This window comes from Rickettsia endosymbiont of Rhinocyllus conicus, assembly GCF_964026465.1.
GTDB lineage: Bacteria > Pseudomonadota > Alphaproteobacteria > Rickettsiales > Rickettsiaceae > Rickettsia.
This window is the reverse complement of sequence record NZ_OZ032155.1, coordinates 865,073-922,743: the sequence shown is the minus strand read 5'-3', so window position 1 is coordinate 922,743 and position 57,671 is coordinate 865,073. Positions and strand designations below refer to the sequence as shown.

The following is a 57,671-nucleotide window of genomic DNA, read 5'->3' as shown; positions in this document are numbered from 1 at the left end:
AAAGTTAATTTAGTATGGATAAATGCAGAAAATGTAACCAATGAAAATATTTCTAAAAAATTATTAGGTGTTGACGGAATATTAGTTCCAGGTGGATTTGGTGAGCGAGCAACAGAAGGAAAGATCTTAGCAGTAAATTATGCTCGAACTAATAATATACCTTTTTTTGGCATATGTTTTGGGATGCAGCTTGCTGCTATTGAAATAGCTCGTAATTTAGTAGGTCTTAAAGATGCTGTAACGGAAGAGTTTAAAACAGCTGGTACAAAAATTATTGAAAGAATAAGCAAAAATGATGAGGATTTTAATCCATCAGATATCACAATAGAAAATGTAAAAAAGACTATGCGTCTTGGTTCTTATACATGTAATTTAGTATCGGATAGTATTACTGCTAATGCATATGGAGAACTTAAAATAAGTGAACGACATCGTCATAGATACAAATTCAACAATGATTTTCAAGATATTTTTGAAAAAAATGGCGTAAAGTTTAGCGGATTTTCAGAAGATAAAAAGATTGTGGAAGCAATTGAATTACCAAAATTATTATGGTTTGTGGGAGTACAATTTCATCCGGAGTTTAAATCAAAACCTTTTGAAGCTCATCCTTTATTTATTGGATTTGTTGAAGCAGCGATTAAATATAACAATATACTATGACCTTATTTAAAAATCTTGACATAATTTTTATTATAGTCTAGGTTGCATTAGAGTTCTTTAACACTCTATAAAATAAGCTCATAGGTAAATTAATGGACGCCGTGAATTCTAACTTCACCTTTTGGAATAGAGCAAGAAATAGTAAATTTAGGCATATAGTTTGGCCGATTAGATCATATGAATTAACCAAATTCATACCTATGGCTTTATTAATGTTTTTTATTTTACTTAATCAGAACTTAGTTCGCAGTATTAAGGATAGTTTTGTTGTTACTTTAATTAGTACGGAGGTACTTAGTTTTATCAAGCTTTGGGGTGAAATGCCAATGGGTGTTTTATTCATTATTCTCTATTTTAAACTCTGTAATATAATGACCACGGAACAGGTTTTTAGAATAATTACCGGTACTTTTTTGCTTTTTTTCGCTATTTTCGGTTTTGTTCTATTTCCATATAGAGAATTTTTTCATCCTGATCCTGAATTAGTCAAACATTACATAACATTACTTCCACATTTAAAATGGTTTATAATAATTTGGGGACAATGGAGCTTAGTATTATTTTATATAATGGGCGAGTTATGGCCTGTAATAGTTTTTACTCTCTTATATTGGCAGCTAGCAAATAAAATTACTAAGGTCGAAGAAGCACCTAGGTTTTACTCATTTTTTACTTTATTTGGACAAACCAATCTACTAATTTCCGGAACAATAATTATCTATTTTGCTAAAAGCGAACATTTCCTATTGCCATTATTTTCTCATTTAAGCGACACCAATGAAATTCTTTTAAAATCATTTGTTAGCGTTATTTTAGTCTCAGGATTAATTTGTTTAGCTCTGCATAAATTTATCGATAAAAAAATTGTAGAAGCCGATAAAAACATCAAATTTAAAAATCAAAGAACAGATATATTAAAATTAAGCTTAATTGAAAGTACAAAAATAATATTAACTTCTAAATATCTTGGTTTTATTTGTATTCTTTTAATCTCTTATTCGATGAGCATTAGCTTAATTGAAGGATTATGGATGTCCAAAGTAAAACAACTATATCCTGATACAAAAGATTTTATTTCATATCACGGTAAGGTATTTTTTTGGACAGGGGTACTTACTTTAGTTAGTGCATTTTTAGTAAGCAGTTTAATTAGATTATGCGGTTGGTTCTGGGGAGCAATTATTACACCTATTATGATGTTTGGAGCGGGCGTGATGTTTTTCTCCTTTACAGTGTTCGAAAATCACTTAAAAAATATTATAGATACGCTGGGTTATAGCTCACCGCTTATTGTAATAGTTTTTATTGGCGGTTTGTGGCATGTGATTGCTAAATCAGTAAAATACTCACTTTTTGACGCTACTAAAGAAATGGTGTATATTCCGCTAGATAGCGAAATGAAAACCAAAGGTAAAGCTGCCGTTGATGTTATGGGAACTAAGATCGGTAAATCGATAGGTGCTATTATTCAATTCGTATCCTTTAGCATCTTCCCAAATGCTGTGCATAATGATATAGCAGGCTTATTAATGTTCAGTTTTATTATAGTATGTTTAATATGGCTATATGGCGTAAAAGTCTTAGCAGAATATTATAACAAGCTAGTAAAACGTTAAAAACATTTTCATTCTGTTGCATGGATTAAAAAGCACCATCAGTGTCATCCCGTGGCGGCATTACCTGCGTGGATCATTCTCCCCCTGTCATCCCGTGATTTATTCACGGGATCCAGTTAAAAATACTAATAAAATTAGTATTCTTTTTATTTTCTGGATCTAGTTCCCAAGCAACTAGATGAATACCTTAGGACGTTTTTCGATCCACGCAACAATACTTTCCCGCGGAAGCGGGAATCCAGGAAAAAAAGTCTAAATACAGCAATTTTTTAGAATATAAAAGCTCGATTTATGCTGGATTCCCGCCGTTGCTACAGTAGTGTCCGGAGAAAATTGGAGTATTATTAAAACCGTCATTGCGAGCGGTCGTAGACCGCGTGGCAATCCAGAAAAATAGTAAAAAATAACTAATTTTAGCATTTTTTTCCGGACACTACTGCACCTCCGCAGGAATGACATAGAATAAAAACTGTCCAATACTATTATAATACATACATGCAAAAAACATATTATAAATAATACGATGTCAAATTTTCATAAAGAAGGTTCTATAGTTTTTTGGAAATGGTACGGAAAAAAGCTCAAGGGTACAGTTCAAAAAGTTTATTATGATCCTATAATTAAAAAGATTAAGGATAAAGAAATTAAACGTAACGCTAGTGAGCAAAATCCAGCTTATTATATTAAAGGAGATAATGACAAACACGTCTTAAAATTACATTCTGAACTAATTAATATATAAATTTCATAATTATGAACAAAAAAATATCAAATCTTAATATGATTGATAATAAATAAATTAAAAATCATCGTAAACTGCCTAAACTTGCTTTAGCTGTCATTCTTAGCTTTTATTCATGCTATTATTAAACTTAATTCTTATTGACTTATATTATGGATGTTGGTACAGCATGTTTCAAAAAGGTCTAGACAAGATGAATTTAAAGGTGAGCCTGCAACAGCGTAGATAAACTACGTGAGCACAGGCAAATCCTACAAAATTCGCTTGTATCGACCTTTATGGAATGTGCTGTACTTATAAAATAATTTTCTCAATAACTACAAAAGCTACACAAATGGGGTAATCATCAGAGAGGGAAAGATGGATATTAAAAGGAGGAAGTTTTTGAGTATAAACTGAATCTATCTTTACTATTGGCTTGCCTAATTCATCATTAAGCACCGTGACATCTTTAAAATTAATACCACGCCCTATACCAACACCGAAAGCTTTACTAATTGCTTCTTTAGCAGCAAAACGCTTTGCCAAAAAAGTAGCATGACTTTCTTTCTTTAGCAAAGCAAATTTTTTTAATTCTTCGGTATTTAAAATTCTTTTAGGAAAAATTTCTGGATATAATTTTATTATCTTTTCAATTCTAGGAATCTGTACTATATCCGTACCAACACCTATAATCATTTATTTATCTTCAAAGTCTTCACCGGTTTCTTCAGTAAAAATTTGATCGTCTAAATCAGAATAATCTTCTCCAATATAAACTTCTGGTAAATATTCAAATTTTTCTTCTAAATCTTCTGATTCGTCTTGTTCAACAATAGGCTCTATTCTACTTCTTGTACGTAGGCTATTAATAAAATCTTGTTCTAACTGAGCTACTGATACTTTTCCAGAAGCAATTCTGCGTAATGCGATAACCGGAGGTTTATCACGCTTTTCTTTCTTGCTTTGATTAGTTTCTACTTTATAGTTTAATAACTTAGCATATCTAGTTGCATAAATAACTAGCTGAAACCTATCAGGTATAACTTTACTACAATCTTCTGTTGTAATTCTTGCCATTATTCTCTCCGTTAAAATAATAAATTTTTTATGTTATTAAGTTCTTGTGTCATTTAGTTGCTTGTACCTGCGGCATCCAGTAATAAAAATACAATTTTTCAAGCCATGCAACAACCTAAGCATAAGTCACGGCATTACATTAACCTATAACAATAAATAATTTGTATTATACTCTTTTTATATCCGCACCGCAATTATTTAATTTCTTCTCTAAATTTTGAAATCCGCGATCTAAATGATATATACGGTGCAATACTGTTTCACTATCAGTACTTAGACCTGCTAGTATCAGCGATACCGAAGCTCTAAGGTCACTTGCCATAACTTCCGCACCTTTTAAGCTTTTAACGCCTTGTACTATTGCTTGATTACCCCGCACTGTTATATCCGCACCCATTCTACATAATTCAGGTACGTGCATAAAACGATTTTCAAAAATATTTTCAGTAATTATTGAAGAACCTTGGCTAATAGTCATAAGACTCATAAATTGTGCTTGTAAATCTGTAGCAAAGCCTGGATATGGATTAGTTTCTAAATTTACGGCATTTAACTTATCTGTATAAGTTACCTGCACTCCATTATCTATAGGCATAACTTTTATACCTGTTTCAATGAGTTTTAAAGCAATATTTTCTATGATATGATAATCAATGCCGTAAAGTTTTAAATCACCTTTAGTAATAGCTGCGGCAAACATATAAGTCCCTGCCTCTATACGATCAGGTAGAACTCTGTAACTTGCTTCACTTAAAGAATCTTTGCCGTTTATTCTTATTTCGCTTGTACCAATTCCGGAAATATCTGCACCCATCTTATTAAGACAGTTACATAAATCCACTATTTCAGGCTCTCTAGCACAGTTAAATAGCAATGTTTCACCATCTGCTAGAACAGCTGCAAGTACGGCATTGATAGTAGCTCCAACCGAAATTTTATCAAAAATGAAATGAGTACCTTTTAAACGCCCTGCCGTTGAAGCGTTAATATAACCATCTTCAATTGTAATTTCAGCTCCCATAGCCTTTAAAACTGCAATATGCAGATCTACTTGTCTAGCTCCAATGGCACAACCACCAGGTAGAGATACTTTTGCTTTACCATAACGGCTAAGCAGAGGACCAAGCACCCAAATAGATGCTCTCATCTTACGAACTATCTCGTAATCTGCCGTTAAGTTGTTGATATTTGCAGCATTAATTACTAATTCGAACTCATTTTCATGTTCTATTATTTCAATGCCTGCTCCATGACTTTTTAGTAATTCTTTCATAGTACTAACATCCGTTAATTTTGGAACATTAGTAATATGTAGTTTATCAGTCAGTATAGAAGCTGCCATAATAGGAAGCACAGCGTTTTTAGCACCGCTAATATTGATAATACCTTTGAGAGGTTTACCGCCGTGAATAATTAATTTTTGCATAAATATTTATAATGTCATTCCCGCGGAGGCAGGAGTCCAGTCAATTATATTGTCATCCCGTGACTTGATCATGGGATCTTGTGCCATAGAATGTGTCCTGAGATACCGCGGTCAAGCCGCGGTATGACAGACTTTTTTCTGGATTCCCGCCTCCGCGGGAATGACATAGTAAACCGCAAGAAAAATATACATATTCTTAACATGAAGAGTAAGTAGACGAAGTTTTATTTGGAAAAGAGCAAGGCGTCTTGAAGCTGATAACCGCAGCGTATACTTAATACGTGAGGATTATCAGCAAAAGACAACGTAGCCAACTTTTCAAATAAAACGAGTATACTATACGTCCAGGTTTACAACGTTCAATGCATTCGATTGTATGAACTGCCTACGAGGTTCGACTACATCACCCATTAGCGTGGAGAATATACCTTCAGCTTCATCGATTTCTGCAACTCTTACTTGCAATAAAGTTCTTCTTTCAGGGTTAAGGGTAGTATCCCATAACTGATCTGAATTCATCTCACCGAGTCCTTTAAAGCGTTGAACGCTGATGCCTTTTTTTCCGCAATCTATAATAGTATTTAGCAATATGCTAGGAGTTAAAATATCAAATTCTTGGTTTTTTACTACTAGCTTTAATTGCTTATTAAATATATCAAAAATTGTTAGAGCAAGTTTTGATATATTTATAAATTCGAATGATTCTAACTGCTCTCTTAGCAAAATTTTACGCTCTTTTAAGCCTCTACTAAAACGGAAAAATTCTATTTTGTTTTCATGTTTTAAAACTTCCCAATCTGTTTTATCGGGTGATTGCTCTAAACTATTTAATGCATTTAAAGCTTTTTTAAGTCTTGAATCACTTTCATCATTAAATATTTTATTGTTAAGTAGATCATTAATTGCCAAAATTTCAGTGATAGAGCGGTTAAATTTTTTGCTAGCATGATCAAGTAAGCTATTGAACTTTATGACTTTACTCATTAGTTCTTCTAGATTTTCGTTTGCCAGCTGCTCTTTATTATCTAAAGTTAAAGTAGCATCGCTAATTGCTGATTTTACTAAATAATCTTGCAGTGCTTGCTCATTTTTTAAGTAAAGCTCACTTGCTCCTTTCTTTACCTTATAAAGAGGTGGCTGTGCTATGTATAAATATCCCTTATTTATTAGCTCTGGCATATGGCGGTAAAAGAACGTAAGTAATAAAGTTCTAATATGTGACCCGTCAACGTCAGCATCAGTCATAATAATAACTTTATGATATCTTAGTTTTTCAAGAGAGAATTCTCGGTTATCAACACCTGTTCCAAGAGCTGTAATTAATGTACCAATTTGATCCGAGCCAAGCATTTTATCAAACCTTGCACGTTCAACGTTTAGGATTTTACCACGCAGAGGCAATATAGCTTGAATTTTGCTATCCCTACCCTGCTTTGCTGTACCACCCGCTGAGTCTCCCTCTACTATAAATAATTCAGAAACTGCCGGATCTTTGGCATGACAATCTGCAAGCTTACCTGGCAAGTTCGATACTTCTAATACTGATTTTCTTCTAGTTAATTCTCTTGCTTTTCTAGCAGCTTCACGAGCATTAGCTGCCTCTATAATTTTGTTTATAATGAGCTTTGCGTCGGCTGGATGTTCTTCAAACCACTCAAGAACTTTCGTATAAACAGCATTTTCAACAATCGGTCTTACTTCAGAACTTACCAGCTTATCTTTAGTTTGGGAGGAAAATTTAGGATCAGGCACTTTAACAGAAAGTACGCAGCATAACCCTTCCCTAGTATCTTCTCCACTAAAAGCATTTTTCGCTTTTTTATTAAGACCGGTATTTTCAAGATAAGCGGTAATAACACGTGTTATCCCTGATTTAAATGCACTAAGGTGAGTTCCGCCATCACGTTGTCTAATATTATTGGTAAAACACAATATATTCTCATGATAAGAATCATTCCAATGCATAGCAAGCTCAAGGCTTATACCAGATTCAGTATTATCTGCATTAACTACGATACATGAATGAACAGCGTGTTTTGCACGATCTAAATATTTTACGTAAGCTTCAATTCCGCCTGTATAATAAAATTCTACTTCTTTTACCTCTTCAAATCTATTATCTGTTAGTAAAATCTTTACTCCAGAATTTAGGAAAGCAAGCTCACGAAGACGATGTTCTATTATATTGAAATCGAATTCTATATTAGTAAAGGTTTCTACTGATGGGAAGAAAGTAACTTCTGTACCTTTTTTGTCTACATTTTCTTTAACAACTGCAAGCGGTGCTTCTGTTATCCCGTTATTAAATCTAATAAGATGCTCTGTATTATTACGCCAAATACGTAGCTCAAGCCAATCAGAAAGAGCATTTACGACCGACACACCAACACCGTGCAAACCACCAGAAACCTTATAAGAATTCTGATCAAACTTACCACCGGCATGTAGCTGCGTCATAATTACTTCAGCTGCCGATATACCTTCTTCCTCATGAATCTCAACAGGTATACCTCGCCCATTATCAGATACGGTTACCGAGCCGTTTTTATTTAAAACGACTCTTACTAAATCACAATAACCGGCTAATGCTTCATCGATAGCATTATCGACTACCTCATAAATCATATGATGTAAACCAGATCCGTCACCGACATCACCGATATACATTCCTGGTCTTTTTCTTACAGCTTCAAGACCCTTTAAAACCTTAATAGAATCAGCACCATATGATGATTCATTCAACTTTTCTTCAAATTCCGACATATTATATTATTAAGATAAATAAAACGAGTATACTTTATTTGTTGCTAGAGACAATAAAAATAACTATAACGGAACTTATCAGATTAGTAAATGTAAATATGATGAGATAACAATGGATAAATTAAAGTTAAAAAATATTTTTGATGTGATGGATGATTATGACGTATTTTTGTTTAATCTTTGGGGCGTAATAGTCGAAGGTGGTCACACCTACCCTAATGTTGTGCAGAATATTAATAAAATTATTGAGCAGAAAAAAGTATATTTTGTTACTAATGCTCCACGAAATATTTTCTCTCTACATCAGACACTCAAATCTTGGGGATTAAATGCTAAGCCAGAAATGATTATTAGCTCTGGTGAAGTAGCTGTACAGATGATTTTAGAGAGTAAAGAGCGTTTTGGTATTGAAAAGCCGATAATATATCATTTAGGTCATCTAGAAAATGATATCATAAACGGCATACAGTGCCCTATCACTGATGATATTCAAAAAGCTAATATTCTCCTAATGACAATTTATAGAGATGAAAGTAAAAATTTAGATTTAAACGAATTTGATGAGCTATTTAAAATTGTCGTAGAACGCAAGATAGTCAATATTTGTGCTAATCCTGACCTTGGGATAAATCAACACGGAATTTATAGATATTGTAGCGGTTATTATGCTCAGAAAATAATACAGCTAGGCGGTAAAGTAATCTATAGCGGTAAACCTTACGAAGAGATATATAGCAAAGTTTTACAAGAATGTCCTAGTGTAACTAAGAATCGTATATTAATGATAGGCGATACTTTTTATACTGATATACTTGCAGCTAATTGGCTTGGCATAGATTCAGGTTTAGTTTTAACAGGTAATTCTAGAGATTATCACCTCGAGTTTGATAATATTGATGATAAGCTATCTAATTTAAGAAAAGCAGCTGAAAAATAATCGGTTATGCCAAGTTTTGTAGTAAGTTTGTCTTGATGACGTCATTGCGAGCGAGCAAAGCGAGTGCGGCAATCTCGTAAAATAGTATGATACTCCTGAGATTGCCACGTCGATTCTGCGAATCTCCTCGCAATGACGGTCATAACAAATACTATTGATGTTATACTAATAATCTGTTATATAAGAAGCTTTAAGCGGTCGTGGCGAAATTGGTAGACGCGCAGCATTGAGGGTGCTGTTCTGTAAAAAGATTGGAAGTTCAAGTCTTCTCGACCGCACCATATCATTGACTTTTAAATTTACTTTAACTTCTCAATTTCTTCTTTTTTTAAATCAGTGTATTTTATAATTTTTGCTATAGGTTCTTTATCTATTAGCATCTTTTTAGCTATAGTAAATTTTTCTTTTTTTAATTTAGCTTCTAACTTTATTTTACTTTTGGCTCTTTCTTTTTCAATACCTTGTTGCTCCCAGTGATGTGCTAAACTTCCCATAATATTTGCTCCTAATTTAGGATTTAAATGTGATTTAAGTATTTTTTCTAATTCTATTTTATCATCTTCTTTTATTTTAGTCAAAGTATACGATATAGCTGATTTTATATGATCGACTCCACTATTAGAGTCAGCAAACACCGATAAAGTATCGGCTAGTTGTTTCCATCTTGGTAATAAATCAGGCTCATTTATATATTTCATTAGAATTTGTAAAGGAGCAAGCCAAGATCTTTCTTTTAATTGTTCATCAGGAATATCAAACAAGTTGATTAGTTGATAATCGTTGCTCCAAGTTTCTTTTACCAACTCGCTATTTTCAAATAAATCCCACAAATTTAAAGGAGCAGTATATTTTTTATGATCATTTGAATATACTAACGGATATATAAAAGGAAACTTTTTAGAATCGGGATGCGAATTTAAGTGTCTTTCAGCAATATTTAACATATATTTAAACAGGCGAAAAGCCATAAGAGGGTCGGAACTACTTTGGTGTTCACACAAAATGTATATATAACCATCTCTATTATTAATTTTAGCAGAATATAAAACATCTGTAATAGTTTCTTTTAAGCTTGGCTCTATAAAACTATCATTTTCCAATTTCAAAGTAGAGGGTAAGAATAAAACTTTTATTTCAGTTGGTAAATATTCCTCAAAGAATTCTTTAGCTATTAATGGATTTGCTAAAGCTTGCTGAAAAAACTTATCATGCTCTTTTCTATCTGACATAATTTTATTATTGTAACTAATAAGGGAGCATTATACAAGCTTTTCTATTATAAGTATATATCTAATAAATTTAAATGAGTAGATAAACGAGGTTCTATTATTGAGCATAGTTAAAAAACTATTGCTTATTTTTGTTCTATAATTTATATTGATTAACAAATCGTACACCATTCTACGTCAAACCTAGCTAACCAGTAAATAATTATAATTAAATAAGTCTGCAAGCCAGACTATTATAGTCAATTCAGTTGAATTTTGTGACAGGCGTGAGGGTAGAGCTTATAATAATAGGCAAGACGACGAACAACCTGCTACATGCGTTCAAATCAATTGACTATAGGTAAGGGATTATGCCTAATTTCAGTATGTTCAAAAGCATATTACCTGATCATCATGATCAATTTGCTGAAATTTTTGATCAAATTAATGATTTATTAGAAGATCATAATTATAATGCTGCGGCTAGTAGGCTTGCAGAACTTCATTATGCTGATTTAGCTGATTTCTTAGATAATTTAAGTCCTAAAATCTACAAAATAATCATTCCACTACTACAAGACAAAATCAAACCTGAAACTTTAGTTTCACTAAATGCTTACAGCAAACCTTTAATAATAGAAACTCTTGGCATAAAAAAATCAGCAGAATTAATTGATAAGCTAGATATAGAAGATGCTATTGAAGTTGTAATTGACTTAGATGATGATATTAAAGATTTAATATTAAGCAATCTTTCTAAAGAAAAAAAACATCAAATCACTATTGGGTGTACATATCCAGAAAATACAGTAGGAAGGGTAATAGAGCGAGACTTTGTTAATCTTCAAGAAAATTGGACTGTTAAAGAGTCGTTAAATTTTATAAAAACTGTCAAAAATGACTTCCACGCTGCTATTGTTACAGACAATAAACTGCGTCCTATCGGTATCATCTCGCTTAGTACTTTAATTAAGCATGAAAAAAATGAATTGGTGAAAAATTTAATGAGTAAAGATTTTAAACTGGCTGATAGTTTCACCGATTTAAATGAACTTAGTTTCATTTTTAAACAATATGCTTTAACTATAGTACCAGTAGTCAATAAAAATGGTAAATTAATTGGTAGCGTATCTATTGACAATATAATCTATATTATTGAAGAACAAGCCGAAAAGGATATATTATCGCTAAGCGGTGTGCATACACAAGATACTTTCTTTAACTTCTTTTACACTGTAAAACATCGTTTTCCATGGTTATTTGTTAATCTGATTACCGCTTGCATGACTTCGCTTATTATTAATCATTTTAATGATACTATTGCAAAGCTTGTAACACTTGCAGCTACTATGCCTATTGTAGCCTCTATGGGCGGCAATGCAGGTACGCAAGTTATGACAGTTACGGTTAGAGCACTTGCCAATAAAGATATTCATTATAGTAACGTAAGTAAAATAATCTTGAAAGAAATAGCCGTATCGGGTTTTAACGGCTTTGTGCTAGCAATCATCGGTGCAGGACTTAGCTTTGTGATGCTGATGGACCTTAATCTTAGCGTAATTTTTGCTATTGCTGTAATCTTAAACTTTCTGGTAGCAGGGTTATTTGGCTCTGCTATTCCGATATTACTGCACTATTTCGATATTGACCCAGCTGCTGGCTCTGGCGTCTTTCTGACTACCCTAACCGATGCTTTAGGTTTTCTCACCTTTTTAAGTCTTGCTCACGTCTTTCTGGTATAGCATAAATAAAAAGCTCTAGATTTTAGGCAGGGGAGGATTTGCTTTTGTTTTAGATTTAGTTTGTTTAATTTTCGACGGCAATACTGGATTTTTTAATTTCTTCAATTCTTTAAAATTTTCCTTTAATTCTTTTAGGTTTTTCTGCTTATCTTTATCAACTGAAGATATTACTGCACCTGATTTATGTAGCTGCTTTGAAAGCTGCTCTAACTGCTTTCTTACTTCTGGTTTCATAGTAAAGTAACAAATTTTACTACCTATTACTTCTTTTATATTTTTAAGGTTTTCTTTTGAAATCTTATAATATTTTATACCGCAATAATTAACTATTTTTGACCATACAGATCTTTTTTGATAAAGCTCTTGATGGATTATATCTACTAACTTTTTTTTGTTAGAAGTTAGTAATTCAATTGAAAATTCTTCTAAAAATCTAGATATACGTCTCTTAATTTTCTCTCGTTGTTGACCTTCAATAGCTATTTTTTTATTTTGCTCTAACTTTCCTATTGATGTTTCAATTATTGAAGATATTTCAGCTTCTTTTTCTTCATTTTTTTTATTCTCGTATTTTTCTTGAGTATTAGAATGCTTTTCTATATATGCTGCTAATTTTTTCTCTACCAAATTTTGAACATATTTGCCGTTAGGGTTTCGTATGTCACTTTCTGCGATCAGTTTATCCATATCAGATAACTTCTCATATTCTTTTATTTCTCGAAAAAGAGGAGCATATAGCAGAAAATTAATACTTTGAGCAATCCTACTATCTATTGAGTCTTTGGAATCCCTTTGGGGATAAAATTTTTGTTTGAGAACGAAATAATGGTTTAATATTTCTTGAGGTATATTTTTGATATTAAGAGGCTGTAGTTCTGACTTGGAGTTAAGTTCGGCTTTCATACCATGACGTTTTGCCTCTAATAATAATAATTCTCCCCAAATTTTATTATCAGTAGTACGACAAACAAAATTCGGGTCATTAACCGGCATTAGCTCGCTTGCATGTTCCATTACTGCCCTATTTAATTTATGTAACTGATTATTTTTAAGATTTGTATTTATAATAGATATAAAAGCTTCTCTCTGCTTTTGCTTACTTGCAGTACTAAAGGCTTGCTGTATTTTTTCTAAAACTTTTAAATCAAAATTCTCATTTTCTAATTCTTCAATAACTAAATCTGCTAGATTTTTATTTGTAATAGAATTTTGACTCTTCTTTGATTCTTTTAACATATATGGTAATAACTTAATGACACAATTATATTAAATATGTAATAAACTAATTACCATGAATTTTTACTGACTATATCACTAAAATTTTAGGATAGTAGCTCGTAGGTCATAATTCTGTTTCAATAGTTCCTAAAACTTTTACTGTAATTATTTCATCATCTAATTTACTATACATTACTGATTCTAAAATATCTGAAGATGCTAAATTACTAATATAAATACTATCTATATCATTTAATACTTTATTAACTACTATTACTCTAGTATCTTTATTGTCTGGATATCCTAATTCTAATGAATTATCTAATTTGCGTTTAAATATAGGCAACTTAAATACTTTATTTAGATCATGCTCATTAATATATTTACTTATAAATAAACACATTGTACTTTCTGCTAAGCTCTGTTTAACATAATGATTTTCTAACTCATCTTTACTTTCATCTTTTAAATTTTTTTGATATAAATTATATATTTTTTTCTGAGTTTCATCATCTTTAAACTTTTTCAAATAAAAATTATTAACTAATAGTTTATAAAGCTGCAATATTGAATTAGGAAAATTAATTGTTAGATCTCCTTCTTCATTAAATTCAGCGGTAAAATTATTTCTTATTGCCTCTAAATAAAGTAAGTTACGTAATATAGAATCATCTGATTTGCGTAGAAAAAAACTTAGATCTTCAGAAACAGATAAACCCACAGCATGCTCCATTATTTTTTCGTTAAGACTATGTAACCTTTCATCAGATATTTTACTTTCTAAATTCAATAGAAATAATTGTTTTATATGTTTCGGTAAATTTGATAGTTTTTGTAGTTCTTGTAAATCTTCTAACGTAATTTTCTTGCTTTTACTATTATAAATTATATGTTCTGCAATATAATTTATATCATACTCATTATCATCACTCTCAACTGTTATACAAAAAAATTTAGTAAATTTCATTTATCCTCCTTGAATATCAAAAAAGCGTATTATGCATAGTTAGTAAATATTAGCAAGAATTTTATACAATAATTAAAATATTTTAATTTTTACTGAGGGGATGATGTAACAATGCTTTTTTAAGATGGTTGGTTTGAAGATGAGTGTAAATTTGAGTAGTAGAGATATCAGCATGACCTAATAGCTCTTGAATAACACGTAAATCCGCTCCGCCCTCAAGCAAATGGCTTGCAAAGCTATGACGCAATACGTGCGGGGAAATATGCTCAGGATTAAGCCCAGCGTAAAGAGCAGCCGATTTTAAGAGGATAGCAAAATTTTGCCTAGTCATGTAACCGGCAGCAGATGAAGAAGGGAATAAGTAAATAAGATTTTTTGGTTTTGTTTTATTTACAAAGTTATCTCTAACTGCTAAATATTTAACAAGACTATTAATAGCCGGCTCATTTATTACTATAATTCTTTCTTTATTACCTTTACCAAGTACGGAAAATATTTTTTTTACCTCTCTTGACACTTTATTACTTAAAATATCGCTGAGTTTAAGGCTAACAAGCTCTGAGACTCTAAGACCGCTAGCATACAGCAAGTGGATCATTGCATTAAGCCGGATACCTTCAGGTGAAGTATCTTGCGAGCAATATTCAAGCAATGATTTAATATCATCTATAGATAATATTTCAGGAAGTTTATTTTGATATTTTGGTAAATCTATATTTAGTAAAGGATTTAAGTTAGTATGGTTTTCACTAATTAAAAATTCATAATAACTTTTTATAGTTGATATTTTTCGGTTAATAGAACGAGCTTGCAAACCATTTTCTGCTAGATACTCAACCCAATTTCTAATATTGTCAGTAGTAATATTTAATTCTGATAATTTTTGCTTGGCAAGATAATTATGAAAATCTAATAAATCACGCTTATAACTAAGTATGGAATTTTTTGATAATGCTCGCTCAGCGAGTAACATTTCTAGGAATTGTGAAATAAATTCCATAAAATTTTTAATTTTAGATGGAGGCTAGGGTCGGAATCGAACCGACGAATAGAGGATTTGCAGTCCACGGCATTACCACTTTGCTACCCAGCCAGTATAATCGCAGTAATACTAACAATATTCAGAGAAAAAAGCAAATAAATTTTATATAACTCGTCATTGCGAGCCACTGAAAGTGGCGTGGCAATCTTATGAGAATGTCCTGGGATTGCATCAAAGCTACACTCCTCGCAATGACAATCAGTTATACAAACTCGCTAATCTGCGATTTTGCAAATAGTTTAATTTGGAAATCAATAAACTCTGCATTACCATTTGCATCTATTTCAGCAAACTTATTAGCTTTAAGTAACAGGTCATAATCTCTTGCTAAATCAGCAAAGAAAAAATCCATCTCACCGCTTTGCTTTACACCTAAAATCTCACCACTACCACGAAGTTTTAAGTCCTGCTCGGCAATATAAAATCCGTCATTAGTTTGTTTCATTATCTCAAATCTACCACGCCCAACTTTACCAAGTCTTTTAGGATTATATAGCAATATACAATATGATTGTAAACTACCACGCCCTACTCTACCTCTCAGCTGATGGAGCTGAGCAAGTCCAAACCTTTCGGCATTCTCAATAATAATTAATGTTGCTTCAGGCACATCTATCCCAACCTCGATAACAGTTGTTGCAACTAATATCTTAATTTCTCCATCCTTAAATTGCTTCATTACAGCATCTTTTTGCTCATTTTTCATCTTACCATGAATAATACCGCTGCATCCTGCATAAATATTCTCAATCGAATTAAAACGATTCATTACATCCATTAATAGTCTATCTTCTTCCTCTGATGTCATCCCGTGGCTTGTCCACGGGATCCAGTCAAAATTATTAGCATTATCAGTTGTTTTTTGGATATTGCGGTCGAGCCGCGGTATGACATCGGAGGTTTTTGCCTGCTCTATCAATGGACATATCCAATATATTCGCTCGCCTGCAACAAGCTTCTTATTTATCGCTTCTATAATATGTTCGATTTTATTGATAGACATGGTGTTTGTTGCAATAGGCAGACGATTTTTGGGCTTTCCTTGAAGCTTAGATATAGTCATATCCCCAAACATAGTAAGAGCAAGACTTCTTGGAATCGGTGTTGCGGTCATAACTAAAACATCGGGATTTTTACCTTTACTTATTAGATCAAGTCTTTGCTGCACGCCAAATCTATGCTGCTCATCTATCACTATATAACCGAGCTTCTTAAAATTTACTTTTTCTTGAAATAAAGCGTGAGTGCCAATTAATATATCAATTTCACCATTTTCAAGCTGCATCATAATATTTTTTCTAGCCGAGCCAAGTATTTTACCGGTAAGTAATCCAATTTTTATATCGGTATTTTTCAAAGCTCTAATAAAAAACTCATAATGCTGATTGGCAAGTAAGTCAGTCGGTGCCATTAAGGTTGCTTGAAACCCCGCAACTGCTACATTCGTTATGGTAAGCAGGGCTACTAAAGTTTTACCTGATCCAACATCACCTTGTAATAATCTCATCATCTCAATGCCGCTAGCCTGATCTTTCTCTATCTCTTCTATTACTTGCTGCTGATAAAAAGTTAACTCAAACCCAAGACTATTTAGTATATTAGCTTGAACCTGCTCCGCTTTAGGGTAAATATTACCATGCTTTCCTACTATTTGCGTACGTGCCTTAAAAAGAGATATCTGATTGGCGATGAGTTCTTTAGCGGCTAAGGATTTTTTATGTACATCGTCATTGCGAAGCCCCTTTAGGGGCTGCGGCAATCCAGAAATTAATGATTTTACATCACTAGATTGCCGCGTCGGCATAAATGCCTCCTCGCAATGACGAAGAACATGCACCCCTTTCAAGCTCTCTAGCACTTCATCCAAATATTCCTTTACCTCTTTATCCTGCACATTCTTACATTTCTCTTCAAACATATCTATTACTTTTATGATATATGAATATAATTGCTTGTTACTAATTAAGTATGTCAAAGAATAAATAGGTTCTAGTTCCTTTGTAAGCTTAGGATTAACGATAAATTCAGGATGAGAAATTTGTAAGTGATGATCAAAAAATTGTACCTTACCACTAATAATATGCTTCGTTCCAACTTTCAGCTTATTAAAAATAAATGGGGGTGGTTTATGAAAAAATACTAATAGCAACGAGCCTGTATCATTACTTGCTGTAATTCTTAACGGCTGATGGCTTTTATTCGGTAGATTAACGCTTTCAATTATTACTTCTACTTGAATTAAATCTCCTTCTTTAACCTCTGTTAGATTAGGTGATAATGTTTTTGTTTGATAAGAAACAGGAGAATAAAATAGCAAATCACGAATATTACTAATACCAAGCCTTTTAAGGGCAGCTGCAGTATCTTCACGAATATTAATAAAAGCTTTGATGGGGGAAAATAAAAATTTCTCTAAAATAGTTAGCATATATAATTATATATCATTATTTAATATTATGATTATATATACCTCTTAAGAATAATAAAAATAATTATTTAATTTGTACCAGAGATGAAAAGCGGTTTTCATCTCTGGTACTCATTATTTTAAGGCTTATAAATCCAGTTTTAGACCCGCTCTAACTATAGCTGAAGATTTTAAAGGCATACCCTCTATAAATCCTGCTGTTTTATAACCACCTGAACCAACTATTTTAAATGTATCATTTAAACTAAGTTCAAAATTAACAGCTCCAAAGCCACCTTTTTTACATTTTTCCTTTAAAGGAGTAGCAGTTAGCATTTTAGGCTGATTCCAATAAGCAGCTTCTAAACCTAAAGAAATAAAATCAAATTTTGCTAAGTTATTTGCTTTAAATCCAACGCCATAAGACTTAAATTTTTGATTTTTTCCGTAGTTAATATTAAGTTGGATATATTTATCGTCAATAACAAAATGATTAACTAAACCACGCTCTAAACCATATGGAGCAAGTATAGCTCTTGTATCTTGATATTGTCTTTAGTGAATAACTGGAGGATACTTGGGGGTACCCAAGTAGAAGGTTGGTATACTGTTGTAGCCCTTAGGACTATGATCCTGCCCATCAGATAAGTAACCAGCCTTCACATACTCACAAAAGATCGGACGGTATCTTAGGCCTTGAAGATTATCAGTGAGCCTGTATGTACAAGGTTGATCTGTGAGTATTCTACTAATTATTAACACAAAAGGTCACTTATGAATAGCGTAATTTTAGGCGTAGATATTTCTAAAAGAACATTTGATGTAGCACTGCTTATTAATAGTAAAGTAAAAACTAAAAAATTTGATAATAATTCAAAAGGATTTTCTAGTTTAAAGGAATGGTTAAAAGGCAAAGAAGCCCTTACTGCTCATGTTTGTATGGAGGCCACTGGTTGCTATGGAACAAAATTAGCTCAATATCTTTATGATAATAATTTCAAAGTTAGTGTAGTAAATCCAGCAAGGATAAAAGGCTTTTCCATGAGTCAACTCTCTCGTGTTAAAACTGATAAGGCTGACTGTCAGTTAATCGCTCAATTTTGCCAGGCAATGCAACCTGATCTTTGGCAACAAAAACCAATACATATACAAAAATTGCAGCAATGGGTAAATCGTTTAGATACTCTAATTACCAACAAACTACAAGAGAGCAACAGGCTTGGAGACATAGATCCAGAAATAGCTGCAGACATACAATTTCACATTGATTTTATAAACGAACGTATCAAAGAGGTAGAAAAACTGATTGCTGACCATATTACGCAACATGAGGACTTAAATGATAAAAGACAGCTACTTGCTTCAATTCCTGGAATAGGAGAAAAAACAATAGCTGTAGTACTTGCTTTTCTAAGTGTAGAAAATTTTGATTCTGCAAAACAAGTAGCTGCTTTTGTTGGTCTTAATCCAAAGCCAAAACAATCTGGCTCTTCTGTACGTGGAGTTGGTAGAATATCAAAAACAGGAGATGCAGATTTACGTAAAGCTTTTTATATGCCAGCTGTAGTTTCTATCAGATTTAATCCGATTATTAAAGATTTCAGCCAACGTTTGGCTGATACAGGAAAACCCAAAATGGTGATAGTGATAGCTGTGATGCGTAAGCTGCTACACATTATTTACGGAGTACTTAAAACTAAAACTCTTTTTAATGCAAATATTTAATTAACGCGAGTTTCGTATTCAAAAAGTCGCTGTATAGCTGATAAACAGTGGGTTACGGGGATATTGATAATACTGTTTTTGTTATAAAGTGAGTACAAAATACAAATTGCTAATTAAAATATGGTATTTAATAGTATTAGAAAAAAGTTTATAGGTTATTGAAAAAACTTTAAGAGCAATAACCTATGATAATGGATTTTACAGAAATATTTTGTTACGTCGATGATTTTTTTCAAGAATTAGAAAAGCATACAAATTCAATTACTAACCATAACAACAAATCTGGTCCTAAAAGTCGACTTAACAGAAGTGAGGTAATAACAATTATAATAGGCTACTGGCAGTCATCTTATGATTGTTTTAAGAATTATTATCTGAAGCAAATATGGATTCATCATCAAAGAGATTTTCAATTAGTAAGCTATAGTCAATTTATGAAAATAATAGGTCCACATTTACCACTATTAGTACTAATATTCAATTCTATTTTGGATCAGTGTGACGGCTTTTCTTTTGTAGATTCAAGTAGTATAGAGGTATGTAAGAGATATCGTATTTCAATGAATAAAGTGTTCGCCGGCATAGCAGCACGCAGTAAGACAACAAAAGGTTGGTTCTATGAACTTAAACTACATCTAATAATTAATAGGGTCGGTGGTATAGTTAAAGCATCTTTTAGCCCTAGCAATAAGGATGATAGAAAACAGCTGGAACTGATGATCAAAAATCTTTTTGGTAAAGTATTCGGAGATCGTGGTTATATTTCACAACAATTATTTCAACAACTTTTAGAGCAAGGAATTTTTATGGTCACTAGGGTAAAGAAAAATATGAAAAATAAACTTATGTCTATGTTGGATAAAATATTATTGGAGGGTGTCAGAAAGTTTGTGTAAGTTGTAAAAACAGTTAAGAATAAAATTAATTAAAACAACTTACATGAGGCTAATATGAAAAATAAGAGCAAAGTATCAAATCCGACTATAGAAAAAGTAGTATCAGAAATACTATCACAAAGTGATCCAACTGAGATATTTGGGAAGGAAGGGATATTTCAGGAATTTAAAAAGCAGATAGTAAATAAGATTCTAGAGAAAGAAATGGAAGCTCATATAGGTTATGAGAAGCATTCTAAGAATACCAAGGATTCAGATAATAGACGTAATGGCAATTATGAAAAGACTTTAATAGATCCAGAAGGTCGTAAATTGACAGTAGAAGTGCCAAGGGATCGGGAAGGAGAATTTGAACCTCAACTAATTCCAAAAGGAGTACGAAAATTTGAAGGATTTGATGATAAAGTAATATCGTTATATGCTAGGGGAATGACTATTCGAGAAATACAATGGCACTTAGAAGAACTATATGCCACCAAGGTATCATCTGAGTTAATATCAAAGATAACTGATGGCATTTTAGAGGAAGTTACTGTTTGGCAGAATAGAGCACTTGATAGTATATATCCTATAGTGTACTTAGATTGTATTCATGTTAAATCCAGGGATAATCATGTAATAATAAATAAAGCAGTATATCTGGCTATAGGAGTTAATATGGAAGGCAAGAAAGAGCTATTAGGTATTTGGATAGGCAAGAATGAAGGTTCTAAGTTTTGGATGCAGGTAGTAACAGAACTGAAGAATCGTGGTGTAGAACAAATATATGTTGCATGTGTTGATGGTCTTAAGGGTTTTCCGGAGGCGATAAATAGCATTTTTCCAAAAACCATAGTGCAGTTGTGTATTGTTCATATGGTAAGAAATTCTGTAAAATACGTATCATACAAAGATTTAAAATCGGTAACAGCTGATTTAAAGGCAGTTTATTCTGCAATAAATGAAGCCGAGGGATTAAGAGAATTACAAAACTTTGCCAAAAAATGGGATGACAAATATCCAGTTATTTTTGATATATGGCAACGAAATTGGTCTGGCATAGCTCCATTTTTTAGCTTTCCAGAAGACATTAGAAAGGCGATTTACACTACTAATGCTATTGAATCCACTAACCGTCAAATTCGTAAAATTATTAAAAATAAGGGAGTATTTCCAGATGATAAATCGATTCAGAAAATAATCTTTTTGGCATTGACAAATGCCTCTAAAAAATGGACAATGCCTATTAAGAATTGGGCGATGGCTTTAAATCAATTTGCAATTCTTTGTGATACTAATTTACAAAATTGGGCAAATGGAGAAATTGTACTTACACAAAGAATCTGACAGAACCTATTATTGCTTAAAAGAGCATTAATAGAATCTGTGTTTAGTAAAATTAAACTATTGGGGAAGTTTGAACATTCAAGGCATAGATCAGTTACAAATGCCTTTGTGCATATGCTTGCAGCACTGATAAATTATCAAATGTCTGATAATAAACCTTCTATTACATCTCTCTTGATATGCTAAATCCTATGCTATATTAATTCGAAACTCGCGTTAATTAGAAAATTAGATAAGATTTATATGAAAAATTTGAAAAAAGTTATTGACACCCAAGACGGTATCTGATGGAAATAAAACAGCGTGGCAACCAAAAATGAAAAAAATTTGGTTCACTGAATTTGGTTTTCCATCGATAGATAAAGCTTCCAATCAACCTAATGTGTTTTTTGATCCTAAATGTACGGATGGCGGTGCTCCTAAATACTCCTCAGCAGGCACAGATTTTTTAGCACAACGCATAGCTATTAAAGGGTTTATAGAATATTGGCAAACACAAGAATATATAGAAGAGATGTTCTTATGGACATGGGATGCACGCCCCTACCCCGCTTGGCCACATGGTAATATTTGGAGCGACAATCATTTATGGGAAAAGGGACATTGGGTTAACGGTAAACTTGGCACTTGTAGCCTTGCTGAAATAATACTTGAATTATCTAATAGATGCAGGATTGATATACAAAGCATCGATATTTCTACCATTGATGAAATAGTAGACGGTTTTATTTTAAATAAGGTTTTATCTGCTGTAGATGTTATTAACTCCTTAAGAATATTCTATTTCTTTGACATAATTGCGAATGAATGTGAAAAAATAAAATTTTTAAAGCGAGGCAGCGGAAAATTAGAATATATAAACGAAAAAGCTTTAATAAAACTATCTGATAACAGCTATATAAAGCAAACAGAAATACCTGAAGAAAATATCATCAACAAACTAAATATCAATTTTATTGATAGATTTAATAATTATGAACGCCAGTTTAGGATAAGGAGGTCTGAGGATAAGCAAGTAGTGTTAGAAATTTTTTAGATTTATTGAAATTAAAAGCATTTACGCAAGAAAGTATATGAACTAAGAAATTAATAGGGGAGCGATGTCTTGAATGTTCAAGGTTCATGCTGTTTTTTAGTACATTAAATACTGATTCAATTATTGATCTGCTTTTTAAGAGTATTTTATCTTCTATATCTAATAAATGATTTTTCATATCCTTGCGAATCCCAGTAAATAACCGTAGCCCACGACTAAATAATTTAGCGGACATTTCCTTAGAAATATAAGCCTTGTCTCCAAATAATTTACCCCATAATCCTTTGGTAATTGAGTCTACAGCAGATAAATCACTAGCATTACCCTTTGTTATTTTAATTGCCATAATCTGACCTTTATTATTAATTACAATATGTAATTTAAATCCCATAAACCATCCGTAACTACTCATACCTATTTTAGCAATGCCACTAAACACTTTATTATTATTTGTACGTTTTGCATGACATATCGATAATTTGGTTGAATCAACAAAATATATACCAGTCTCATCTCCTGTAAATAATTGTAACATTATAGTTAAAGGTAATACTAATCTTGGCCACAACTGGATTATCCGACTGTAACTAGGAAGACTAAAATATCCTCTATATTTACATGATAGATGATATAAATAATAATTCTTAAAATCTTTGCATGGAGATATATAAAAATATAATACTATAGTTATATAGTTCTGAAAGCCTTAAACTCCCTGATCTCCTACGCTTCCTAACGCTGGGTATTAATTTGCTTTCTTCCCATTCTTCGTAAACTTTACAATAATTATCTATTATACAAAATAGAGTTATGATACATCTTTTCATTGTTGAGTGCATATTTTTTTGATTCAAAATCTATGTAACTCAACACTCCTCTCTTGTAAATACCCTGCTTTATTATCTTTATTCCTTACACTCTTATCCTAAACTGGCGTTATGATGATTGCTATGCTTATGTAAATAATGAGACCATTTCAAATAGCCCTAAACTTAACGTTAAAATTCCTATTATTTTATCACTGTCAGAAATAGAAAATATAGGGCTCTGTCGCATCTATTGCCAAGTGTCGTAATATAGGCTATAAAGAGCCAAAAAATTAGCAGTATGCCATTTGCAATATCACCAAAACTTTTGAAGTATTTTAAAGGATTTTGTTCATCTCCTGAGATAATCATGTTATTTGTGTATATGAAATGTAGATTTTCGTTAAGTTACAGAGAACTTGAGGAGATGGCAAGTATCAGAGGTGCTAAAATAGATCACGCTACTCTTCAAAGATGGTTAATTAAATTTGCTCCTTTGATAGATAGGGAGGTTAGAAAACGTAAGAAACCGATTGGCAATAGCTGGAGAATGGATGAAACATATATTAAGCTCAATGGTAAATGGGTATATCTATATAGAGCCATCGACTCTTGTGGCGATACTATTGAGTTCTTATTAAGAAAACGTAGAGATGCTGCAGCTGCTAAGGCGTTTTTTAAAAAAGCCTTTAAGAGTAACGATATACCTAAAAAGGTAGTAATAGATAAGAGTGGTAGTAATACTTCGGCTCTTACTGACTTTAATAAAAACTCACCTAAAGAACAAAAGATAAAAATACTTCAAAATAAATATCTGAACAATTTGATAGAACAAGATCATAGATTTGTTAAGAAACGAACTAAGCCAATGCTTGGTTTTAAGAGTTTCCGTAGTGCTAAGATAACTATTGCTGGTATTGAAAATATTCGTATGATTCAAAAAGGACAAATAGTAGGAGCTAATGAGCAGGTATCTACTTTTGAAAACTTTAAAATGTTAATGGCAGCATAATATCTAAAATCTTAGGTTTTAGTGAAAATACTAGACATGATGTATAGATGCGACAGAGCCAAATTAGATCATATAGATCCTAGTATAAAAGAATCTCAAAAATTAACTGTTTTGCCTATAGTAGAAGCAAAGCTAAAAGAACTAGATAAATGGTGTGAAGAACCTACAAAAACAGATAAAACTCTTATTTGGAAAAATATTGGTAATGTTATAAAGCACAGTTTAAAAGCTATCAAAAATATAGGTAATAAAGGATATACTGACGAAATTGAGAAAGTGCGTTATTATATGAAAGCAGTAAAAAATGCTAAACAAAATACCAAAGAAGCTAAAGAAGAAGTACGAGGTGCTACCAAACCTTTAACAGCTAAATCTACAACAAAAAAACTTCTAGAAAGTAAGCTCCAACCTAAAAAAACTAAGTCTAAAAGCAAAACTAAACAAAGAGGTTAGTAAAAACTTTTTGGGTCGATATCTATTTTTATATGACAAAAAGAGGGGATTTTAATCAGCTCTAACCAAAATTTTAAATATTTTTGCAGATTAAATTTTTTATCAGCAATAATAAGTATTCGAAAGCGATATTTACCAGCAAGTTTTGACATTAACGAGCTTGCTGGTCCTAAAATTTTCACCTGTGCTTCTGGAGCAATTCGTACCATGTTCTTAGCAACCTCTAAAATTTTATGCTCATTTGTGCCGGATAAAATTACTGATGCCATTTTTGAGAATGGCGGCATATCGGCAGCTTTCCGTACTTCCAATTCATTGACAAAAAAGTTATCTTCCCGCTCATCTTTAATATAACTAAAAATAATATTATCAGGATAATAGCTTTGTAAATATACCATACCTTTAGAATTTCCACGCCCTGCTCTACCCCCTACTTGATGAAGCAACTGAAAAGCCCTCTCACTTGATCTAAGATCAGCATGATTACTCCCAAGATCGGCATCGACTACTCCAACTAAAGTAAGATTTGGAAAATGATAACCTTTTGTTATCATTTGCGTTCCTATTAATATATCAATTTCTAGATTTTCCATTTGATGTAGAAGCTGAGCTATTTTTTCTGGATTTTTAACATGATCCTTACTTATCACAGCAATTTTACTATTTGGAAAAAGTGTTTTTGCCTCTTCCTCTATCCTTTCTATTCCAGGTCCGCAAATAGCTAGAGATTCATCTTCTAAGCATTCAGGGCAAGAGTTAAAAATCTTACTTTGATAACCACAATGATGACATTCAAGCTTTTTAGAGTTTTTATGCACTACCATCCAACTAGAGCAATATTTACAAGTAAATCTATGACCGCAAGATTTACATAGCATTAAAGGGGCATAGCCTCTTCTATTAAGGAATAAAAGCGTTTGCTCTTTATTTTCTAGATTATTCTTGATGGCTTTTATTAGAATATTAGACAAGTAACAATTTTTAGGTAGCTCTTCCTTTGTCATGTCAATCATTTCAATATTCGGTAAAACAGCGTTTTTATATCTACTACTTAAGTTAATTAAACTATATTTTCCTATATTGGCATTATACATTGTCTCAATAGAGGGCGTTGCCGAACATAAAACTATTTGTGCTTTATCAAACGTACTTCTAACTATAGCAGTATCTCTTGCATTATATAACACACCATCATCTTGCTTATAAGAATCGTCATGCTCTTCATCAATAACTATTAACCCAAGGTTTTTAAAAGGCAAAAACAAGCTACTCCTAGCCCCAATTACTATCTTAACTTTATCCTCTAATATACCTCTTAAAATCATTTTCTTTTGAGCTTTTGTAACGCTCGAATTCCATATTATAGGATCAAACCCAAAACGCTCCTTAAAACGATTAATAATTTGCGTGCTTAGTGCTATTTCTGGAAGCATCACAAGTGCTTGCTTACCTTTTGCTAAATATTCTGCTATTAGATGAAAATAAACTTCTGTTTTACCTGAACCAGTAACACCTTTAATAAGAATTGGTTTATTACTATTGTTTAACATTTGTAACACCTGTTTTTGCTCTTCTGATAAATCAGGCAACGTAAAATTATTATTTATTTTCTGTTCTTTAACTTTAATTGGCTTTTCGGCTATATCTACTGGTAATACTAATTTAGCTATGCTACCAAGCTCAGCCATGTAGTAATTACTCATCCATTTAATTAAGTCTAAAACTTCTGAAGTTATAGTTAAATTTAGTGGTACTTTTTCTTTTATGGTTTTTAGCTTCTTTACTTCAGGAATATTAGCAAATTCCCATACTATGCCGGTTAATTCCTTATTTCTAAAAGGCACTATAACAAGATCACCTATATTTAATGATAAATCTTCAGGGATTAAGTAATCTAGAGGAAATAATTTTACTGCTGGTAATAATATCTTCGCTATTTGCATATATAATTTGTTTTATATAATTTTTTTTATTATATACTAAACTAATAAATTATAAAAACATCGATGAAAAAAATTATCATAGCAATTTCTGGAGCTTCAGGGGCAATATATGGTATTCGTTTACTTGAAGTATTAAAAGAACAGAATATCGAGACTCATCTAATTATTTCAGATGGAGCCGCTCTTACTATAAAAGCTGAAACTGAATATTCTATAGAAAAAGTAAAAGCTCTTGCAAATTATCATTATAGTAATAAAGCTATAGGAGCTGCTATTGCAAGCGGTTCGTTTAAAACTTCTGGCATGATAATAGCACCATGCAGTATGAGGACTTTGGCTAGCGTTGCTCATGCAATGGAAGATAATTTAATTACCAGAGCAGCAGGAGTAGTATTAAAGGATAAAAGAAAGCTCGTTTTAATGACTCGCGAAACACCTTTGCATACAGGACATATAAAGAATATGTTAAAAGTAGCAAATTATGGCGGAATTATAGCACCACCAATGCCAGCTTTTTATAGCAAACCTAAAGAAATAGATGATATAGTAAACCACTCTATCGCTAGAGTCTTAGACCTTTTCGATATCGAAACTAATCTGATTAAAAGATGGAGTGGGCTGTGAATAATAAAAAATCAATTTTGTTATTAAAATCTGCACTAAAAAAAGCTCGAAATACTATTAATAAATACTATTCTCAAGAAGAAAGTTTAGTAGATAAATTAATTACTGAACGCAGAAATGAAGCAAAAAATGAAGAATATAAAACATCTAGTTTGTAATAATATCATGCTTTCTATGTCATTCCCGCGTGTCATTGTTGCGTAAACCGAGAATCGTCTGAGCTAAGCGACTGCAAGGAGCATGGCAATCTAGAAAAAATAATAAAAAATGCTAATTTATAGCATTTTTTAACTGGATTGCTTCGTCAAAACTTACAGTTTTTCCTCGCAATGACGGAAAAATTGAGCTATGCAACAACGCCGCTTTTAGCTAAGATGACGTAGAATTCCTAATATAAAATAACAATTTCTTATAACAATTCAATTATTAAAAAAACAACAATGGCACGTAATAAAACAAACAACGATAAAAATATAGCTAACGATGAAGCAAATACTGTATTAGCAAGAGTTTTACCTTCAAATACTCAGGCAGAACAGATGCTTATTGGGGCAATTTTAACCAATAATGAATTGCTAAACTATGTATCAGAATTTTTACGCAGTGAGCATTTTTTTGAACCTATTCACCAAAAAATCTATAACGGAATTGAAGTAATTACCGAAAAAGGTTTAATCGCTACCCCTATAACATTACGTAGTATGCTAGCAAATGATGAGCTTTTTGCTGAAATGGAGGGAGCTGAATATTTAGCAAAATTAGTCACTATGTCAATGATGGTAATTAATCCTATTGACTATGGTAAAATAATATATGATTTAGCAATAAAACGTTATTTAATAAATATCGGTGAAGAAGTAGTAAACGACGCATATAATTCTTCTTTAGAGTTTGAAGCAAAAGAACAAATTGAACGAGCCGAATCTAAGCTTTATGATTTAGCTAGTGAAGGGATAAATGAAAAAAGCTTTACCAAAATTGCTATACCTATTTCAGAGTCGATTGCCAGCATAAATAGAGCAATGAAAAATAACGATCATGTGATAGGTATATCTACTGGCTTAATTGATTTAGATAGTAAACTGTTTGGTTTTCATAATTCTGATCTTGTAATTCTTGCAGGACGTCCTGCGATGGGTAAAACAGCCTTTGCTTTAAATTTAGCTTTAAATGCTTGCAATAATATGCTTATTAAAAATAAGCGTGATAATCAAGAAGTGCAATCTGTGGGATTTTTCTCTCTAGAAATGTCCTCCGAGCAGCTTACAACACGTTTGCTTTCAATGAGTGCAGGAATTGACTCTACTACTCTTCGTACGGGAATGATTAATGAAGCAAATTATAATCGTCTTCGCAAAGAAGCCATAGCTTTATCAGAATTATCATTTTTTATTGACGATACTCCTGCCTTAACTATTTCAGCTATAAGAACACGTGCTAGAAGAATGAAACGCAAGCATAATTTAGGTATATTATTTGTCGATTATTTACAGTTAATTAGAGGTGTAAGTAAATCCGATAATAGGGTTAATGAAGTTTCAGAAATCACCCAAGGTTTAAAAGCCATAGCCAAAGAATTAAATATTCCTGTCATTGCATTATCTCAGCTATCAAGAGCCGTAGAGCTTCGGGAGGATAAAAGACCTATGCTATCCGATCTTAGAGAATCAGGAAGTATTGAACAAGATGCCGATATAGTTATGTTTATTTACCGAGAAGAATATTATCTAAGCAGAAAAGAGCCTGCAGCAAGCGACCCTAAACATGCTGAAAAATATGCTGAATGGCAAGATAATATGAGTAAAGCACATAATATTACCGATATTATAATTGCAAAACACCGTAGCGGTCCTGTTGGAAATGTTCAACTTTTCTATGACAGTCAATATTCTAAATTTGTTAATCTAGAAACAAAATATCCAGTGCATCCGAGATAATAGTTGTATAAAACTCAGGGTTATCTAGTGCTTGACCGAGCTATATATACTGCTAATAAATGAAGAGTTGGATAGACGAAGTTTTATTTGGAAAAGAGCAAGGCGTCTTGAAGCTGATAACCGCAGCGTATACTTAATACGTGAGGATTATCAGCAAAAGACAACGTAGCCAATTTTTCAAATAAAACGAGTATACTTATAAAATACCAATAATCGTATTAGTAAGTTCATATCCCATAATAAATATTCCGATAATTACTGATATAACAATTAAATATTTCTTTTTTAGTTCAGGATAATAAAAATTTTTTATTTTTGCTTTATATAATAAGTAAGCAGGCAATAAAATTGCAATTATTACCAATATCATACCGGCGAACCAAAAGCATTAGGAATTAGTATTGTTACAATATAAGCTGGTAATATAGTAGTAGAAGCAGCTATTATATAACGAATCATTGAATTACACTGTAGGTTTGAAAAACTTACTTTAAGAGAATCACATAGACCTACACCTACACCAATTACTGAGGTAGCTATAGCTAAAGTAGAAATTATCCACACTAGCAATTGTACGGACTGCCATTTTGCTATACTGCTTAATTCTTTAACTAACTCTCCTACTTCAACATTGCCTACAACCATCTGTTGATAAAATACCGGATTTTCATGATGTATTACAGTAAGAACGCTACATGTCCAAATTATATATACTATTGCTGGAATTAAAGTACCAAATAAGAATGCTAATTTTAATGTTCTAGCATTTTTATTACAGTAATTAGTTAAAGTATGAAAAATTACTTGGAAACCAAAAGAAGTAAAAACTACAGGCGTTATTTCACTCCATACTAATATTTCTTTATACCTTGATGAAAATAATGGTAAATTGTACCATTTAATCATAGCAATAAGTCCTATAATTAAAATTGCTATTACTTATAAGTATGCCAATAAATAACAAACGATTTATATAATCTATTAACTTTAACGGTAGCAATAATACTAAAATAGATATAACAGCATACCATGCTCCTATATAAACTATACTTATATCTAAGGATAATAAGTTTTGTATTATTGACGAACCTCCATATATAAAAACTGCCAGTAAAGCGTATGAAAGAATCTTAAGATTTACCATACCGATAATTTCAGCAATACGTCCTGAAAAATATCTTCCAAGTCTTCCTAATGCTAAACCTTTACCGGCTTGAAGGTTAAGTTCTAAATTAATTAAGGAAGTATAATACATTAGAAACCAAATTATAAACATTAATATTATACTAGGTATTAAACCTATTTTTGCTAATACCATAGGCAGGGCTATCATACCGCTACCTATACAAGTACCTGCAATTAATAAAATTGAACCGATAAGTTTTTCCATATTTTTAATTAAGGCTTATAATTAAGAAGAATTATATATAGACTAGTTGAAATTTAGAAGCAATAATATTCGCAAGAATAATAATGAGAAAAATAAAAAATTTTCATAGATGGCTTTTATAGTACTAAAACAAGCGAAGACTGCATAACAATCTCATAATTCAATACAAAAATTCCTGAGATTGCCTCGTTAATTACTACGTAATTTTCTTGCAATGACGATTTTGAAGACTAACTACGCATGACTCCTTTTTTTATCACTATTTTTGGCTTAGGTTTTGCTTTTACTTTATTGTTATAAGCAAGTGTGACTTTAGGCTTGGCAGATGCTACGTTAAAGTGCTGATCTAATAATCCGATCATTTTCTGATCACGAGATCCAGCACTTCTACCGCCTGTAACAACTGCGATTAATGATTTACCGTTTCTTGAGGCAGTAGTAACTAAATTATAACCAGATGGATTAGTAAAACCTGTTTTTAGACCTTCAGCTCCTCGATAGTTTTTAGTAATATTATTATGTCCATTTCTTGTATTACCGCGAAATACAAAACTTGTTTTGGAAAATAACGGATAATATTTAGGATAGTTTTTCTTAATTGCTAAAGCAAGCTTAGCCATATCTCTTGCGGTGGTTTGCTGCAACGGGTCATGCAAGCCTGAAGCATTCTTGAAATAAGTATTTTTCATCCCAAGTTGTTTAGCTTTGACATTCATTGCATGGGCAAAAGCTTTTTCTGAGCCTTTAAGGTTTTCAGCAGCAACCACAGCAGCATCATTAGCAGAAGTTATAATTAACCCATTAATAGCATCTCTGACTGTTATAGTTTCGCCTGCTTTTAAACCTAGCTTACAAGGAGGCATTTTTGCCGCTTTTTCTGATACGGTTAGCTTTTTATTTAATGATAGTTTACCTGTCTCAATTGACTCAAACATTAAATATAGCGTCATTAATTTAGTTAAAGAGGCGGGATACATCCGAACTTGTGAATTATGAGTATGCAAAACCTCACCATTTTTTTCATTAATTACTAAACTAGTTTGAACGGGAATAGGAACTTTAGAAGAATTTTTTACAGCCTTTTTTGCTTCACTTACTTGGGTAAGTAAAGAAATGATAACAAAAATGTAAGGCAATAAAATTTTTCTAAACATCTTATATAGATAAAATATTATTAGAGTTTGGTCAAGATGAAATTATAACTTTACCGTCATTGCGAGGAGATGCGTAGCAGAGGGCGGAGGCAATCTTATGAAGCAGCATAGAACCCCTGAGATTGCCACGCTCATTTAATTCGCATAGCTTATGACGCCAAAACTTACTATATATTAACCTTTTTATTAAGATACATTAATATAAATAAAGCAGGCAAGGCTAAAATGATAGTGAAGATGAAAAAGCCATTCCAGCCTAGCATATTTACAAGTTTACCAGCATAAATAGTGACAGTATTGTTACATAAACTGCTCGCAGCGGTAAAAAGTGCATATTGCGTTGCTGAGTATTTTTTATTACATAAATAGCTTATATATCCGACCAAAGCAGTAGTACCCATAGCGGCAGCAAAATTTTCTATAGTAATAGTAATTAATAAAGCTCCAAAAGAAGGAGGTTGACCGTTGAGCCAAATAAACGCAAAATGTGTTAAACTTTGAATAATACCGGTAATAATTAAGCCTTTAAAATTATTAAACCTATACATCACTATACCGCCGACAAAGCCACCAACTAAGGTTGCAATCAAGCCATATAGCTTAACAATTACTGCTATTTCTGATTTAGTATAACCAAGTTCTATATAAAAAGGCGATGCAATAGATAAAAGCATCGAATCACCAAGTTTAAAAAATATTACAGCAAACAAAATAGTTATAGCAAATTCTCTTTTAAAAAAATCTTTAAAAGGACTAATTACTGTATGAATCCAAGAAGCGATAGAAGTAAATTTTATCTTCTCTCTTACTAATTCTTTTTCCTTTACTGTTATTATAAAAATAGTAGAGACGGCAAATATTATACCTATAACAAAGAAAGTTAATTGCCAGTTATCGTTAGTTATTTCAGCAAAATATAAAGCCCAGCCACCTGTAATCAACATACCAATTCTATAACCGAATACCGCTGTTGCACTAGCTATGCCTTGGGTTTCTTCTTCAAACTTATCAATACGAAGAGCATCAACAGCAATATCAAATGTGCTTGATAAAAACCCTAAAGCTATGGTTAGAAAATATAAAGCAGTTAAAGAAGCAGCAGGGTTTTCTCTTCCCATAACTATCAATACTAAAGCCATCAAACTGCTACATAATATGAGCCAACCTTTTCTATGTCCCCATTTGCTTAAAAAAGGCACTTTAAAATTATCAATCAGAGGAGACCAAAATACTTTTAAGGAATAAGATAATTTCGCTATTCCAAAAGTAGTGATAACAGCAATATCCACACCTGACTCTTTTAACCAAACCGAAATAGTAGTAAAAATTACAGCCAGCGGCATCCCACTAACTATTCCTAAGATTAATATTTCGAATAAGCGGTAGTCTTTAAATATTCTGGTGATAAGCATGTTAGTTGTTTTTATTTATGGTTAGTACAGTAGTGTCATACCGCGGCTTGACCGCGGTATCTATTTATTATAAACTGTGTCCTGCTACAAGCTCACGGAATAACATTAGAAACAGTTTCTTCCCTCAGCTCTTTATTATACAAAGCATAATATTCACCCTTATTATCAAGCAGCTGCTTGTGGTTTCCTTGTTCACAAACCGCACCGTTTTTCATCACAATTATATTATCAAGGTCAGTAATGCTACTTAAGCGATGGGTAATAATTAAAGTAGTTTTTCCTTTGCGTAATTTCTTTAGAGATTCTAGAATTTTCTGCTCAGAAGATTGATCTAAGCTGCTTGTTGCTTCATCCCAAATTAGAATAGGTGCATCTTTTAAGAAAGCTCTGGCAATCGATAAACGTTGACGCTGACCCCCTGAAAGAGTTGTCCCTTGCACACCTATTTGTGTATCATAACCATTTGGTAGCTGCATGATAAACTCATGTGCATCAGCATATTGTGCTGCCTTAATTATTTCTTCCTGTGTAGCATTAGGTTGACTATATGCTATATTCTCGGCAACGCTAGTATCAAATAAATGCGTATCTTGTGTAACTAAAGCAATTTGGCTGCGTAGAGAAGTAAGCTTAATATCTTTAATATCATGAGTATTAATTAAAATTCTTCCTTCTGTGGGATCATAAAAACGTGCTAACAAATTGCTGAGTGAAGTTTTACCACTACCAGAACGCCCAACAAACGCAATCATTTTATTAGGTTTTAACTTTAAATCTATATGTTTTATAGCTACCTTACTTTCAAAACTTAAAGCTAATTTCTCAAAAGTAATTTGTGCATCAGATAAATCGATTTCCTTAGAATTACTATGATCTTTAATTAAAGGTTCGGTATCTAAAACACTAAACACCCTTTTAGCTGCTGCAATCCCCTCTTGTAGGTTAATATTCAATGATACTAAACTTTTAAATGGTCTATAAGCTGCAGCAAAAGAAGCTAAAAAAGCAAATAATGCACCTGGAGTAGTCTTTCCATCAAGTACCAAACTACCTCCATACCATACCATACCACCAACTGCAAGACCGCTTAACCCCTCCATAATAGGTGAAACTAACGCATCTAATTTAGATGTTTTTTTATAATATTCTAAAATATTGTTAATAATCAATGCTGCTCTTTTACTTTCTATTTTTTCGCCGACAAAAGATTTAATAATTTTAATTGATTGAAAGGCTTCATCAAGTTTAGAGGTATAATGCCCAAGCTCCTCTTGTGATCGTGCAAATATTCTCCTTATCCTTCTACCCATCTTTTGTACCGGATAAACAGCAAGCGGAAAAACAAGGAAAACCACACAAGATAATAGCGGTTCTAAATTAAACATCGTTATTATTAAACATACTACAGTTAGAAAATGTTTAGCACATCCGACGAGTAAATTAGAAACAGCACCACGCATTAAAGAAATATCGTTAGTAAAGCGGGATATAAGACGCCCTGAAGATTGCTTTTGAATAAAAGAAATATCGGCAAATAACAAATGCTCATACATTTTTATCTGCAAATCGTTTAATACTCTCTGCCCGACAAATTTTATTAGATAATTCTGATAATATTCCGAAATTCCTTTGACAAAGAAAGTTACGATAAGCACTATCGGCATTATAACAAGCATTCTTCTATCATGCGTTAAAAAAATCTTATCAATAATAGGTCTAACCGCATGTACTATAATTGCCGTACAAATTGCTGCGACAGCCATACAAAATATTGCTACATATATCTTAGTTGCATAAGGTTTAATATGATTTTTTATCAACCTTTTAATTATATAAAAAGCTTGGTAGTCATTATCTAAATTATTGTTCATTGTCGTTAAAAATATTAAATTGGTAAGTAGAGCTAGTTGGCAGTGGAATTTTTAAATGCTCAAAAGCAGCAGCTGTTATCACCCTGCCCCGTGGTGTTCTTTGTAGTAAACCTATCTGTATTAGATAAGGCTCTATGGTTTCCTCAAGTGCATCACGCTGCTCGGAAAGAGCGGCGGCAATTGTCTCAATCCCGACAGGTCCACCATTATAATTATCTGCTATAAATTTGAGATAACGATAATCATTGCTATCAAGCCCAATAATATCAACCTCCAAGCGGTTTAAACCAAAATTAGCTATTTCTTTATCTATTTCTAACTGATTGTTAACCGCCGCGAAATCTCTTATACGGCGTAGCAACCTTAAGGCGATTCTTGGCGTTCCTCTACTTCTTCTTGCTATTTCTTCTGAACCTGAATCAGTCAAATCAATATCAAGCAATTTACTTGCTCTGTTTAAAACCTTTTTCAGCTCTTCGGTATTATAGAAATTCAAACGCATAGGAATACCAAACCTATCACGCAAGGGGTTACTAAGCAAACCAAGACGGGTAGTAGCACCTATAAGCGTAAATTGTGGTAGGTTTATTTTTACCGATCTTGCAGCAGGACCTTCTCCAATAATTATATCAAGCTCAAAATCTTCCATAGCCGGATATAAAACCTCTTCAACCGAAGTATTTAAACGATGAATCTCATCAATAAATAATACATCATTTTTTTCAAGGTTGGTGAGAATAGCAGCTAAATCTGCTGCTTTAAGTATGGCAGGACCGGAAGTAGATTTGAAATTACCACCTATCTCATTAGAAATAATCTTGGCAAGCGTAGTCTTACCAAGCCCAGGCGGACCGTAAAATAAAGTATGATCAAGATGCTCGCCACGTGATTTAGCTGCCCTAATAAATACAGAAAGGTTTTCCTTAATCTGTTGCTGTCCAACAAATTCTTGCAAATATGACGGTCTTAGCGGCAACTCTTGATCATTCTGATTTTTTTTAGGAGATAATATATTAGTCATATTTTAAATATATATAATGACTAATAATAGCGGAAAAATAGTTTTTTGCTATATCTTAATTTATAAATTTTAGCCTAAAACAGTCCATTCTTCTTCTGTCGACGAATCTTCAGCTAAAAGTACTAATTCTTTGTCTATTGACGAATCTTCAGCTAGAAATACCCAGTCTATACTTATTGGATGAATGAATACTATATCTGAAAATTTTAGATACGAGGCTATATGTCCTATTACCTCTACAGGAAAATAGCCTGTTCCTGAATTTTTTGCGACACCGATCATTTCAAAAAAATGTTCTTTAATACATTTATCTGCATTTTGGGTTATATTATCTAAATCACTATAGCTTATTCTTAATTCCTCTAAATAATCTTTAATATTTAGGTTATGATATAATTGTAAATATTTATAAGTTTTATTATCAGACAAAATTTTTTTACTTGTATAAAAATCTTTTAATACAGGTATTATTTCCTTTGCTGCCTCTTTTGCTATTTCTTTTGATATATGAGTTATTTTACTTAAATTTATAGCAGTGATTTCTTTAATATTTTTAGATAACTGTGCTTTTTGTTCTTTTGATATTTCACTATTTTCTTCAATTGAACAATTAATAATATTTTTGCCACTCTTCATCGAGGCTAGCAACGCCAGTTTAGGATAAGGAGGTCTGAGGATAAGCAAGTAGTGTTAGAAATTTTTTAGATTTATTGAAATTAAAAGCATTTACGCAAGAAAGTATATGAACTAAGAAATTAATAGGGGAGCGATGTCTTGAATGTTCAAGGTTCATGCTGTTTTTTAGTACATTAAATACTGATTCAATTATTGATCTGCTTTTTAAGAGTATTTTATCTTCTATATCTAATAAATGATTTTTCATATCCTTGCGAATCCCAGTAAATAACCGTAGCCCACGACTAAATAATTTAGCGGACATTTCCTTAGAAATATAAGCCTTGTCTCCAAATAATTTACCCCATAATCCTTTGGTAATTGAGTCTACAGCAGATAAATCACTAGCATTACCCTTTGTTATTTTAATTGCCATAATCTGACCTTTATTATTAATTACAATATGTAATTTAAATCCCATAAACCATCCGTAACTACTCATACCTATTTTAGCAATGCCACTAAACACTTTATTATTATTTGTACGTTTTGCATGACATATCGATAATTTGGTTGAATCAACAAAATATATACCAGTCTCATCTCCTGTAAATAATTGTAACATTATAGTTAAAGGTAATACTAATCTTGGCCACAACTGGATTATCCGACTGTAACTAGGAAGACTAAAATATCCTCTATATTTACATGATAGATGATATATTAACCCACCAATTAAATACCTGACTTAAGAGGCATATTTAACATCATCGGCTTGGAACAATTTTTGTATATGTTTAGGATTGTTCTGTAAGCAACGTAAATAAGATTTAAGATTGTATTTTAACTCATCTTTTGTAAGAGGTATATGTTTTCTATTTACATTTCTTTTTAAGTCATTATTTAAGTATTCATCTGGATTATGTTGTGGAGTATAAGGAGGCAAAAAAAACAAAGAAATTTTATCTTTATGCTTATTTGTCCAGCTGTATACTTTTTTACTATGATGTACTTTTAAATTGTCTAATATTAAAAAGATCTTCCTTCTTGCAGATTTCACTAATCTTCTTAGAAATTCTATAAATATATCTGTTTTTAGTGTATCTTCATATAACATGAACCTTAGTTTACCATTGTTCGTAACAGTTGATATCATATTTATAGTAAATCGTTTTGATTTATGAATAACTACGGGTGTTTTGCCTTTTAAAGAATAGCTCTGTAACACCTGACATTCTGATTTTATACCCACTTCATCACACCAGTGTATTTCAGCTTGTTCCATTTGTGCTTGTTTTACTATTGCGGGATATTCTTCATCTAGCCATACTTGAACTTGTTTTGGCTGTTGCTCATAAGCTAATTTCTTTGGTTTTTGTGCAGTATATCCCCATCTTCTTAAATATTCTCCAATCGTACTTAATGGCAAAAAGAAACCACAGCATTTTTTAATCAGGGCATTAATAGCTTTTCTTGACCATAGTGCAGATTTGATATTGTGATCTTCTGGTCTAGAGTGATTTATATAATCTTGTATTTTTTTACCCAGCATTTCATTTATTATTCTTTTCTCTCCTGTCTTTCTTCCTCTAGACTTGCCAGTTATTGCATATTTATCACCTCTTCTTCTTTTGTTAACCCAGTTACTAATAGTCTGACGTGTTACTCCTATAAGATTTGATACATCTGATTGTTTTTCTCCTTTATCAATTGCTCTTAATGCAACTTTTCTTAAAGCTGCTTGTGCACTCGTTGATAATGTCCTAAAATCTTCTTTTTTTAGCATTATTTCATTCTAACATTATATTTTAGTATTTGCAACTATTATGTCAGGTATTTAATTGGTGGGTTAATATCGATAATTTGGTTGAATCAACAAAATATAATGGTACCCAAAAACTAGACAAGAAAATAGAGAAAAGTAGGTATAATATCTCCTAGGAAAAGGAGCAAAAAATGAAAAAACAAGTTAAAAAATATAGTGCAGAAGAAAAAGCAAAAATAGCAATTGAAGCAATATCTGGAGAAATGACTATAGCTCAAATTACCAGCAAATATGGTGTTCACGCTAATCAGATTTATAAATGGAAGAAAGAAGCTTTAGATTTTATGGTTTCTGGATTTAAATCGAAATCTAAACAACAAGATACCGGCCAAGAAGATTTAATTAAATCATTATTTGAGCAAATAGGCCAGTTAACAGTTGAAAGAGACTGGCTTAAAAAAAAATCTAGTATCTTTGGATTTAGAGGTTAGGAAAAAAATGATAAGTTATGCTTCAAATTTAACCATAGCAAGACAATGCAAACTTTTAGATTTAAACCGCTCAAGTTACTACTACCGAGCTAGGAATACCTTAGATGATAAGGAGTATAGAGTACTGAACAGAATTGATGAGATTTTTACAGAGCATCCCTATTATGGTACTAGAAGAATGTCTCATGTCCTAAAATCCGAAGGGTTAAATGTTAGTCGTAAGATGATAAGAAAATATTATAAAATACTTGGTATTGAAGCAGTATACCCAAAGATTAATTTAAGCCGTAGGAATCAGGCTCATAAAGTATACCCATATCTATTAAATAATATAGAGGTGGTTTGCTCCAATCAAGTTTACTGTGCAGATATTACTTACATAAGATTAAAGCAAGGTTTTGTATATTTGGTTGCTATAATGGATTGGTATAGTCGTTATATTTTGAGTTGGCGGGTGTCGATTAGTTTAGAAAATGATTTTTGTATTGAAGCTCTAAATGAAGCAATATCTATACATGGCAAGCCTGACATTTTTAATACGGATCAAGGAGTACAATTTACATCAAAAGATTTTACTCAAATACTTGAGCAACAAGGCATAGCTATTAGTATGGACGGCAAAGATAGAGCCTTAGATAATGTATTTATTGAACGTTTTTGGCGATCTTTGAAACAAGAGAAGATTTATCGTTTTGATCTTGAAACGGTACGTGAAGCAAAGATAGCTATCAGAGATTATATAGAATTTTATAATCAGCAAAGACCTCATCAATCGCTTGAATATAAGACACCTGAAATGATACATTTTGCAGAAAAACTAGAAAATTATCAAGAGGCTATATGACATAGAAAATGCAAACTTTACTTTGAAAAACCAATACATTAATACAGGAGAATTACACCTCTAAAATTTAAAAAATTTGTCTAGACAAAGGGTACCACCTCAATTCTTCGTAAACTTTACAATAATTATCTATTATACAAAATAGAGTTATGATACATCTTTTCATTGTTGAGTGCATATTTTTTTGATTCAAAATCTATGTAACTCAACACTCCTCTCTTGTAAATACCCTGCTTTATTATCTTTATTCCTTACACTCTTATCCTAAACTGGCGTTAGCAATTTTGCTGTTGATTCTTCACTTGTTTTTCCACATAAAGTAAAACTTAAAGATATAATTTCATTATTTCTTTCTAAAAAAGAAGCTATAGCTTCTACTCCTACACCATCAAAATAAGTGTCCGACATATCTAAAGTATAAATAGGATAATTTTTGGAAATTTTTTCTTTTATTATTGGAAGTAGTTTTATTATCTCTTCTTGACCAAATAAAATATTTAATATAAGCGAATTAACATTACTAGTCTCAAGAAAACAAGTGATTTTGGGTATTAATGATAAATCGAAAAAAAAATTATAAAATTTAAATGAGGAAGATATAAAACTTTTAAATTAGGTTTGCAACAAATAATATCTATAAAGGAAAAAATTGTACGGGGGCTACTCTAGCATTACCTAAATTAATTTCTTGAAGAGAATTATTTACTTTAAAAGCTTCTAAAAGAATTCCAAACTTTTCGTAACCTATATAATCTACAAACTCACTATCTATGTTAATGCCGGTAATATGACACTGAGGATTCTTTAAAAATTCAGCCAGTAATTCCGGACATTTATTAATTGCAAATAAACCTATAAATACTAAATTTTTAATTTCAGCATCTTTTAAGATATTAAATAAACTAATTAAATTATCTTCTGAACCCCAAACACTATGTTGATAATTTAAATATAAAGTAGAAGAATCATAATCCAATGCTTCAAGAATTTCAGTAGCATTTATATTACTCAGAAAAATTTTTAGCTTTGACATATTATATATTAACTAATCAACTAAAAATTACTGTTACGATTCTTTAGTGCGGTTCTGATTAATTCATCGATAGAGATTTCAGGATTTTTGGTAATAATTTCTTGTACGGTATTTTGTGCTTCAAATCTTGAGAATCCCATATTTATTAAAGCTTTTATCACGTCACTACTTGCTACCGGCGTGATGCCCTTAATTCCAATAACAGCAGATGAGCTTGATATTTTTGCCACTTTATCGCTCAATTCACGTACTATACGTTCGGCTAGTTTAGCTCCCACTCCTGAGATTGCTTTAAAAATATTCTTGTCTTCATTATTAATAGCAATTTGTATATCAGTAGGCGTAAGGGCTGACAAAATAGACAAAGCCATCCTTGTGCCTATACCATTTACGGATTGCAGCAAGTTAAAAAAGCTTTGTTCTTCTAAACTCAAAAAACCATATAAATGAATGTGATCTTCTCTAACATGAGTCTCGATAAATAGTTTATAAGACTCTCCTTCTGAAAGTTTGCTTAAAGTTTTAGCGGAAGCAAAAACTCGATACCCCACCCCGTTTACATCAATTATGACGTAATCATCATAGCTTGAGTCGATTCTACCGCTTAATTTACCAATCATATTATTTTTTCTTTTTTTTCTTACTATATATTAAAACTAACGTTGGTAAAGCGGTAATAATAGCAGCTAAAATATAATGAATAACAAGTGGTCTATCCACCATATGACACTGCCCATCATCTGGAATCGTCTGAGCCAAAACCATATAGGCAACTATTATTGTTACTGCTATATATAGAAAAGCAAAAAATAAGTATTTCATAAATTTTTTCATATTGATCCTTTATAAATAATATTATACCGAGTATACCTTAGATATTTTATCGACAAATTACATTATAATAGTATCATATGATACTATCATGGTATAGAAAGAAATATATTTTATGTCCAATTCAGCTTTTTTGATTGCGTTTTTTGTATCTATAATTCGTTACTACGATTATGCATTATTTGGCTTATCAGCTCACATTTTAGCACAAAATTTTTTACCTAGAAGTACGCATGAAACACAGCTACTTGGCTTTTTTGCACTACTTAGTGCGGCTGTTGTGATCCGTCCTTTAGGCTCTATAATTTTCGGCTTTATCGGTGATAGATACGGACGCACTAAATCCATCAAAATATCAATGTTTATCAGCAGCATTTCTACCTTGCTAATCGCTGTTACCCCTTCCTTTGATAAAATAGGTATTCTTGCTACAATTATGCTTACATTTTGTCGGATGATTTTCCTTGCAAGTTTAGCTGGCGAAGTTGACGGCATAAAAGTTTATGTGGCAGAAAAAACAAAAAATAACCGAAAAAATTTAGGGCTAGGAGTAGTTGCAAGCTGCACTCAAATAGGAGCATTACTTGCTGCTATGGCTTATTATTGTGCGACTAACCTTAATATTTATTATTTGTGGCGAATTAATTTCCTGATCGGTGCTATATTTGGATTATTTGCTATTTTAATGAGAGATTATTTCAAAGAAAGCAACGAATTTTTACATCATAAAAATAAACAATCTGATAATATTCCTATCTTTCAATCTCTAAAAAACTCTAAAAAGTCTTTTATTTTGGCACTACTAATAAATGGTACAATCGGCGGTATATACCATTTTTTAGTATATTTCTTGGGAGTATTTTTAGCAAAAATAGCTTTTATAAACCCTATAGAAACTGAGTTTATGAACATAAGCCTAATTATTACTTACGGGATAGCGGCTATTTTCGCAGGAATGCTTGCTGATAAAATAAATCCTTTAAAACAAATTATATTTGCCTTGCTACTTAGTCTTGTCACAGCTTTTACTATGCAAACTTTATTATATCAGCAAATATTTACTGTTATATGTCCTATTATACTAATTGGGCTTGCCGCATTTTACGCTGTTCCGCTACAAATTATCGTCCAGTCTTTATTTAAAACAGCTGTTAGAATGAGGCTTTATAGCTTATCTCACTCACTTGGTGGTATTATATTATCCTCAAGCACGCCCTTCTTCAGTATGCTACTATGGCAAAACTTTAAATCATTATGGGTAACATTTAGCTTCTTTACTTTCCTACTTATAATACTAACCGGTGCGGTGTTAGCTTTACGCAAAACTATTACACTCTAAAGGATTTGCCGCAACCGCAATCGTTTTTTCTAGAAAATTACTATAGTTATGGATGTGCTATAATTGTTAGAATGGTAATATTATCTTTTTTAGGTCCATAGTGCCAAAAAATCCTATAAGCCGCAGGAGTATTATTCTCAGCATAAGCTTCAAATATTTCTTCTCCGTTATCGCCTTTAGTAGATTTATATTTATGAGTATTTAAATGACGCGGATTTGTTTGTAAATATGCTAATGTTTTTCTTACTGCTTTTAAACGCTTTTCTAAACTTTTATTATTTTCAAGTTCTTCCAAATCTTTACTAGCCTGAATAGTAAAAAGAATTTTAAAGGTCATCATTTAAATATTTACTAAAGTCTTCTATATATTTTACTTGCCCCTTAGCTGACTCTTTAATCCCATTATTTAGCTGTTCTAAAGCTTTTTTATTATTAAATAGCCAACTTTCTTTTAAAGGGATTTCGGTATAGGGCTCTAAAATAATTTGTCCCTTTTTACTATTAATAATAACATGGAAGCTACTTACTCCTTTAGCGAGTTTACCAAGTGTTATCCTTCCTTTCGTATCAGGCTTTAATATACATGCTTGTGTCATATAAATTAATATTCTTTTTTATAACTTATATAATAATACATAGTGGGTAATTAATCAAGTGGGATTATACGCTAAAAGACTTACCGCAACCACAATTAGCTTTTTCGTTAGGATTGGTAAAAGTGAATTGGGATTTGAATTTAGTTTCTACATAATCCATTTCAGAGCCTAATATATACATCAATGCTTTTGGATCGATTAGGATTCGCACGCCTTTTTCTTCAACTACCTCATCAAATTGGTTTTTATTATCGGCATATTCAACATAATAAGTTTGACCAGCACAACCGCCTGACTTAACCCCTACTCTAATTCCATATGTAGGTTTATTACGTTTTTCTATCAGCAATTGCACTTGTTTTGCAGCCGAATCAGTTAATGAAATAACATTTTTCTTCATGTTCTAGGAGTCTTTTTTATTTTCTTTTTTAAGCTTGTAATCAGCTATAGCTGCTTTTATAGCATCTTCAGCAAGAAGTGAACAATGAAGTTTTACCGGTGGCAATGATAATTCTTTTGCAATTTCAGTGTTTTTAATCTCTTCAGCATCGTCTATTGATCTACCTTTTACCCATTCTGTTACTAAAGAACTTGAGGCAATAGCTGAACCACAGCCAAATGTTTTAAATTTTGCATCCGTAATAATGCCGTTATCGTCAACCTCGATTTGTAACTTCATCACGTCACCGCATGCTGGAGCTCCGACTAAGCCCGTACCGACATTTTTTTTCTCTTTATCAAGCGATCCGACATTACGAGGATTCTCATAATGATCTATTACTTTTTTGCTATAAGCCATTGTTATTCTCTAAAATTTTGTTTTAATTGTTTCAACGTCATTGCGAGGAAAAACTACAAGTTTTGACGAAGCAATCTTAGGATATTTGACAAGATTGCCGCGTCGCTTCTCTCCTCGCAATGACGATTTTCAATGCACAGCCCATTTAATTTTCTTTAGATCAATCCCCTCTTGCATCATTTCCCAAAGCGGGCTTAAGTCCCGTAGCTTATTGATTTTTGAGCATATTAACTTTACTGCATAATCTATTTCCTGCTCAGTAGTGAATCTACCTATGCCAAATCTAATCGAAGTATGAGCAAGTTCCTCATCAACTCCCATAGAACGTAACACGTAAGATGGTTCAAGCGAGGCTGAAGTACAAGCCGAACCAGAAGAAACAGCTAAATCTTTAATAGCAAGGATAATTGATTCTCCCTCGACACCTGCAAAGCTTAAATTCAAGTTGCCTTTATATCTTTGATCTTTATCACCATTTAGGTAAACTTCCGAAATTTGACTATTTATAGCACTTAAAAACTTATCAAATAAGTGATTTACATGCTTGGTATCTTTTTCCATCTCATTATAAGCGATATTAGCAGCCGTGCCAAGCCCTACTATTAGTGGGGTTGGCAGCGTACCGGAACGCATACCACGCTCTTGACCACCACCATTTATTAGCGGAGTAATACGCACACGAGGTTTTTTTCTAACATACAAAGCACCTATGCCTTTTGGACCATAAATTTTATGCCCTGAGATACTTGCAAGGTCAATATTGCACTCATTAACATCAATTGGAACTTTACCAAACCCTTGAGCAATATCAGAATGAAAGAAAACACCTTTCTCACGACAAATTTTTCCAATTTCCTTTAAGGGCTGAATCACACCTATTTCGTTATTCACCGCCATAACTGATACAAGCATAGTCTGATCGGTTATAGCATTTTTTAAAACCTCTAAATCGATTATTCCGTTAGGTTTGATTGGTAAGTAGGTGACTTTTACCACTTCCTGCTCTAAATGCCTGCAAGCATCAAGGACGCATTTATGTTCACTAACTACTGTAATAATATGGTTCTTTTTATTGCCATAGAATTTTGCTATACCTTTTATAGCAAGGTTATTGGACTCAGTCGCACCGGATGTAAAGATTATTTCCTTAGCCTCAGCCCCTATTAGCTTTGCAATATCACCTCTTGCCTCTTCTACAGTGTTTTCAGCTTCCCAACCAAAAGAATGACTACGTGAATGAGGATTGCCAAATTTGGTAGTAAAATATGGCAGCATCGCTTCCATCACACGTGGATCTAACGGGGTCGTTGCCTGATAATCCATATATATCGGCAGGATTAAATTGTTTAATTGTGTGTTCATATAATTGTGAGTATTAAAAATTTGTTTTTTATTTTTGTGTCATACCGTGGCGGCATTGCCAGCGTGGATCGGTTTTTCTGTCATTGCGAGAAGAATTACATAGTAATTCGACGAAGCAATCCAGTTAAAAAATGCTAATTTATAGCATTTTTTATTATTTTTTCTGGATTGCCGCGCTCACTTCATTCGCTCGCAATGACGGTTTAATGACATCCATATATCTCTCTAAAAGCCATCATAAATGCCTTTATATCATAAATTGTATTATTATGCCCAAACGATACCCTAATAGATGATTTTACTTCTTCTTCATCTAGCCCCATATTAGTTAGCACATGCGATTTAGATATTTTACCTGATGAGCAAGCAGAGCCAGAACTAACACAAATATAACGCAAATCAAAACCGATCAGTTTTGTCTGAGCGTCTGTACCTGGCACAGTAAACAAGGTAGTATTAGGTAATCTCTTTGCGTTTTCGCTAATAATATTTACGCCTTGATACTTCTTTAGTTTTTTCTCTAAAACTTCTTGTAAGCTTTTGAGTTTTACATGGTTCTCTACGATATTTTCTTTCATTAATTCAGCTGCTAAGCCGAATCCTGCAATTGCTAAAACATTTTCAGTGCCTGAACGTACTGACTTTTCCTGTCCACCTCCTATAATTATTGGAGTAAGCGGAAAGCGAGAAGTAGAGATTAAAGCAGCACCACCTAGTCCACCTCCTATTTTATGCCCTGAAATTGTAGCAAAATCTAATCCTAACTCTTTGATATTTGTTGGTATTTTACCAAAACTTTGTACTAAATCGCTATGAAATTTTGTCTCATATTTTTTAGCCATTTCACTTATTTTAGCTATATCTTGTAGCACTCCGCTTTCATTATTAGCCATCATTACAGAAACTAACTTCTTAGAAGCCATACTTTGGGCTAATAGCTTCTCCAAATGTTCAAGATCAACTACCCCTTGCTTATCAACTCTAATAATTTTAATATTCGGAGCATGCTTTATATGGTTATAGATCGATAAATGTTCAATAGCAGAAATGAAAATATCACCATCATAAAAATTTTTCATTATTAAATTATTACTTTCAGTTCCTGAAGAAGTAAAAGTAATATCATATTCTCTAGATGATATTACTAAAGCTGCTGCTATTTGAGAGCGTGCTGTTTCTATAATATTCTTAGCAAACCTACCTGAGCTATGAGCAGATGAAGAATTAAGCTCCTTATCCATCAAGCTTATTACATATTCCTTAACCTTTGGTGCAATAGAAGTAGTAGAGTTATGATCTAAATATATCATATATTTAAATTCAGGTTTAAAGCATCTTTAACCGAAATATTTTCAAAATAATTTCTAATGTGCTTACCAAGCCCTTTCCATAATTTATGCGAATTACATTTTATTGTATTCGAGGCACAATTTTTTATCGACTTTTTATAACAGCCGGTCATTATGAAGTTCTCATTTATAGCATCCATAATATTAGAAATTTTTATTTCTTCTAATTTTCCTATTAAAATATATCCTCCGTTTGGTCCTCTAATAGCCTTAACTAAATTGGCTTTTTTAAGTTTAGAAAATATTTGCTCTAAATAATTAAGTGATATATTTTGTTTTAAAGAAATTTCATTCAAAGTTATAGGCTCATCGCCTACATTTGAAGCCATCTCTAATATCGCCATTACGGCATACCTACCTTTTGTCGTTAGCATCATGGGATTATTTACCAATAAATATTGGCATTACAATAGAATGTCCTAGTAAATTAGTCAAGTATTATATAGATATTATTATCTTTGTTTTTCTTGCGTATTTTTATTATGTATAATAGGAGTATTGGAGGGAGGACTTAATTTATGACTAGTGCTTATAACTATTTGTTCAGTTAAATTTGAAGTCATATTCTTTGCTTCAGCTAAAGTATTTGAATGAAAATTATTTTTAAATTCAGCTTTTAAATTATCTTTTAATTCGTTATTGAAAATCTCTTTTGGGAGATAAATCCCACCAGTAGCAAGACCAGCCCACGTATATTTAGATTTAGCGTTTAAAGTATTTGCAATATTGTTTATCAGCTTTTCTTGATTTTTAGGTTTTGAAAAATGATCTACAATGTTTGGATTTTCTTTAATATGCTCAGAAATTACTTGTTTTAAGGTCTGATTAATCATATGGAAATCTTCTCCCCTATTATCCCCTTTATCAAATAGCTTTTGTGAAACTTGTTCACTTAGCATATTTGCTAATAGTCCTGCCTTTATATCTTGTTTATTTACTAAATTTTCATATAAAGAATTTAGAACTTGCAAAGGAGAATTTGTATAATCTGAAGCATGTTTGTATTGATTTGTTTTAGGGGTAGAAACATCGCCTACACTACTAATAGGTTTTGAACTTAATTTTTCTACAATATAATTCTCAAATTCCGGATTTTCTTTACATAATGTTTTTACTTCGTTGGCAAATTCTTTTTTATTAGGCAAGTTTTGCTTACTTTCTGATTTGGCTTGTAAAAATATTTTATCAACTGCTTGATCAATAAGAATATTTTTGTCTGTAATTTTATCTTCTACCGGTTGTGTTACACCACTAAACATATTTGTTACTGCTTGAGTTACATAGTCTAACCCTACCTTAACTCCTACTTTTGCGAATATTCCTTTATTATCATTTAAATATTGCTGAATTTCAGGACTATCTTTAGTTAAAGTAAATAGCTCTTTTGCAATTCCCGTATAGTCACCTTTAATAAAACTACCAAAAACTTTTTGTAATGACTCAGGCTTATCAAGCAATAAAGGCATCACTTTGCTAAGCTTTACAACATCTTCGGTTTGTAGACCATAATTTTCAAGCTGTTTTTTAATATCACCGCTACCTTTTGCATCTACTTCAACTATACCTTTGAATAAATTATCAAATAAGCCATCTTTACTTTGTTGCACTAACGTATCTTTTAACTTAAATGATGGATCATTAAGAGCTGAGATTAAACTATTTGTCACGCTCATATAATCGCCTTTATTTACATCTGACATAATATCATGTGCCATTTCAGGCTTTGACATCATTTCCCCGACTATATTAAGCATTTGCTTATCAAAATTATAGTCTTTGGTCATTTTTTGCAAATCAGGATTATTTTCAATAATGCCTAAAGCTGCATTTGGTAAAAATTCTTTATTATTGGCAAAAAAATCTCTTAATTCTTTATTGTCTTTAGTCATTTCTAAAGTTTTTTCAATAGCTATCATTACTCCTTGATTTGGATCATTAAGAGTATCAAACACTTCTTTCATTTTGGGGATTTGGTTTAGCAAACTAGGTAGAGTACTTAAAACTTCGGGGTCAATTCTATAACTCTCAAAATACTCTTTTAATTCAGGTTTAGCTTGCTGTTTAGCATCTGCTACAAAGCTATTTAGTACTGTCTGTTTTTCAGGACTTAGCTTATTAAATTCCTTTAAAGAAGTGAAGCTATCTATATTTTCAGCAACTTCTTGCTTTAAAGCAGGATTTTTATCAAAGATTTTTTGCACTTCTGCATAGCTTTGCTTACTTTCCGGTTTTTGTAATATATCATCAAAACTTTTGACATAATCGCTTGGTAATATTTCAGTTGCCCCGATTTTTATATAGCTTGCAATATCTTTTCCTTTTTCATTAAAAAACTTTTCGAAGTTTTTATCTTTAGTAAGCATATCTAAAGTGTTAGAAGTTACTTTGTTCCAATCAGGTTCTTCTTTCTTTACTTCAATTGCAACTTCTTTGAGCTGATGAAGCACATTATCATTTTTAAAACTTTCTTTTAATATATCCAAACCTTTCTGATCTAAGAAATTACCTTCTTGAAATTCTTTAAATCCAGCTTTAGCAAGTATTTGCCCTATTTTAGGTAAATTACTGGCATTCTTTTTTAAAAACTCCCATATTGGTTTTTCCTCGAGAAGTGATTTTTGAAATTCCAGATCAAGATACGTATCAGAAGATCTTGCAAGTTTAACAAGGTTATAAGTATTTACAGGATTAGTTAAAGCAAATTTTGCTCCAAGTAAGATTGTTTTAAAACTTAACCCATTTGAAGAGGATAAATCTTTAATTGCACTATTAACTAACTTGTTAGCCTTAGAGGAAGATAAAGTTTTTTCTAAACTTTTCCGTAACTTATCGCTACGCTTGGATGTATCTGCTGTTGCCATATAAATAATTATTCTTTATTAAAATAAATTACTAATGTCTATTAAATATAGTCAATTGCACGCTAAAAACAATAGAAAAGTTTACATTTAAACTTTTGATCTTTATTATATGACATCTAAATTACAATTAATGCTAGAAATAAAATGATTATTATACCAATATTAAGTTTTCTTGGCTTTTCATGCTTTTTCTCAAAATATTTCAAAGTAAAATTAAACCATGCGATACCTATAACAATTAGCATATTAATCACGATTCTATATTGCTGTGCTATACTAAATCTGTTAATGGCTGCTACCTATTTACTTTACTTCATCGGTATATTATTAGTATACTCGTTTTATTTGAAAAATTGGCATAAATTTTCTTATGAATCTCTCTTTTTTACTTTATTGATCCTTGCTTTTTTTCTCTATACCAGAGAAGCATCACTGCACGCTTATGATGATTTTTCTCATTGGGGAATATTTACTAAAGAACTATTATATTCAGGAGTTTTTGAAAACCAAACTTCACTTACCTCTATTATTTCTACGCATGCACATTATCCAAGAGGTGCCGCTGTTTATCATTACTTTATGTTAATGCTTTCAGGTTATTCCGATGGAAATGTGCTATTTGCTCATTTCTTACTACATTTAATGTTCTTAGCTCCTTTAGCCTCCAATAAGAAAATTTGGCAAACCGGTTTACTATTTTCTGCTATACTTTGTGCGGTAGTATTATATACAACAGGGCTTCGCTCTATATATAATGATAGTACTATAGGGCTAATGTTCGGGTCTATTCTTGCTATTTATATCCTTGAAGAAGATAAGAAAAAAGCTTTAAAGCTCATTATACCTATCGCTATATTACTTCCTTTATTTAGAGAAATTGGAGCGTGGCTAGCAAGTTTCGCTTCTATAATTCTTATATTACACTATACAGTTTTTGATAAAAAACCTAAAACATCACATGATTATATTACCTATGTAATTTTATTAACTTTACCAATATTGTACAATCTTATCTTGATGGATTATTTTAGGAATACTCACGATTTCTTAGATAGAAAAGAGCATAGTTTTAGTAATTTAATATATATTGTAGAAAATTTTAATGAACAGCATAAATTATTATTACTAAATTATGGTAAGTTTCTTTTAAAATTTTTAGTAAAAGAAGGAAGTTTAGTTGTATATACTATTTGTTTTATTGCTTGGTATGGAATTCGTAAATATAAACCGAAACTGTTAGCAGAATATAAATTTTTTCTAATAGCTACATTTATTTGCGGTATAATTTTTGCTTTATGGCGACTATATCTATATTTCTTTACTTTTAGCTATGAAGAAGCAATTAGAGGAGCCTCGTTACTTCGATATCTTGGTTGTTACGTTCTAGGCATAGGTATGATTGCTGCTGCATATGTAAAAAATAGTATTTTCTTAAATGAAAAACAGAGTAGAAAAGAATTATTTGTTCTTATATTATTATTAGCTGTTTTTTCATTTTCAGTAGTAAAAAATATTCTAAGAATCAAGCACTTAAGTTTAGAACAAAAGAATTTCATAGAGCAAACAACAAATATTAAAAAATTGCTAGAACAAAGAAATGAAGTTACATTTAATTTTAGTAATAAAAAAGATAATCTACAATGTCATATATTGAATTATAATTTAGCACCATATTTAAATAAAAAACATTTACAAGAATGTTTACAAACTCCTAAAGGAGCGGTTATAGATATAGAAAGAGAAAATATATATATACCTTTTTTATAAATATCCTCTGTGTCATCTAGTTGCTTGTCTAGTCTTGTGACATGGCTCGGAAAACACCCTAAGGTAGTCATCTAGTTGCTTGTACCTAAGGCATCCAGAAAATAATAAAAAATACTAACTCATGAATGATATAAAATATAACCTAGCAGCTGCTTATAAAATAATGGCATATTTGTCGATGGATGACCATACCTATACCCATCTATCTGCAAGACCTAAAGATGCTGATTTTTATTATATTTACCCTTTCGGGCTTAGATTTGAAGAAGTAACAGAACATAATTTCCTAAAAGTTAGTTTAGATGGCAGAATTTTAGAGGGAGAGGAATATCAATATAATAAGACTGGCTACTTTATTCACGGAAGTATTTATCGAACACGTCCTGATATTTCAGCTATTTTTCATTATCACACTCCAGCAAGTATTGCAGTCTCTGCTTTAAAATGCGGATTACTGCCGATCAGCCAATGGGCGTTACATTTTTACAACAGAATTTCTTATCATGAATATAATTCTTTGATATTAGATGCCGATAAACAAAGCGATAGGCTAGTTGATGACCTCAAAAATTATGTGATGTTACTTCGTAACCATGGCGTTATTACTTGCGGGAGAACAATACATGAAGCTATGTTTTATGCTTATCATTTGGAACAAGCTTGCAAAACACAATGTTTACTAAATTCAGCTAATAAACAAGATCTTATAATACCATCCGAAGAAATATGTAAACAAACTGTAAAAGATTTATTATCATTTGAAGAAGATCTAGGCAAACGTGACTGGGATGCTTGGTTAAGAGTTATAAAAAAATAAATGTTGCAAATAATAGCATTGGTATGTTATAATTTACAATATGATAAATAGACATATAACATCATTTGTAAAACAATCTTTAAAAGATTTTTCTGCCGTTCTTATCATTGGAGCTAGGCAAGTTGGTAAGTCTACATTAGTAAAGCAGTTGTGTGATGAGGGAATTTTTAAATCCTATATCACTTTAGATGATATTTCGCAATTAGAAGCAGCAACCGCAGACCCTCACGGATTTATAAAAAACGCAAGCTATCCTCTTGCTATTGATGAAATTCAAAGAGCTCCCGATCTTTTAAAAGCTATAAAAAAATCAATAGATGAAGATAAGAAACCAGGGCGTTTTCTTTTAACCGGATCAGCTAATATTTTTTCTTACCCCGGAATATCTGAAAGTCTAGCGGGACGCATTGATGTAATACATCTTGAGGGGTTAAGTTTAGGAGAAATTTTAAATCAAAATAATCCCTCTTCTTTTATATCAGATATTTTTTCCGGCAGCACTATCCATGAATTAAAGGATAAATGGACTGAAGAGCTAAAACATAAACCGGAAATAAATACTCAATTTCTCAATGAATATATTTTTTATGGTGGATTTCCAGAAATCGCACTAAAAAAGCAAAAAAGATTTCGTGAACGTTGGTTCTCTTCTTATCAATCAGCTTATATTGAACGAGATGTACGAAATATAAATAAATTTTTGGATGTCGTTTCTTTTGCTAAGCTTTTTCGTCTGATTGGTTTACAAAGCAATAATTTATTAAATCAAAAGAATTTAGGTAACGAGATAGGATTAGACCAGAGAACAATATCAAGATATTTAGAGATTTTAGAAACAACTTTTCAGGTAAATCAGTTAACACCTTGGTTTAGTAATACCCGTAAAAGATTAATTAAAACTTCCAAGATTTATATGAATGATTCAGGTTATGCATCATATTTACATGGCATAACAACTCCTGATCTATTACCAAAAAGTCCTTATTACGGAGCAATATTTGAAACATGGTTATGGGCAGAATTAAGGAAGTTATTAACTTTAACTACGGGAATAGAACAAACGTTTTATCGCACACATTTAGGAAAAGAAGTTGATTTTCTTCTACATAAAGGTGATATATTTTGTGGTTTAGAGTGTAAAAGTACGGAAACTATTCAAAGTCAACATTTTGCAGGACTGAAAGATTTATCCGAAGCACTAACCTCGCGAATTATGCATGGCATTATACTTTATAACGGCAATGAAATAATTAGCTTTTCTGACAAATTCCTTGCCGTACCCTTAAGATATATAATTTGAATATGTAATAATTTGTAATATAATATAACTTGCACCATTCAGCATTGAATATTAATATTTTAAGTATATATTATTAGTATTTATAAATGCAGCAAGTTACATTATCAAAGCCCGTAAGCTGTTACGGAATAGGTGTTCACTCTGGGAAACGTACTCAGTTAACTATTGAGCCTGCTAAAGAAAATACAGGTATTATTTTCATAAGAACAGATATATCTTCAGAAAATAATTATATTGAAGCAAAATATTTTAACGTTTCTGACACTTTACTTTCTACTACTATAAGCAATAGCAACAAAATACAAGTCTCAACAATTGAACATATAATGGCTGCATTATGGGGATGCGGAATTGATAATGCTGTTATCAAAATAGATGGTCCTGAAGTTCCTATAATGGATGGCAGTAGCAAACCTTTTGTCTTTATGATTGAGTGTGCTGGGAAAAAGCTACAAAATGCTCCTAAAAAATATTTAAAAATTTTGAAAGAAGTAACAGCTACTCATAAAGATTGCGAGTTAACTTGTACACCTTCTGATCATATGAAAATAGATTTGACTATTGATTTTAATAGTAAAGCTATAGGAAGACAAAATTTAGTCTTTTCAAAGCAAGAATCTTTTAATAATAATATTGCTGATGCTCGTACTTTTGGCTTTACAAAAGATGGTGATTATTTACAGAGTAAGGGACTTGCTCTAGGTGTTTCATTCGAGAATACAATAGCTATAGATGATCAAGATAAAGTCTTAAATCCTGATGGATTACGTTATCAAGATGAATTTGTGCGTCATAAATTATTAGACCTATTTGGCGATTTATATACTTCTGGTAATAACATTATAAGCTCGATTAATGGCTATAAAACTAGTCATGCTCTTAATAACGAGTTATTACAACGAATATTTAGTGATAATACCTCACATAAATTTGTTACTGCTAGCGAGATATAGCAGATCTTCTTCTTTTATTCATAACATTTGCTAAGTTACTATATTCTTGAGCTTTATTAGGCTTCTCATAGAATGGATTCATTACTCTTCCAATATCTTTGGCATAACTTTCTTTTTCAATATTTAATGATACTTTATTTTTATTACAAAAATCATTAAACCCATTATTTCTTATTTCACCAATAAATGTATTTCTTATTTCATGAAATTTCTCTCTCTTATCATTATCTTTCATCTTCCAATAATTCTTATCAGTGATTAACTTCTTTAACACCGCTGTTTGCAGAATTTGTTCTTTAGTGTATTTTTCTAGTTGATCTAAATTTTTATAATCTGGCGTGTCGTGCTTTTTACATTCTTCATTTATGTTTAACTTAAATATTGTTTTTATTCCTTTTTTTTCTTTTTCACTAAGTCCACCAGTAATTAACGAAACAGAAGTCATTATGCCATAACCTGTCGCTTTTAAAATTCCAAGTACATTACCGCTTGCTCCTTGAATAATAGCAGTAGATATAGCAGCTATATTATTTGAAAATACTATACCAATACTTTTAAGATTTTTGCTACTTATTTTATATTTATCACTATTAAAATCTTTTTCTTTTTTAGGTGGTGTAAATAATTCACTTTTTAGACTATCTTTTAACCTAGGTTCTAACGATAATATATAATCTTGCTGGGCTTTAGCATTTCTATTTTGTACTAATAAATTATTTTCTTTATGAAGTTTACACAAATTTCGTATTTTAACAGTTTCATTTATAGCCTGAATTCCTACACCTACCGCAGTAATAGCAGCTACTGTTATAACTATAGGCGACACAGGTGTAAAAAGCCCTGAAACCGCAATTACTGCACCTGTTAACGAAATAGCATAATTTAAGGAATTACTAAGTAATATTTTACCGACTTTGCTTTGAGTAAATTTATCCCATTTATTTTTAAAGAACTCAATTATTTTAAATGTCTTCCCTAAAAATTTACCCCATACATTTCCAAAAAACTGAGCTATTTTAGATTTTTTTTCCAAAGGCTTTTCTAAAATTTTCTTTTCAGATTCTTGTTGATAAGTTTTATCAAAATTACTTTTTAGTTTTTCTATTTCCAAATCATCAAAAGAAAAATTTTTTTTAATATTTTTTTCTTTATTCATTGAATTAATCGACTCTATAGTTTAAATTATAAAAAATTAAAAGATTTCATTATCATATTATAACATTTTATATGAACGGAAAAGAAATAAATAAAATTGTTGCAGCTATATTGTTTGCAAGTTTAATTGCCATGATGGTTGGGTTTATTGCAAATATATTATATAAACCGGTTTTAGAACCAAAACATCGAGGTTATAGTATTGCAGTGCAAGAAGTTTCAGAAGCACCTACCACGCAAGCACAAGCCCCAATCAACATACCGGAATTGATGAAAACAGCAAATGCTGATAATGGTCGTGAAATAGCTAAAAAATGTTTAATGTGCCACTCTCTTGATAAAGATGGTCCAAATAAGATAGGACCTCATTTATGGGATGTAGCAGGTCGTCCTAAAGCAAGCATAACGGATTATAAATATTCCCCTGCTCTATCAGCTCTTGGAGGTAGTTGGGATGATGATAGTTTATTTGCTTTCTTACATAAACCAAGTAGCTATGCTCCTGGTACTAAAATGTCTTTTGCCGGTATATCAAAACCGCAAGACATCGCAGATGTTATATTATTTTTAAAAACTTATGTTCATGATAAGTAATTTCTTTTCTTTCAAAAATAGTATTTCATACTCTTTTTGAAAGAATAATTAGAATAATGAGTATATAAGATGGAAAGCGGTTCCCATCTTATATACAAATAAATTTATTTTTTGTTTGTAATAAAATGCTCAATTTTCATTTTATTTTGGAGTATATCTCAGTGACTGAATTATGGTTAATAATCGGGGTAATTTGTATAATTGCAGAATTTTTTGCAATTCCAAATATTGGGTTCTTATTTTTTGGATTTGGAGCATTGTCAAACGCTCTTATAATTTATCATTATCCTCTAATTAACTTAACAAATCAAATAACGCTTTTTGGTTTATTATCCCTTATATGGTTTTGTATATTATATTATCCTCTCAAAAAATATGTATATAGCAAAACTACTTCTAATGAAAACTATTCCGATATGATAGGTAAAGAAGCTGAAGTTTATAGCGATGTAATTTCAGAAGAAAACCTTGGGCAAGTAAAATGGTCTGGTGTCATTATGAATGCTTACCTTGTACCAAACGAGAAAGCTAAATCAGGAGATAAAGTATATATTACCAAGGTTAAAGGTAATATATTAATCTGCTCTAAACACAGACCTAAATAGTAATCTAATAAAAAACAATACTTAAGGATTGCCGCATAGATCGAGGATCGTCATTGCGAGGAAATACAAAGTAATTGACGAAACAATCCAGTAAAATGCATAGCATTTTTTATTATTTTTCTCGATGCCGTGGCTTGACCAATAGTACCGGACAGTTATTATTGATAGTGTTAGTAAGCAAAGAAATATTAAATATTCT

The 57,671-nt window shown here is 31.7% G+C and carries 58 protein-coding genes, 2 tRNA genes and 2 pseudogenes (2 of these 62 running past the window's edge); 24 read left to right on the top strand and 38 right to left on the bottom strand.

The features are described 5' to 3' along the window. The 3 genes from AAGD54_RS04880 to AAGD54_RS04870 all read left to right on the top strand — a co-directional run. A protein-coding gene (locus AAGD54_RS04880) for a CTP synthase (protein WP_341794257.1) crosses the window boundary here: on the top strand, positions 1-663 show its final stretch. The gene continues 960 nt to the left of window position 1, outside the view; 663 of the gene's 1,623 nt are visible here — the last part of the coding sequence; its start codon lies beyond the left edge, outside the window; the stop codon is at positions 661-663. Between the two features lie 92 nt (positions 664-755). After that, entirely contained in the window at positions 756-2,279 is a 1,524-nt protein-coding gene (tlc2, locus tag AAGD54_RS04875; protein ID WP_341794256.1) for a nucleotide exchange transporter Tlc2, read from the top strand. A gap of 523 nt (positions 2,280-2,802) precedes the next feature. Beyond that, complete coding sequence (locus AAGD54_RS04870; protein ID WP_341789147.1) at positions 2,803-3,021, top strand: DUF2945 domain-containing protein; 219 nt, start codon at positions 2,803-2,805, stop codon at positions 3,019-3,021. Positions 3,022-3,315: 294 nt separating this feature from the next. Here AAGD54_RS04870 and acpS read toward each other — a convergent pair whose 3' ends face one another. The 4 genes from acpS to gyrB all read right to left on the bottom strand — a co-directional run bounded on the left by acpS (position 3,316) and on the right by gyrB (position 8,269). After that, on the bottom strand, positions 3,316-3,699 hold the full coding sequence (gene acpS / locus AAGD54_RS04865) for a holo-ACP synthase (RefSeq protein ID WP_341794255.1): 384 nt from the start codon (positions 3,697-3,699) through the stop codon (positions 3,316-3,318). Then, a complete protein-coding gene (gene rpoZ / locus AAGD54_RS04860) occupies positions 3,700-4,080 on the bottom strand; it encodes a DNA-directed RNA polymerase subunit omega (protein WP_011477654.1) in 381 nt (126 codons plus the stop codon). 166 nt (positions 4,081-4,246) lie between these two features. After that, entirely contained in the window at positions 4,247-5,506 is a 1,260-nt protein-coding gene (gene murA / locus AAGD54_RS04855) for a UDP-N-acetylglucosamine 1-carboxyvinyltransferase (protein WP_341794254.1), read from the bottom strand. A 336-nt stretch (positions 5,507-5,842) separates the two neighbouring features. Beyond that, positions 5,843-8,269, bottom strand: coding sequence for a DNA topoisomerase (ATP-hydrolyzing) subunit B (gene gyrB, locus AAGD54_RS04850; protein ID WP_341794253.1), 2,427 nt, complete (start codon positions 8,267-8,269; stop codon positions 5,843-5,845). Between the two features lie 112 nt (positions 8,270-8,381). Between gyrB and AAGD54_RS04845 the strand changes: the two genes are divergently transcribed. Both AAGD54_RS04845 and AAGD54_RS04840 read left to right on the top strand, forming a co-directional pair. Then, complete coding sequence (locus AAGD54_RS04845) at positions 8,382-9,206, top strand: TIGR01459 family HAD-type hydrolase (RefSeq protein ID WP_341794252.1); 825 nt, start codon at positions 8,382-8,384, stop codon at positions 9,204-9,206. Positions 9,207-9,400: 194 nt separating this feature from the next. After that, positions 9,401-9,487, top strand: a tRNA-Leu gene (locus AAGD54_RS04840). 18 nt (positions 9,488-9,505) lie between these two features. Here the strand turns inward: AAGD54_RS04840 and AAGD54_RS04835 are convergent. Next, the gene (locus AAGD54_RS04835; protein ID WP_341794251.1) at positions 9,506-10,435 is read right to left on the bottom strand and encodes an Rpn family recombination-promoting nuclease/putative transposase; all 930 of its coding nucleotides are present in this window, start codon (positions 10,433-10,435) and stop codon (positions 9,506-9,508) included. Between the two features lie 350 nt (positions 10,436-10,785). On the opposite strand from AAGD54_RS04835, the gene mgtE reads away from it, so the two are divergent. Beyond that, positions 10,786-12,156 carry a magnesium transporter gene (gene mgtE, locus AAGD54_RS04830; protein ID WP_341789140.1) on the top strand — a complete coding sequence of 457 codons (1,371 nt, stop codon included), beginning with the start codon at positions 10,786-10,788 and terminating at the stop codon, positions 12,154-12,156. Between the two features lie 15 nt (positions 12,157-12,171). Here mgtE and AAGD54_RS04825 read toward each other — a convergent pair whose 3' ends face one another. From AAGD54_RS04825 to AAGD54_RS04800, 7 genes and pseudogenes are all read right to left on the bottom strand, one after another. After that, positions 12,172-13,392: a DUF5410 family protein gene (locus tag AAGD54_RS04825; protein WP_341794250.1), complete on the bottom strand. Its 1,221-nt coding sequence runs from the start codon at positions 13,390-13,392 to the stop codon at positions 12,172-12,174. A gap of 106 nt (positions 13,393-13,498) precedes the next feature. Continuing rightward, on the bottom strand, positions 13,499-14,341 hold the full coding sequence (locus AAGD54_RS04820; protein ID WP_341789138.1) for a DUF5410 family protein: 843 nt from the start codon (positions 14,339-14,341) through the stop codon (positions 13,499-13,501). Positions 14,342-14,423: 82 nt separating this feature from the next. Then, positions 14,424-15,341 carry a site-specific tyrosine recombinase XerD gene (gene xerD / locus AAGD54_RS04815; protein ID WP_341789137.1) on the bottom strand — a complete coding sequence of 306 codons (918 nt, stop codon included), beginning with the start codon at positions 15,339-15,341 and terminating at the stop codon, positions 14,424-14,426. Positions 15,342-15,359: 18 nt separating this feature from the next. Then, positions 15,360-15,434, bottom strand: a tRNA-Cys gene (locus tag AAGD54_RS04810). Between the two features lie 151 nt (positions 15,435-15,585). Next, positions 15,586-17,100: pseudogene (locus tag AAGD54_RS04805) on the bottom strand (ATP-dependent DNA helicase RecG); the annotation flags it as partial. 111 nt (positions 17,101-17,211) lie between these two features. Next, positions 17,212-17,811: pseudogene (locus tag AAGD54_RS09455) on the bottom strand (ATP-dependent DNA helicase RecG); the annotation flags it as partial. Positions 17,812-17,937: 126 nt separating this feature from the next. Continuing rightward, on the bottom strand, positions 17,938-18,126 hold the full coding sequence (locus AAGD54_RS04800; protein ID WP_041804889.1) for a hypothetical protein: 189 nt from the start codon (positions 18,124-18,126) through the stop codon (positions 17,938-17,940). 438 nt (positions 18,127-18,564) lie between these two features. Here AAGD54_RS04800 and AAGD54_RS04795 point away from each other — a divergent pair, with 438 nt between their 5' ends. The 4 genes from AAGD54_RS04795 to AAGD54_RS04780 all read left to right on the top strand — a co-directional run bounded on the left by AAGD54_RS04795 (position 18,565) and on the right by AAGD54_RS04780 (position 22,773). Beyond that, positions 18,565-19,515 (top strand): IS110 family transposase, encoded by a 951-nt coding sequence (locus AAGD54_RS04795; protein ID WP_012152859.1) that lies wholly within the window; start codon positions 18,565-18,567, stop codon positions 19,513-19,515. A 191-nt stretch (positions 19,516-19,706) separates the two neighbouring features. Then, positions 19,707-20,411 carry an IS982 family transposase gene (locus AAGD54_RS04790; RefSeq protein ID WP_341794248.1) on the top strand — a complete coding sequence of 235 codons (705 nt, stop codon included), beginning with the start codon at positions 19,707-19,709 and terminating at the stop codon, positions 20,409-20,411. A gap of 54 nt (positions 20,412-20,465) precedes the next feature. After that, entirely contained in the window at positions 20,466-21,737 is a 1,272-nt protein-coding gene (locus tag AAGD54_RS04785) for an IS256 family transposase (RefSeq protein ID WP_341794247.1), read from the top strand. A gap of 265 nt (positions 21,738-22,002) precedes the next feature. Further along, positions 22,003-22,773 carry a glycoside hydrolase TIM-barrel-like domain-containing protein gene (locus AAGD54_RS04780; protein WP_341794246.1) on the top strand — a complete coding sequence of 257 codons (771 nt, stop codon included), beginning with the start codon at positions 22,003-22,005 and terminating at the stop codon, positions 22,771-22,773. On the opposite strand, the gene AAGD54_RS04775 is transcribed toward AAGD54_RS04780, so the two are convergent. Continuing rightward, positions 22,724-23,440, bottom strand: coding sequence for an IS982 family transposase (locus tag AAGD54_RS04775; RefSeq protein WP_341795139.1), 717 nt, complete (start codon positions 23,438-23,440; stop codon positions 22,724-22,726). The two genes, AAGD54_RS04780 and AAGD54_RS04775, sit on opposite strands and share 50 nt — an antisense overlap. A 440-nt stretch (positions 23,441-23,880) precedes the next feature. On the opposite strand from AAGD54_RS04775, the gene AAGD54_RS04770 reads away from it, so the two are divergent. Together AAGD54_RS04770 and AAGD54_RS04765 are read left to right on the top strand one after the other, a co-directional pair. Next, the gene (locus tag AAGD54_RS04770) at positions 23,881-24,591 is read left to right on the top strand and encodes an IS6 family transposase (RefSeq protein WP_341794245.1); all 711 of its coding nucleotides are present in this window, start codon (positions 23,881-23,883) and stop codon (positions 24,589-24,591) included. A 21-nt stretch (positions 24,592-24,612) separates the two neighbouring features. After that, positions 24,613-25,044 carry a hypothetical protein gene (locus AAGD54_RS04765; RefSeq protein ID WP_341794244.1) on the top strand — a complete coding sequence of 144 codons (432 nt, stop codon included), beginning with the start codon at positions 24,613-24,615 and terminating at the stop codon, positions 25,042-25,044. On the opposite strand, the gene AAGD54_RS04760 is transcribed toward AAGD54_RS04765, so the two are convergent. Next, entirely contained in the window at positions 25,041-26,987 is a 1,947-nt protein-coding gene (locus AAGD54_RS04760; RefSeq protein ID WP_341794243.1) for a primosomal protein N', read from the bottom strand. The genes AAGD54_RS04765 and AAGD54_RS04760 overlap by 4 nt on opposite strands. Positions 26,988-27,050: 63 nt before the next feature. On the opposite strand from AAGD54_RS04760, the gene AAGD54_RS04755 reads away from it, so the two are divergent. The 3 genes from AAGD54_RS04755 (at position 27,051) to AAGD54_RS04745 (ending at position 29,548) form a co-directional block, all read left to right on the top strand. Then, positions 27,051-27,611 (top strand): UbiX family flavin prenyltransferase, encoded by a 561-nt coding sequence (locus AAGD54_RS04755; protein WP_341789200.1) that lies wholly within the window; start codon positions 27,051-27,053, stop codon positions 27,609-27,611. Then, positions 27,596-27,769 (top strand): hypothetical protein, encoded by a 174-nt coding sequence (locus AAGD54_RS04750; RefSeq protein WP_341795222.1) that lies wholly within the window; start codon positions 27,596-27,598, stop codon positions 27,767-27,769. The genes AAGD54_RS04755 and AAGD54_RS04750 overlap by 16 nt, the downstream gene beginning before the upstream one ends. A gap of 282 nt (positions 27,770-28,051) precedes the next feature. Continuing rightward, positions 28,052-29,548, top strand: coding sequence for a replicative DNA helicase (locus AAGD54_RS04745; protein ID WP_341794242.1), 1,497 nt, complete (start codon positions 28,052-28,054; stop codon positions 29,546-29,548). Positions 29,549-29,744: 196 nt separating this feature from the next. On the opposite strand, the gene AAGD54_RS04740 is transcribed toward AAGD54_RS04745, so the two are convergent. The 10 genes from AAGD54_RS04740 to AAGD54_RS04695 all read right to left on the bottom strand — a co-directional run bounded on the left by AAGD54_RS04740 (position 29,745) and on the right by AAGD54_RS04695 (position 38,797). Then, positions 29,745-29,918 (bottom strand): hypothetical protein, encoded by a 174-nt coding sequence (locus AAGD54_RS04740; RefSeq protein WP_341789198.1) that lies wholly within the window; start codon positions 29,916-29,918, stop codon positions 29,745-29,747. Next, a complete protein-coding gene (locus tag AAGD54_RS04735) occupies positions 29,915-30,454 on the bottom strand; it encodes an aromatic amino acid transport family protein (protein ID WP_341794241.1) in 540 nt (179 codons plus the stop codon). Before AAGD54_RS04735 ends, AAGD54_RS04740 begins: the two co-directional genes overlap by 4 nt. Continuing rightward, entirely contained in the window at positions 30,447-30,938 is a 492-nt protein-coding gene (locus tag AAGD54_RS04730; protein ID WP_341794240.1) for an aromatic amino acid transport family protein, read from the bottom strand. Before AAGD54_RS04730 ends, AAGD54_RS04735 begins: the two co-directional genes overlap by 8 nt. 230 nt (positions 30,939-31,168) lie before the next feature. After that, positions 31,169-32,092, bottom strand: coding sequence for a D-alanyl-D-alanine carboxypeptidase family protein (locus AAGD54_RS04725; protein ID WP_341794239.1), 924 nt, complete (start codon positions 32,090-32,092; stop codon positions 31,169-31,171). Between the two features lie 167 nt (positions 32,093-32,259). Then, complete coding sequence (locus AAGD54_RS04720; RefSeq protein ID WP_341794238.1) at positions 32,260-33,504, bottom strand: AmpG family muropeptide MFS transporter; 1,245 nt, start codon at positions 33,502-33,504, stop codon at positions 32,260-32,262. A gap of 92 nt (positions 33,505-33,596) precedes the next feature. Continuing rightward, positions 33,597-35,375 carry an ABC transporter ATP-binding protein gene (locus AAGD54_RS04715; RefSeq protein WP_341794237.1) on the bottom strand — a complete coding sequence of 593 codons (1,779 nt, stop codon included), beginning with the start codon at positions 35,373-35,375 and terminating at the stop codon, positions 33,597-33,599. Next, entirely contained in the window at positions 35,365-36,396 is a 1,032-nt protein-coding gene (ruvB, locus tag AAGD54_RS04710) for a Holliday junction branch migration DNA helicase RuvB (RefSeq protein WP_341794236.1), read from the bottom strand. Before ruvB ends, AAGD54_RS04715 begins: the two co-directional genes overlap by 11 nt. 69 nt (positions 36,397-36,465) lie before the next feature. After that, complete coding sequence (locus tag AAGD54_RS04705) at positions 36,466-37,032, bottom strand: hypothetical protein (protein WP_341794235.1); 567 nt, start codon at positions 37,030-37,032, stop codon at positions 36,466-36,468. Between the two features lie 19 nt (positions 37,033-37,051). Then, positions 37,052-37,735 (bottom strand): IS982 family transposase, encoded by a 684-nt coding sequence (locus tag AAGD54_RS04700; protein ID WP_410526058.1) that lies wholly within the window; start codon positions 37,733-37,735, stop codon positions 37,052-37,054. A 24-nt stretch (positions 37,736-37,759) separates the two neighbouring features. Then, on the bottom strand, positions 37,760-38,797 hold the full coding sequence (locus AAGD54_RS04695) for an IS630 family transposase (protein WP_341794233.1): 1,038 nt from the start codon (positions 38,795-38,797) through the stop codon (positions 37,760-37,762). 170 nt (positions 38,798-38,967) lie between these two features. On the opposite strand from AAGD54_RS04695, the gene AAGD54_RS04690 reads away from it, so the two are divergent. Together AAGD54_RS04690 and AAGD54_RS04685 are read left to right on the top strand one after the other, a co-directional pair. Next, positions 38,968-39,267, top strand: coding sequence for a transposase (locus tag AAGD54_RS04690; RefSeq protein ID WP_045812944.1), 300 nt, complete (start codon positions 38,968-38,970; stop codon positions 39,265-39,267). A gap of 7 nt (positions 39,268-39,274) precedes the next feature. Next, positions 39,275-40,111 (top strand): IS3 family transposase, encoded by an 837-nt coding sequence (locus AAGD54_RS04685; protein ID WP_341794232.1) that lies wholly within the window; start codon positions 39,275-39,277, stop codon positions 40,109-40,111. A gap of 264 nt (positions 40,112-40,375) precedes the next feature. Here AAGD54_RS04685 and AAGD54_RS04680 read toward each other — a convergent pair whose 3' ends face one another. The 4 genes from AAGD54_RS04680 to AAGD54_RS04665 form a co-directional block, all read right to left on the bottom strand. Next, positions 40,376-40,519: a hypothetical protein gene (locus AAGD54_RS04680; RefSeq protein ID WP_341794231.1), complete on the bottom strand. Its 144-nt coding sequence runs from the start codon at positions 40,517-40,519 to the stop codon at positions 40,376-40,378. A gap of 226 nt (positions 40,520-40,745) precedes the next feature. After that, positions 40,746-41,144 (bottom strand): hypothetical protein, encoded by a 399-nt coding sequence (locus tag AAGD54_RS04675; RefSeq protein WP_341794230.1) that lies wholly within the window; start codon positions 41,142-41,144, stop codon positions 40,746-40,748. A 20-nt stretch (positions 41,145-41,164) separates the two neighbouring features. Then, positions 41,165-41,764, bottom strand: coding sequence for a Holliday junction branch migration protein RuvA (gene ruvA, locus AAGD54_RS04670; RefSeq protein ID WP_341789191.1), 600 nt, complete (start codon positions 41,762-41,764; stop codon positions 41,165-41,167). A 1-nt stretch (position 41,765) separates the two neighbouring features. Beyond that, on the bottom strand, positions 41,766-41,978 hold the full coding sequence (locus tag AAGD54_RS04665; protein ID WP_341794229.1) for a Holliday junction ATP-dependent DNA helicase RuvA: 213 nt from the start codon (positions 41,976-41,978) through the stop codon (positions 41,766-41,768). A 112-nt stretch (positions 41,979-42,090) separates the two neighbouring features. Here AAGD54_RS04665 and AAGD54_RS04660 point away from each other — a divergent pair, with 112 nt between their 5' ends. After that, positions 42,091-43,314, top strand: a complete 1,224-nt coding sequence (locus AAGD54_RS04660; RefSeq protein ID WP_341794228.1) for an MFS transporter — start codon at positions 42,091-42,093, stop codon at positions 43,312-43,314. Between the two features lie 46 nt (positions 43,315-43,360). Here AAGD54_RS04660 and AAGD54_RS04655 read toward each other — a convergent pair whose 3' ends face one another. From AAGD54_RS04655 to AAGD54_RS04620, 8 genes are all read right to left on the bottom strand, one after another. After that, positions 43,361-43,654 (bottom strand): hypothetical protein, encoded by a 294-nt coding sequence (locus AAGD54_RS04655; RefSeq protein WP_341795221.1) that lies wholly within the window; start codon positions 43,652-43,654, stop codon positions 43,361-43,363. Then, a complete protein-coding gene (locus tag AAGD54_RS04650; RefSeq protein ID WP_341789188.1) occupies positions 43,641-43,910 on the bottom strand; it encodes a hypothetical protein in 270 nt (89 codons plus the stop codon). Before AAGD54_RS04650 ends, AAGD54_RS04655 begins: the two co-directional genes overlap by 14 nt. A 64-nt stretch (positions 43,911-43,974) precedes the next feature. After that, the gene (locus AAGD54_RS04645) at positions 43,975-44,310 is read right to left on the bottom strand and encodes an iron-sulfur cluster assembly accessory protein (RefSeq protein ID WP_341789187.1); all 336 of its coding nucleotides are present in this window, start codon (positions 44,308-44,310) and stop codon (positions 43,975-43,977) included. 3 nt (positions 44,311-44,313) lie between these two features. Next, complete coding sequence (gene iscU / locus AAGD54_RS04640; protein WP_011477608.1) at positions 44,314-44,709, bottom strand: Fe-S cluster assembly scaffold IscU; 396 nt, start codon at positions 44,707-44,709, stop codon at positions 44,314-44,316. 129 nt (positions 44,710-44,838) lie between these two features. Then, positions 44,839-46,071 carry an IscS subfamily cysteine desulfurase gene (locus AAGD54_RS04635; RefSeq protein ID WP_341794227.1) on the bottom strand — a complete coding sequence of 411 codons (1,233 nt, stop codon included), beginning with the start codon at positions 46,069-46,071 and terminating at the stop codon, positions 44,839-44,841. 203 nt (positions 46,072-46,274) lie between these two features. Next, the gene (locus tag AAGD54_RS04630) at positions 46,275-47,381 is read right to left on the bottom strand and encodes a cysteine desulfurase family protein (protein ID WP_341794226.1); all 1,107 of its coding nucleotides are present in this window, start codon (positions 47,379-47,381) and stop codon (positions 46,275-46,277) included. Continuing rightward, positions 47,378-47,797 carry an Rrf2 family transcriptional regulator gene (locus AAGD54_RS04625; protein WP_341794225.1) on the bottom strand — a complete coding sequence of 140 codons (420 nt, stop codon included), beginning with the start codon at positions 47,795-47,797 and terminating at the stop codon, positions 47,378-47,380. The genes AAGD54_RS04630 and AAGD54_RS04625 overlap by 4 nt, the downstream gene beginning before the upstream one ends. Positions 47,798-47,872: 75 nt before the next feature. Continuing rightward, the gene (locus AAGD54_RS04620) at positions 47,873-50,281 is read right to left on the bottom strand and encodes a hypothetical protein (protein WP_341795138.1); all 2,409 of its coding nucleotides are present in this window, start codon (positions 50,279-50,281) and stop codon (positions 47,873-47,875) included. Between the two features lie 144 nt (positions 50,282-50,425). Here AAGD54_RS04620 and AAGD54_RS04615 point away from each other — a divergent pair, with 144 nt between their 5' ends. The 4 genes from AAGD54_RS04615 to lpxC all read left to right on the top strand — a co-directional run bounded on the left by AAGD54_RS04615 (position 50,426) and on the right by lpxC (position 55,118). After that, positions 50,426-52,048: a hypothetical protein gene (locus tag AAGD54_RS04615; protein WP_341795137.1), complete on the top strand. Its 1,623-nt coding sequence runs from the start codon at positions 50,426-50,428 to the stop codon at positions 52,046-52,048. Positions 52,049-52,169: 121 nt separating this feature from the next. Then, positions 52,170-52,865, top strand: coding sequence for a class II aldolase/adducin family protein (locus tag AAGD54_RS04610; protein WP_341789181.1), 696 nt, complete (start codon positions 52,170-52,172; stop codon positions 52,863-52,865). A gap of 40 nt (positions 52,866-52,905) precedes the next feature. Further along, entirely contained in the window at positions 52,906-54,165 is a 1,260-nt protein-coding gene (locus tag AAGD54_RS04605; protein WP_341795136.1) for an ATP-binding protein, read from the top strand. Between the two features lie 86 nt (positions 54,166-54,251). Beyond that, a complete protein-coding gene (gene lpxC / locus AAGD54_RS04600; protein ID WP_341789179.1) occupies positions 54,252-55,118 on the top strand; it encodes a UDP-3-O-acyl-N-acetylglucosamine deacetylase in 867 nt (288 codons plus the stop codon). Here the strand turns inward: lpxC and AAGD54_RS04595 are convergent. Continuing rightward, positions 55,105-56,274, bottom strand: coding sequence for a hypothetical protein (locus AAGD54_RS04595; protein ID WP_341795135.1), 1,170 nt, complete (start codon positions 56,272-56,274; stop codon positions 55,105-55,107). The genes lpxC and AAGD54_RS04595 overlap by 14 nt on opposite strands. A gap of 71 nt (positions 56,275-56,345) precedes the next feature. Between AAGD54_RS04595 and AAGD54_RS04590 the strand changes: the two genes are divergently transcribed. Beyond that, positions 56,346-56,867: a cytochrome c family protein gene (locus AAGD54_RS04590; RefSeq protein WP_341789177.1), complete on the top strand. Its 522-nt coding sequence runs from the start codon at positions 56,346-56,348 to the stop codon at positions 56,865-56,867. A gap of 125 nt (positions 56,868-56,992) precedes the next feature. Continuing rightward, the gene (locus tag AAGD54_RS04585; RefSeq protein ID WP_341789176.1) at positions 56,993-57,472 is read left to right on the top strand and encodes an NfeD family protein; all 480 of its coding nucleotides are present in this window, start codon (positions 56,993-56,995) and stop codon (positions 57,470-57,472) included. A gap of 188 nt (positions 57,473-57,660) precedes the next feature. On the opposite strand, the gene ftsA is transcribed toward AAGD54_RS04585, so the two are convergent. Beyond that, positions 57,661-57,671 carry the end of a cell division protein FtsA gene (gene ftsA, locus AAGD54_RS04580; protein ID WP_341789175.1) on the bottom strand. 1,225 nt of this gene lie beyond the right edge of the window, so the window shows 11 of its 1,236 coding nt (coding positions 1,226-1,236); its start codon lies off the right edge, out of view — the gene reads right to left on this strand; its stop codon occupies positions 57,661-57,663.

Coding starts and splice junctions, on each gene's coding strand:
- tlc2 (WP_341794256.1), top strand. CDS start 756: ATGGACGCCGTGAATTCTAACTTCACCTTTTGGAATAGAGCAAGAAAT.
- AAGD54_RS04870 (WP_341789147.1), top strand. CDS start 2,803: ATGTCAAATTTTCATAAAGAAGGTTCTATAGTTTTTTGGAAATGGTAC.
- acpS (WP_341794255.1), bottom strand. CDS start 3,699: ATGATTATAGGTGTTGGTACGGATATAGTACAGATTCCTAGAATTGAA.
- rpoZ (WP_011477654.1), bottom strand. CDS start 4,080: ATGGCAAGAATTACAACAGAAGATTGTAGTAAAGTTATACCTGATAGG.
- murA (WP_341794254.1), bottom strand. CDS start 5,506: ATGCAAAAATTAATTATTCACGGCGGTAAACCTCTCAAAGGTATTATC.
- gyrB (WP_341794253.1), bottom strand. CDS start 8,269: ATGTCGGAATTTGAAGAAAAGTTGAATGAATCATCATATGGTGCTGAT.
- AAGD54_RS04845 (WP_341794252.1), top strand. CDS start 8,382: ATGGATAAATTAAAGTTAAAAAATATTTTTGATGTGATGGATGATTAT.
- AAGD54_RS04835 (WP_341794251.1), bottom strand. CDS start 10,435: ATGTCAGATAGAAAAGAGCATGATAAGTTTTTTCAGCAAGCTTTAGCA.
- mgtE (WP_341789140.1), top strand. CDS start 10,786: ATGCCTAATTTCAGTATGTTCAAAAGCATATTACCTGATCATCATGAT.
- AAGD54_RS04825 (WP_341794250.1), bottom strand. CDS start 13,392: ATGTTAAAAGAATCAAAGAAGAGTCAAAATTCTATTACAAATAAAAAT.
- AAGD54_RS04820 (WP_341789138.1), bottom strand. CDS start 14,341: ATGAAATTTACTAAATTTTTTTGTATAACAGTTGAGAGTGATGATAAT.
- xerD (WP_341789137.1), bottom strand. CDS start 15,341: ATGGAATTTATTTCACAATTCCTAGAAATGTTACTCGCTGAGCGAGCA.
- AAGD54_RS04800 (WP_041804889.1), bottom strand. CDS start 18,126: ATGCTAACTGCTACTCCTTTAAAGGAAAAATGTAAAAAAGGTGGCTTT.
- AAGD54_RS04795 (WP_012152859.1), top strand. CDS start 18,565: ATGAATAGCGTAATTTTAGGCGTAGATATTTCTAAAAGAACATTTGAT.
- AAGD54_RS04790 (WP_341794248.1), top strand. CDS start 19,707: ATGGATTTTACAGAAATATTTTGTTACGTCGATGATTTTTTTCAAGAA.
- AAGD54_RS04785 (WP_341794247.1), top strand. CDS start 20,466: ATGAAAAATAAGAGCAAAGTATCAAATCCGACTATAGAAAAAGTAGTA.
- AAGD54_RS04770 (WP_341794245.1), top strand. CDS start 23,881: ATGCCATTTGCAATATCACCAAAACTTTTGAAGTATTTTAAAGGATTT.
- AAGD54_RS04760 (WP_341794243.1), bottom strand. CDS start 26,987: ATGCAAATAGCGAAGATATTATTACCAGCAGTAAAATTATTTCCTCTA.
- AAGD54_RS04755 (WP_341789200.1), top strand. CDS start 27,051: ATGAAAAAAATTATCATAGCAATTTCTGGAGCTTCAGGGGCAATATAT.
- AAGD54_RS04750 (WP_341795222.1), top strand. CDS start 27,596: ATGGAGTGGGCTGTGAATAATAAAAAATCAATTTTGTTATTAAAATCT.
- AAGD54_RS04745 (WP_341794242.1), top strand. CDS start 28,052: ATGGCACGTAATAAAACAAACAACGATAAAAATATAGCTAACGATGAA.
- AAGD54_RS04740 (WP_341789198.1), bottom strand. CDS start 29,918: ATGATATTGGTAATAATTGCAATTTTATTGCCTGCTTACTTATTATAT.
- AAGD54_RS04735 (WP_341794241.1), bottom strand. CDS start 30,454: ATGATTAAATGGTACAATTTACCATTATTTTCATCAAGGTATAAAGAA.
- AAGD54_RS04730 (WP_341794240.1), bottom strand. CDS start 30,938: ATGGAAAAACTTATCGGTTCAATTTTATTAATTGCAGGTACTTGTATA.
- AAGD54_RS04725 (WP_341794239.1), bottom strand. CDS start 32,092: ATGTTTAGAAAAATTTTATTGCCTTACATTTTTGTTATCATTTCTTTA.
- AAGD54_RS04720 (WP_341794238.1), bottom strand. CDS start 33,504: ATGCTTATCACCAGAATATTTAAAGACTACCGCTTATTCGAAATATTA.
- AAGD54_RS04715 (WP_341794237.1), bottom strand. CDS start 35,375: ATGAACAATAATTTAGATAATGACTACCAAGCTTTTTATATAATTAAA.
- ruvB (WP_341794236.1), bottom strand. CDS start 36,396: ATGACTAATATATTATCTCCTAAAAAAAATCAGAATGATCAAGAGTTG.
- AAGD54_RS04705 (WP_341794235.1), bottom strand. CDS start 37,032: ATGAAGAGTGGCAAAAATATTATTAATTGTTCAATTGAAGAAAATAGT.
- AAGD54_RS04695 (WP_341794233.1), bottom strand. CDS start 38,797: ATGCTAAAAAAAGAAGATTTTAGGACATTATCAACGAGTGCACAAGCA.
- AAGD54_RS04690 (WP_045812944.1), top strand. CDS start 38,968: ATGAAAAAACAAGTTAAAAAATATAGTGCAGAAGAAAAAGCAAAAATA.
- AAGD54_RS04685 (WP_341794232.1), top strand. CDS start 39,275: ATGATAAGTTATGCTTCAAATTTAACCATAGCAAGACAATGCAAACTT.
- AAGD54_RS04680 (WP_341794231.1), bottom strand. CDS start 40,519: ATGTCGGACACTTATTTTGATGGTGTAGGAGTAGAAGCTATAGCTTCT.
- AAGD54_RS04675 (WP_341794230.1), bottom strand. CDS start 41,144: ATGTCAAAGCTAAAAATTTTTCTGAGTAATATAAATGCTACTGAAATT.
- ruvA (WP_341789191.1), bottom strand. CDS start 41,764: ATGATTGGTAAATTAAGCGGTAGAATCGACTCAAGCTATGATGATTAC.
- AAGD54_RS04665 (WP_341794229.1), bottom strand. CDS start 41,978: ATGAAAAAATTTATGAAATACTTATTTTTTGCTTTTCTATATATAGCA.
- AAGD54_RS04660 (WP_341794228.1), top strand. CDS start 42,091: ATGTCCAATTCAGCTTTTTTGATTGCGTTTTTTGTATCTATAATTCGT.
- AAGD54_RS04655 (WP_341795221.1), bottom strand. CDS start 43,654: ATGATGACCTTTAAAATTCTTTTTACTATTCAGGCTAGTAAAGATTTG.
- AAGD54_RS04650 (WP_341789188.1), bottom strand. CDS start 43,910: ATGACACAAGCATGTATATTAAAGCCTGATACGAAAGGAAGGATAACA.
- AAGD54_RS04645 (WP_341789187.1), bottom strand. CDS start 44,310: ATGAAGAAAAATGTTATTTCATTAACTGATTCGGCTGCAAAACAAGTG.
- iscU (WP_011477608.1), bottom strand. CDS start 44,709: ATGGCTTATAGCAAAAAAGTAATAGATCATTATGAGAATCCTCGTAAT.
- AAGD54_RS04635 (WP_341794227.1), bottom strand. CDS start 46,071: ATGAACACACAATTAAACAATTTAATCCTGCCGATATATATGGATTAT.
- AAGD54_RS04630 (WP_341794226.1), bottom strand. CDS start 47,381: ATGATATATTTAGATCATAACTCTACTACTTCTATTGCACCAAAGGTT.
- AAGD54_RS04625 (WP_341794225.1), bottom strand. CDS start 47,797: ATGATGCTAACGACAAAAGGTAGGTATGCCGTAATGGCGATATTAGAG.
- AAGD54_RS04620 (WP_341795138.1), bottom strand. CDS start 50,281: ATGGCAACAGCAGATACATCCAAGCGTAGCGATAAGTTACGGAAAAGT.
- AAGD54_RS04615 (WP_341795137.1), top strand. CDS start 50,426: ATGATTATTATACCAATATTAAGTTTTCTTGGCTTTTCATGCTTTTTC.
- AAGD54_RS04610 (WP_341789181.1), top strand. CDS start 52,170: ATGAATGATATAAAATATAACCTAGCAGCTGCTTATAAAATAATGGCA.
- AAGD54_RS04605 (WP_341795136.1), top strand. CDS start 52,906: ATGATAAATAGACATATAACATCATTTGTAAAACAATCTTTAAAAGAT.
- lpxC (WP_341789179.1), top strand. CDS start 54,252: ATGCAGCAAGTTACATTATCAAAGCCCGTAAGCTGTTACGGAATAGGT.
- AAGD54_RS04595 (WP_341795135.1), bottom strand. CDS start 56,274: ATGAATAAAGAAAAAAATATTAAAAAAAATTTTTCTTTTGATGATTTG.
- AAGD54_RS04590 (WP_341789177.1), top strand. CDS start 56,346: ATGAACGGAAAAGAAATAAATAAAATTGTTGCAGCTATATTGTTTGCA.
- AAGD54_RS04585 (WP_341789176.1), top strand. CDS start 56,993: ATGCTCAATTTTCATTTTATTTTGGAGTATATCTCAGTGACTGAATTA.